This is a genomic window from Pantoea sp. B_9 (genome assembly GCF_008632015.1).
GTDB classification, from domain to species: Bacteria; Pseudomonadota; Gammaproteobacteria; order Enterobacterales; family Enterobacteriaceae; genus Pantoea; species Pantoea dispersa.
The window spans coordinates 112015-167524 of record NZ_VWVL01000003.1; the positions used below are offsets into that span (position 1 = coordinate 112015).

At 59.0% G+C, this 55510-nt stretch carries 56 protein-coding genes (2 of these 56 running past the window's edge); 29 read left to right on the top strand and 27 right to left on the bottom strand.

What is annotated here, in order from left to right; genetic code table 11:
* Window positions 1-166 carry the 5' portion of an SDR family oxidoreductase gene (locus F3I21_RS10725; RefSeq protein ID WP_058758976.1) on the bottom strand. The gene continues 539 nt to the left of window position 1, outside the view, so the window shows 166 of its 705 coding nt (coding positions 1-166); it begins with the start codon at window positions 164-166; its stop codon lies off the left edge, out of view.
* Window positions 167-270: 104 nt separating this feature from the next.
* Between F3I21_RS10725 and F3I21_RS10730 the strand changes: the two genes are divergently transcribed.
* The 7 genes from F3I21_RS10730 to F3I21_RS10760 all read left to right on the top strand — a co-directional run bounded on the left by F3I21_RS10730 (window position 271) and on the right by F3I21_RS10760 (window position 6294).
* Window positions 271-1170 carry a LysR substrate-binding domain-containing protein gene (locus tag F3I21_RS10730; RefSeq protein ID WP_058781031.1) on the top strand — a complete coding sequence of 300 codons (900 nt, stop codon included), beginning with the start codon at window positions 271-273 and terminating at the stop codon, window positions 1168-1170.
* Window positions 1171-1441: 271 nt separating this feature from the next.
* The gene (locus F3I21_RS10735; RefSeq protein WP_058781032.1) at window positions 1442-2629 is read left to right on the top strand and encodes a M20 family metallopeptidase; all 1188 of its coding nucleotides are present in this window, start codon (window positions 1442-1444) and stop codon (window positions 2627-2629) included.
* Between the two features lie 15 nt (window positions 2630-2644).
* Window positions 2645-3493 (top strand): transporter substrate-binding domain-containing protein, encoded by an 849-nt coding sequence (locus F3I21_RS10740; protein WP_021508866.1) that lies wholly within the window; start codon window positions 2645-2647, stop codon window positions 3491-3493.
* Window positions 3494-3505: 12 nt separating this feature from the next.
* Entirely contained in the window at window positions 3506-4225 is a 720-nt protein-coding gene (locus F3I21_RS10745) for an ABC transporter permease (RefSeq protein ID WP_058758979.1), read from the top strand.
* A gap of 9 nt (window positions 4226-4234) precedes the next feature.
* Window positions 4235-4918 carry an ABC transporter permease gene (locus tag F3I21_RS10750; protein ID WP_150058865.1) on the top strand — a complete coding sequence of 228 codons (684 nt, stop codon included), beginning with the start codon at window positions 4235-4237 and terminating at the stop codon, window positions 4916-4918.
* Window positions 4918-5694, top strand: a complete 777-nt coding sequence (locus F3I21_RS10755; RefSeq protein WP_150058866.1) for an ABC transporter ATP-binding protein — start codon at window positions 4918-4920, stop codon at window positions 5692-5694. Before F3I21_RS10750 ends, F3I21_RS10755 begins: the two co-directional genes overlap by 1 nt.
* A 210-nt stretch (window positions 5695-5904) precedes the next feature.
* Window positions 5905-6294, top strand: a complete 390-nt coding sequence (locus F3I21_RS10760) for a response regulator transcription factor (protein ID WP_088517427.1) — start codon at window positions 5905-5907, stop codon at window positions 6292-6294.
* Here the strand turns inward: F3I21_RS10760 and F3I21_RS10765 are convergent.
* Window positions 6291-7073 carry a molybdenum ABC transporter permease gene (locus F3I21_RS10765; protein ID WP_150058867.1) on the bottom strand — a complete coding sequence of 261 codons (783 nt, stop codon included), beginning with the start codon at window positions 7071-7073 and terminating at the stop codon, window positions 6291-6293. The genes F3I21_RS10760 and F3I21_RS10765 overlap by 4 nt on opposite strands.
* The gene (locus F3I21_RS10770) at window positions 7070-7966 is read right to left on the bottom strand and encodes an extracellular solute-binding protein (RefSeq protein WP_150059103.1); all 897 of its coding nucleotides are present in this window, start codon (window positions 7964-7966) and stop codon (window positions 7070-7072) included. Before F3I21_RS10770 ends, F3I21_RS10765 begins: the two co-directional genes overlap by 4 nt.
* 333 nt (window positions 7967-8299) lie before the next feature.
* On the opposite strand from F3I21_RS10770, the gene F3I21_RS10775 reads away from it, so the two are divergent.
* Together F3I21_RS10775 and F3I21_RS10780 are read left to right on the top strand one after the other, a co-directional pair.
* A complete protein-coding gene (locus tag F3I21_RS10775) occupies window positions 8300-8569 on the top strand; it encodes a hypothetical protein (protein WP_010616678.1) in 270 nt (89 codons plus the stop codon).
* 123 nt (window positions 8570-8692) lie between these two features.
* Window positions 8693-9709 carry an NAD(P)-dependent alcohol dehydrogenase gene (locus tag F3I21_RS10780; RefSeq protein ID WP_021508873.1) on the top strand — a complete coding sequence of 339 codons (1017 nt, stop codon included), beginning with the start codon at window positions 8693-8695 and terminating at the stop codon, window positions 9707-9709.
* Between the two features lie 80 nt (window positions 9710-9789).
* Here the strand turns inward: F3I21_RS10780 and F3I21_RS10785 are convergent, their stop codons facing one another.
* From F3I21_RS10785 to glsB, 3 genes are all read right to left on the bottom strand, one after another.
* Window positions 9790-11529 carry a DUF2534 family protein gene (locus F3I21_RS10785; RefSeq protein ID WP_150058868.1) on the bottom strand — a complete coding sequence of 580 codons (1740 nt, stop codon included), beginning with the start codon at window positions 11527-11529 and terminating at the stop codon, window positions 9790-9792.
* A 65-nt stretch (window positions 11530-11594) separates the two neighbouring features.
* Window positions 11595-12011 carry a DUF2946 domain-containing protein gene (locus F3I21_RS10790; protein WP_021508875.1) on the bottom strand — a complete coding sequence of 139 codons (417 nt, stop codon included), beginning with the start codon at window positions 12009-12011 and terminating at the stop codon, window positions 11595-11597.
* Window positions 12012-12590: 579 nt separating this feature from the next.
* Window positions 12591-13514 (bottom strand): glutaminase B, encoded by a 924-nt coding sequence (gene glsB / locus F3I21_RS10795; protein ID WP_150058869.1) that lies wholly within the window; start codon window positions 13512-13514, stop codon window positions 12591-12593.
* 336 nt (window positions 13515-13850) lie between these two features.
* Here glsB and clcA point away from each other — a divergent pair, with 336 nt between their 5' ends.
* Window positions 13851-15215 (top strand): H(+)/Cl(-) exchange transporter ClcA, encoded by a 1365-nt coding sequence (gene clcA, locus F3I21_RS10800; RefSeq protein WP_223815683.1) that lies wholly within the window; start codon window positions 13851-13853, stop codon window positions 15213-15215.
* 73 nt (window positions 15216-15288) lie between these two features.
* Here clcA and F3I21_RS10805 read toward each other — a convergent pair whose 3' ends face one another.
* Window positions 15289-15567 carry a helix-turn-helix transcriptional regulator gene (locus F3I21_RS10805; protein ID WP_150058871.1) on the bottom strand — a complete coding sequence of 93 codons (279 nt, stop codon included), beginning with the start codon at window positions 15565-15567 and terminating at the stop codon, window positions 15289-15291.
* A 209-nt stretch (window positions 15568-15776) separates the two neighbouring features.
* On the bottom strand, window positions 15777-17003 hold the full coding sequence (locus tag F3I21_RS10810; RefSeq protein ID WP_150058872.1) for an MFS transporter: 1227 nt from the start codon (window positions 17001-17003) through the stop codon (window positions 15777-15779).
* 159 nt (window positions 17004-17162) lie between these two features.
* Between F3I21_RS10810 and F3I21_RS23525 the strand changes: the two genes are divergently transcribed.
* Both F3I21_RS23525 and sfnG read left to right on the top strand, forming a co-directional pair.
* Window positions 17163-17510, top strand: coding sequence for a helix-turn-helix transcriptional regulator (locus tag F3I21_RS23525; RefSeq protein ID WP_104093428.1), 348 nt, complete (start codon window positions 17163-17165; stop codon window positions 17508-17510).
* Between the two features lie 220 nt (window positions 17511-17730).
* Window positions 17731-18825: a dimethylsulfone monooxygenase SfnG gene (gene sfnG / locus F3I21_RS10820; RefSeq protein ID WP_150058873.1), complete on the top strand. Its 1095-nt coding sequence runs from the start codon at window positions 17731-17733 to the stop codon at window positions 18823-18825.
* 2 nt (window positions 18826-18827) lie between these two features.
* Here the strand turns inward: sfnG and F3I21_RS10825 are convergent, their stop codons facing one another.
* Window positions 18828-20018, bottom strand: a complete 1191-nt coding sequence (locus F3I21_RS10825; protein ID WP_150058874.1) for an MFS transporter — start codon at window positions 20016-20018, stop codon at window positions 18828-18830.
* A 308-nt stretch (window positions 20019-20326) separates the two neighbouring features.
* On the opposite strand from F3I21_RS10825, the gene F3I21_RS10830 reads away from it, so the two are divergent.
* Complete coding sequence (locus F3I21_RS10830; protein WP_022547228.1) at window positions 20327-20860, top strand: sterol desaturase family protein; 534 nt, start codon at window positions 20327-20329, stop codon at window positions 20858-20860.
* Here F3I21_RS10830 and crtB read toward each other — a convergent pair.
* Genes crtB through F3I21_RS10855 form a run of 5 tightly spaced genes read right to left on the bottom strand, consistent with a single transcriptional unit; the run spans window position 20799 to window position 26569 of the window.
* Window positions 20799-21728: a 15-cis-phytoene synthase CrtB gene (gene crtB, locus F3I21_RS10835; protein ID WP_150058875.1), complete on the bottom strand. Its 930-nt coding sequence runs from the start codon at window positions 21726-21728 to the stop codon at window positions 20799-20801. The genes F3I21_RS10830 and crtB overlap by 62 nt on opposite strands.
* Entirely contained in the window at window positions 21725-23206 is a 1482-nt protein-coding gene (locus F3I21_RS10840) for a phytoene desaturase (protein ID WP_150058876.1), read from the bottom strand. The genes crtB and F3I21_RS10840 overlap by 4 nt, the downstream gene beginning before the upstream one ends.
* The gene (crtY, locus tag F3I21_RS10845) at window positions 23206-24372 is read right to left on the bottom strand and encodes a lycopene beta-cyclase CrtY (protein WP_150058877.1); all 1167 of its coding nucleotides are present in this window, start codon (window positions 24370-24372) and stop codon (window positions 23206-23208) included. Before crtY ends, F3I21_RS10840 begins: the two co-directional genes overlap by 1 nt.
* On the bottom strand, window positions 24372-25649 hold the full coding sequence (locus F3I21_RS10850) for a glycosyltransferase (protein WP_150058878.1): 1278 nt from the start codon (window positions 25647-25649) through the stop codon (window positions 24372-24374). Before F3I21_RS10850 ends, crtY begins: the two co-directional genes overlap by 1 nt.
* Window positions 25650-25663: 14 nt before the next feature.
* On the bottom strand, window positions 25664-26569 hold the full coding sequence (locus F3I21_RS10855; protein ID WP_022547229.1) for a polyprenyl synthetase family protein: 906 nt from the start codon (window positions 26567-26569) through the stop codon (window positions 25664-25666).
* A 117-nt stretch (window positions 26570-26686) separates the two neighbouring features.
* Between F3I21_RS10855 and F3I21_RS10860 the strand changes: the two genes are divergently transcribed.
* Together F3I21_RS10860 and F3I21_RS10865 are read left to right on the top strand one after the other, a co-directional pair.
* Window positions 26687-27958 (top strand): FAD-binding oxidoreductase, encoded by a 1272-nt coding sequence (locus tag F3I21_RS10860; RefSeq protein ID WP_325924514.1) that lies wholly within the window; start codon window positions 26687-26689, stop codon window positions 27956-27958.
* A 141-nt stretch (window positions 27959-28099) separates the two neighbouring features.
* Entirely contained in the window at window positions 28100-28315 is a 216-nt protein-coding gene (locus F3I21_RS10865; RefSeq protein WP_021508891.1) for a hypothetical protein, read from the top strand.
* Between the two features lie 34 nt (window positions 28316-28349).
* Here F3I21_RS10865 and F3I21_RS10870 read toward each other — a convergent pair whose 3' ends face one another.
* Complete coding sequence (locus F3I21_RS10870; RefSeq protein ID WP_021508892.1) at window positions 28350-29057, bottom strand: phage antirepressor KilAC domain-containing protein; 708 nt, start codon at window positions 29055-29057, stop codon at window positions 28350-28352.
* A gap of 263 nt (window positions 29058-29320) precedes the next feature.
* Here F3I21_RS10870 and F3I21_RS10875 point away from each other — a divergent pair, with 263 nt between their 5' ends.
* On the top strand, window positions 29321-30514 hold the full coding sequence (locus F3I21_RS10875; protein WP_150058880.1) for a zinc-dependent alcohol dehydrogenase: 1194 nt from the start codon (window positions 29321-29323) through the stop codon (window positions 30512-30514).
* Between the two features lie 39 nt (window positions 30515-30553).
* On the opposite strand, the gene F3I21_RS10880 is transcribed toward F3I21_RS10875, so the two are convergent.
* The 3 genes from F3I21_RS10880 to F3I21_RS10885 all read right to left on the bottom strand — a co-directional run bounded on the left by F3I21_RS10880 (window position 30554) and on the right by F3I21_RS10885 (window position 32031).
* Window positions 30554-30901, bottom strand: a complete 348-nt coding sequence (locus F3I21_RS10880) for a hypothetical protein (RefSeq protein ID WP_021508894.1) — start codon at window positions 30899-30901, stop codon at window positions 30554-30556.
* Window positions 30902-30930: 29 nt separating this feature from the next.
* Window positions 30931-31104 carry a hypothetical protein gene (locus F3I21_RS23215; protein ID WP_190286086.1) on the bottom strand — a complete coding sequence of 58 codons (174 nt, stop codon included), beginning with the start codon at window positions 31102-31104 and terminating at the stop codon, window positions 30931-30933.
* A gap of 72 nt (window positions 31105-31176) precedes the next feature.
* On the bottom strand, window positions 31177-32031 hold the full coding sequence (locus F3I21_RS10885; RefSeq protein ID WP_021508896.1) for a helix-turn-helix transcriptional regulator: 855 nt from the start codon (window positions 32029-32031) through the stop codon (window positions 31177-31179).
* A gap of 115 nt (window positions 32032-32146) precedes the next feature.
* Between F3I21_RS10885 and F3I21_RS10890 the strand changes: the two genes are divergently transcribed.
* Window positions 32147-33556, top strand: a complete 1410-nt coding sequence (locus F3I21_RS10890) for an MFS transporter (RefSeq protein ID WP_150058881.1) — start codon at window positions 32147-32149, stop codon at window positions 33554-33556.
* Window positions 33557-33674: 118 nt separating this feature from the next.
* On the opposite strand, the gene F3I21_RS10895 is transcribed toward F3I21_RS10890, so the two are convergent.
* The 5 genes from F3I21_RS10895 to F3I21_RS10915 are packed head-to-tail and all read right to left on the bottom strand — an operon-like array spanning window position 33675 to window position 38699.
* On the bottom strand, window positions 33675-34757 hold the full coding sequence (locus F3I21_RS10895; RefSeq protein ID WP_150058882.1) for an ABC transporter ATP-binding protein: 1083 nt from the start codon (window positions 34755-34757) through the stop codon (window positions 33675-33677).
* 3 nt (window positions 34758-34760) lie between these two features.
* The gene (locus F3I21_RS10900; RefSeq protein ID WP_370515527.1) at window positions 34761-35711 is read right to left on the bottom strand and encodes a carbohydrate kinase family protein; all 951 of its coding nucleotides are present in this window, start codon (window positions 35709-35711) and stop codon (window positions 34761-34763) included.
* Window positions 35711-36550 (bottom strand): carbohydrate ABC transporter permease, encoded by an 840-nt coding sequence (locus tag F3I21_RS10905; protein WP_021508900.1) that lies wholly within the window; start codon window positions 36548-36550, stop codon window positions 35711-35713. The genes F3I21_RS10900 and F3I21_RS10905 overlap by 1 nt, the downstream gene beginning before the upstream one ends.
* Window positions 36540-37451 carry a carbohydrate ABC transporter permease gene (locus F3I21_RS10910; protein WP_021508901.1) on the bottom strand — a complete coding sequence of 304 codons (912 nt, stop codon included), beginning with the start codon at window positions 37449-37451 and terminating at the stop codon, window positions 36540-36542. The genes F3I21_RS10905 and F3I21_RS10910 overlap by 11 nt, the downstream gene beginning before the upstream one ends.
* Before the next feature lie 9 nt (window positions 37452-37460).
* Window positions 37461-38699 (bottom strand): extracellular solute-binding protein, encoded by a 1239-nt coding sequence (locus F3I21_RS10915; protein ID WP_021508902.1) that lies wholly within the window; start codon window positions 38697-38699, stop codon window positions 37461-37463.
* Between the two features lie 264 nt (window positions 38700-38963).
* Here F3I21_RS10915 and F3I21_RS10920 point away from each other — a divergent pair, with 264 nt between their 5' ends.
* Complete coding sequence (locus F3I21_RS10920) at window positions 38964-40133, top strand: ROK family transcriptional regulator (protein ID WP_058759002.1); 1170 nt, start codon at window positions 38964-38966, stop codon at window positions 40131-40133.
* A 17-nt stretch (window positions 40134-40150) separates the two neighbouring features.
* Here the strand turns inward: F3I21_RS10920 and F3I21_RS10925 are convergent, their stop codons facing one another.
* Genes F3I21_RS10925 through F3I21_RS10935 form a run of 3 tightly spaced genes read right to left on the bottom strand, consistent with a single transcriptional unit; the run spans window position 40151 to window position 44531 of the window.
* The gene (locus tag F3I21_RS10925; protein WP_150058884.1) at window positions 40151-41947 is read right to left on the bottom strand and encodes an ABC transporter ATP-binding protein; all 1797 of its coding nucleotides are present in this window, start codon (window positions 41945-41947) and stop codon (window positions 40151-40153) included.
* The gene (locus tag F3I21_RS10930) at window positions 41944-43386 is read right to left on the bottom strand and encodes a M81 family metallopeptidase (protein WP_150058885.1); all 1443 of its coding nucleotides are present in this window, start codon (window positions 43384-43386) and stop codon (window positions 41944-41946) included. Before F3I21_RS10930 ends, F3I21_RS10925 begins: the two co-directional genes overlap by 4 nt.
* A gap of 11 nt (window positions 43387-43397) precedes the next feature.
* Window positions 43398-44531 (bottom strand): ROK family transcriptional regulator, encoded by a 1134-nt coding sequence (locus F3I21_RS10935; RefSeq protein WP_150058886.1) that lies wholly within the window; start codon window positions 44529-44531, stop codon window positions 43398-43400.
* Between the two features lie 285 nt (window positions 44532-44816).
* On the opposite strand from F3I21_RS10935, the gene F3I21_RS10940 reads away from it, so the two are divergent.
* The 9 genes from F3I21_RS10940 (at window position 44817) to F3I21_RS10980 (ending at window position 53435) form a co-directional block, all read left to right on the top strand.
* Window positions 44817-46352 carry an ABC transporter substrate-binding protein gene (locus tag F3I21_RS10940; RefSeq protein ID WP_150058887.1) on the top strand — a complete coding sequence of 512 codons (1536 nt, stop codon included), beginning with the start codon at window positions 44817-44819 and terminating at the stop codon, window positions 46350-46352.
* Window positions 46353-46370: 18 nt separating this feature from the next.
* A complete protein-coding gene (locus tag F3I21_RS10945; RefSeq protein WP_021508908.1) occupies window positions 46371-47291 on the top strand; it encodes an ABC transporter permease in 921 nt (306 codons plus the stop codon).
* On the top strand, window positions 47291-48160 hold the full coding sequence (locus F3I21_RS10950; protein ID WP_150058888.1) for an ABC transporter permease: 870 nt from the start codon (window positions 47291-47293) through the stop codon (window positions 48158-48160). Before F3I21_RS10945 ends, F3I21_RS10950 begins: the two co-directional genes overlap by 1 nt.
* A complete protein-coding gene (locus F3I21_RS10955; RefSeq protein ID WP_150058889.1) occupies window positions 48157-49104 on the top strand; it encodes an ROK family protein in 948 nt (315 codons plus the stop codon). Before F3I21_RS10950 ends, F3I21_RS10955 begins: the two co-directional genes overlap by 4 nt.
* A 186-nt stretch (window positions 49105-49290) precedes the next feature.
* On the top strand, window positions 49291-50514 hold the full coding sequence (locus F3I21_RS10960; protein ID WP_150058890.1) for an MFS transporter: 1224 nt from the start codon (window positions 49291-49293) through the stop codon (window positions 50512-50514).
* Window positions 50515-50585: 71 nt separating this feature from the next.
* Window positions 50586-51635, top strand: a complete 1050-nt coding sequence (locus F3I21_RS10965; protein ID WP_150058891.1) for a catalase family peroxidase — start codon at window positions 50586-50588, stop codon at window positions 51633-51635.
* Window positions 51632-52186: a cytochrome b gene (locus F3I21_RS10970; RefSeq protein WP_058781059.1), complete on the top strand. Its 555-nt coding sequence runs from the start codon at window positions 51632-51634 to the stop codon at window positions 52184-52186. The genes F3I21_RS10965 and F3I21_RS10970 overlap by 4 nt, the downstream gene beginning before the upstream one ends.
* On the top strand, window positions 52186-52689 hold the full coding sequence (locus F3I21_RS10975) for a sigma-70 family RNA polymerase sigma factor (RefSeq protein WP_150058892.1): 504 nt from the start codon (window positions 52186-52188) through the stop codon (window positions 52687-52689). The genes F3I21_RS10970 and F3I21_RS10975 overlap by 1 nt, the downstream gene beginning before the upstream one ends.
* On the top strand, window positions 52686-53435 hold the full coding sequence (locus F3I21_RS10980; protein ID WP_150058893.1) for an anti-sigma factor: 750 nt from the start codon (window positions 52686-52688) through the stop codon (window positions 53433-53435). The genes F3I21_RS10975 and F3I21_RS10980 overlap by 4 nt, the downstream gene beginning before the upstream one ends.
* 1 nt (window position 53436) lies before the next feature.
* Here the strand turns inward: F3I21_RS10980 and F3I21_RS10985 are convergent, their stop codons facing one another.
* Window positions 53437-54318 (bottom strand): LysR family transcriptional regulator, encoded by an 882-nt coding sequence (locus tag F3I21_RS10985; protein ID WP_150058894.1) that lies wholly within the window; start codon window positions 54316-54318, stop codon window positions 53437-53439.
* 123 nt (window positions 54319-54441) lie between these two features.
* On the opposite strand from F3I21_RS10985, the gene F3I21_RS10990 reads away from it, so the two are divergent.
* Both F3I21_RS10990 and F3I21_RS10995 read left to right on the top strand, forming a co-directional pair.
* On the top strand, window positions 54442-55167 hold the full coding sequence (locus F3I21_RS10990) for a pirin family protein (RefSeq protein ID WP_021508917.1): 726 nt from the start codon (window positions 54442-54444) through the stop codon (window positions 55165-55167).
* Between the two features lie 253 nt (window positions 55168-55420).
* Window positions 55421-55510 carry the 5' portion of a glycine zipper 2TM domain-containing protein gene (locus F3I21_RS10995; RefSeq protein ID WP_031279978.1) on the top strand. It continues 120 nt past the right edge of the window, so 90 of the gene's 210 nt are visible here — the first part of the coding sequence; it begins with the start codon at window positions 55421-55423; its stop codon lies off the right edge, out of view.

The following is a 55510-nucleotide window of genomic DNA, read 5'->3' on the forward strand; positions in this document are numbered from 1 at the left end:
TCGAACCGGTAATACCGAGCCCGCCCAGACGATTCGCCAGCGCCTCGCCTTTGCCGGAGGAGGAAAGAATCGCAACCCTGAAACCCTCGCTGGCCAGCTTCTCCGCTGCCGCTGCGCCCATACCGCTGCCACCTGCGACAATCACCGCAACTTTTTCTACTGTCATGTGAGTAACCTCATCAATTAAATATCCTGTGATGCCAGTATAATGGCCGGGAGATGCCGCAGAGAGTCAGCTCAGCTGGCAATTGACGATAGGAAAACTACAGGATGAATCAGGGCTTTCAGGCATTACCGTCGCTGAATGCACTTCGGGTATTTGAAGCCGTGACGCGGCACCTTAATTTTCGCCTCGCCGCTGAAGAGCTCGGCGTGACGCAGGGTGCGGTTGCGCAGCATATTCGCGGTCTCGAGGCCAGCCTGGGCCTGAAACTGTTCGATCGGTTGCCGCGTTCGCTGGCGCTGACCGCTGCCGGTGCAGGCTATGCGGTGCACATTCGACAGGCATTTGAGCTGATTGATGAGGCGACGCGCACGCTGCGCCCGGAGCCGGATCGCCTGACGCTGAGCGTAACACCGACCTTTGCCAGCCGCTGGATGCTGCCGCGTTTACCGGCATTTACCGCGGCCTGGCCGGACATCGACCTGCGCGTGCTGGCCTCTGAACGGCTGGTGCAGTTTCACCATGAAGGCGTCGACCTGGCGGTGCGCTATGGCCGGCCGCCGTTTGGTAGCGGGCTGGAGGCCACGCTGCTGTTTAGCCAGACGGTGCTGGCGGTGGTCAGCCCGGCGCTGCTGGCACAACACGGTGATGCAGCGCAGCCAGAAAATTGCCTGCGCTATCCGCTGCTGCACGATGGCCATCACCTGTGGCCAGCGTTCCTGGCGTTTATGTTCCCCGGCCAGTCGCTGCAGCATCAGCATCATCTGCGCTTCAACCAGACCGCGCTGGCGCTGGAAGCGGCGCTGAGTGGTCAGGGTATCGCACTGACCAGCCCGCATTTTGTGCAGAACGATCTGGCCAGCGGTCGGCTGGTTCCCGCCTGGCATCGTGAGATGCCCGTTGATGCCGGCTGGTATCTGGTGGCTCCGCGACGTCCGCGTGAGCAGGCAACGGTGAGTGCGGTTCGTGCGTGGCTACTCAGTCAGGCGGAGCAGAGCAAAGATTGATGGCTGAGCAACGCGATGCTTTTATGTTCAATAACAAAATCAGTAAAACTGATGATAGTCTGCGAATTATGAATGTTATGACTGACTGAGCATGCATTTTATAAGGTTTATCCTGCACAGGCAGGGTTTTAGAAAAATATCACGCAAATTCAGCAATTAAGGGAAGGAATTGTGCGTTGCAATCTGCTGAGGGCTGTGAATAAATAAAACGCTGAATTTCATAAAAATGCCATAACGGCCAGGCAACAGCCTGCATAACCGTATTACCACCATGACCGATCATAAAATTCTTTTAGCCAGGGATATCAGCGCCAGAAGTGAAAGCATGCAGGCGCACCTCATCGCCATCCGGCGCGATATTCACGCACATCCGGAACTCGGTTTCGACACCGTCCGCACCGCAGCCATCGTGGAACAGGAGTTGTTGCGCCTCGGGCTGACGCCGCAAACCGGCGTGGGCCGCACTGGCGTGATGGTAGACATTACCGGCGCGCAGCCGGGCAAAACCGTGCTGCTGCGCGCCGATATGGATGCGCTGCCGATTCATGAGCAAACCGGTCTGCCGTTTAGCAGCATCTGGCCGGGTAAAATGCACGCCTGCGGCCACGATATCCACACGGCTACGCTGCTCGGCGTCGCGGCGATCCTCGCGGACCTGCGCAGCCAGCTGCAAGGCACGGTGCGGCTGATTTTTCAGCCGGCGGAAGAGACGCCAGAGAGCGGCGCGCAAGCCATGATTGCTGCCGGCGCAGCGGACGGCATTGATGTGGCGATCACGCTGCACAATAAGCCAGAGCTGGCCGCAGGAGAAATTGCCCTGACGCGCGGTGCCAGCACCGCTTCCAGCGATGAATTCGACGTAGTGATTCATGGCAAATCCACCCACGCCGCCCGACCGCACATGGGTACCGATCCGATCATTGCCGCCGCCAGCCTGGTAACGCAGTTGCAGACCATTGTGTCGCGCGAGCTCGATCCGGCGAACTCTGCTGTGCTGACGATTGGCCATATCCACGGCGGCACCACTCATAACATCATCTCCGACAGTTGCCTGATTCAGGGCACCATCCGCGCTAAATCACCGCAGGCGCGCGCTCACATGGAAGACGCTTTCCGCCGCATCTGTGCCGGAGTGGCGCTGTCGCTCAATACGCGGATTGAGGTCAATTATCAGCGAGGTGTACCGCCGCTGATGAATGATGATGCGCTGATTGATGCACTGGAGCCGATCCTCTCGCACCAGTTCGGCAAGCCGGTGGTGGCAAAACCTAGCAGCAGCTTTGGCGCGGAAGATTTCTCGCTGTTTACCGAGCGTGTGCCGGGCTGTCAGATCCATATCGGCTCTGGCGCGCCGGGGCGCGACGACCATCTGCACAACTCCGACTATCAGCCGGACGAACGCAGCATTCACGCTGGCACACAGGCTCTGGCCCGTATAGCGATCGACTTACTCTCCTGATAATAATGAGGTTTTATGATGATGCGTAAAGGGCTGTTCTCCGCCTCCGCGGGCATGTTGCTGCTGGCTGCTGCCGCTGTGGTTCAGGCCAAAGATTTTGGCACGTTAAAATTCGCCACCGAAGCGGCCTATCCGCCGTTTAACCAGTCCACGCCGAGCGGCAAAATTGTCGGCTACGAGCCCGATATGGTGGCCGAACTGGCGAAACGCGCGGGATTCAAATACGAAATCGTCGCGCAGAAGTGGTCCGGACTGATCCCCGGCCTCGCTGATGGCAAATATGATGCAGTGGTCGATGCCGTCACCGTGACGCCAAAACGTGAAGAAGTGGTGGATTTTACCCATCAGTACACCGTGAGCGTTTCGGGCTTCGTCACGCTGAAGGGCAGCGCAGTGGATACACTGCCGGGCAACGGTGAAGTGGTACAGGCGACCGATGAAGCCGGTATGAACAAAGCCATCGACGCGCTGAAGGCGAAGTTCAAAGGCAAAACCATTGCGGTGCAGGTCGCTACCATTCAGGCCGATTTCCTCAACAAATACCTCGGTGATGTCGCGACTATCCGTACCTATCAGGCCGGCCCGGAAACCTTCGCCGATCTGCTGAATGGGCGGGTTGATGCGGTCATGGCATCGCGCACCAACCTCAATGCTTATGTGAAAAAACACGCGGATACGGTAAACAGCACCGGTTACGGCTTTGTGGGTGGTGTGCTGGGCCAGGGCTCGGCGATTGCCATTCGTAAAAACAATCCGGAGCTGAAAGCCGCGCTGGATCAGGCGCTGGTGTCGATGATCAAAGACGGCACGCTGAAGCAACTGTCAGAGAAATGGTTCGGCGAGAACGTCGCGCCTGCGGAATAATGCTGAGCGCTTATGACTATTGACTGGCAACTGTTAGGTTTTGGTGACGAGGGCTGGGGCGGCGTGCTGCTGGACGCCGCCACCGTCACGGTAACGGTCTCGCTGTGTGCGTGGCTGCTGGGCGCGATGCTCGGCAGCCTGCTGTGCTGGATGCAGATTGGTGGCGGCCGCTGGCAGCAGCGTGTTGCCAGCGGCTACATCACGCTGTTTCGCGGCGTGCCGGAGCTGCTGGTGATCTACCTGTTCTACTTTGGCGGCCGACAGGTGGTCGGGTTTATCGGTGAAGCTATCGGCCTGCAGGGACCGTTTGACGTTAACGGCTTCGTTGCCGGCGCGATCGCTATCGGGCTGATTTCCGGCGCTTATCAGAGCAGTGTATTTCGCGGCGCGTTTTACGCGATTCCCGCCGGCACGCTGGAAGCTGCTACGGTCACCGGTATGGGGCGTTTTATGCTGTTCCGCCGCATGATTGTGCCACAGGCGCTGCGCACCGCGCTGCCGGGCATGGGTAATCAGTGGCAATCGGTGATTAAGGAGTCGGCGCTGGTGTCGGTGACCGGGCTGGTGGAAACCATGAACCAGATTTCCACCGCGTCGAATTCCACCCAGATGCCGTTTTTCTTCTACAGCGTAGGCGCGGTGATTTACCTGATTATCACCACCTGTTCAGATTTCTTCTTCCGCTATGTGGAAAAAGTGGCCATGCGCGGGCAACAACGCGCGCGGTTGTAAGGAGCCACGATGGATTTCACCTTTTTACAGCACACGCTGGCGGCGCTGCTGCGCGGACTGCCGCTGACGCTCAACCTGGCGGTATTGTCCCTGCTGGGCGGCGGAATACTGGCGCTGCTGCTGAATTTGCTGCGTCAGCATCGCCTTGGCAGCTACGTTACGCGTTTTTATGTCTGGCTGTTCAGCGGTACGCCGCTGCTGATTCAAATCTTCATGATTTACTATGGCCTCGGCAGCCTGCCGGCGGTGCGCGAAAGCGTGCTGTGGCCGCTGCTGCGTGAGCCCTACTGGTGCGGGTTAATTGCGCTGATTCTCAACGACGCGGCTTACACCGCCGAGATCCTGCGCGGCGGACTGAATGCGGTTAGCGTGCAGTCACTGGAAGCGGCGAAAGTGTGCGGCATGTCGCGCTTCACTACGCTGCGACGCATCACGCTGCCGCTGGCAGTGCGGCAGGCGCTGCCGGCCTACAGCAATGAGATCATCTCGATGATCAAATCCACGTCGCTGGTGAGCACCATCAGCCTGATGGAGATGACCGGCATCGCCGATTCCATCGTGTCAGAAACCTTCCGCGCACTGGAGGTGTTTATCAGCGCGGCGATTATCTATCTGCTGCTGACCGTGCTGGTGAGCAAAGCGGTGGCGCTGCTGGAGCGCCGTTTGTCCCCCTATCACGCTGGAGCACGTTAATGAATAAACCCACTATTGCCCTGAGCCATCTCAGAAAAAGTTATAGCGGGCATGAAGTGCTGCATGACATCAGCCTGACGGCGCAGGATGGCGACGTCATTTCGCTGATCGGCGCCAGCGGCTCCGGTAAAAGTACGCTGCTGCGCTGCATCCCGTTTCTTGAAGTGCCACAGGCCGGTGAGATTGCCGTGGGCGATGAAGTGGTCACCCTCGATAACGCGGACGAAAAGCTGAGCCGTGAACAGCGCCGCCGCATTAAGCTGATGCGCATGCAGCTCGGCTTTGTGTTTCAGGGCTTCAATCTGTGGCCGCACAAAACCGTGCTGCAGAACATCATTGAGGCACCGATCCATGTACAGAAGCGCAGCCGTCAGGAGGCCGTTGCCGAGGCCGAAGCGCTGCTGCAAAAGGTCGGGTTATACGAAAAGCGCAACGCGTGGCCGTCGCAGCTCTCCGGTGGTCAGCAGCAGCGCGTGGCGATTGCCCGGGCGCTGGCGCAGCAGCCGAAAGCGATACTGTTTGATGAACCCACTTCCGCACTCGACCCGGAGCTGGTGGGCGAAGTGCTGCGCGTCATCCGCAGCCTGGCGGAAGAGGGGCGCACCATGATTATCGTCACCCATGAAATGGGGTTTGCGCGCGATGTATCAAACAAAGCGGTGTTTCTGCATCAGGGCAAAATCGAAGAGTCCGGATCGCCGCAGCAGGTGTTCAGCGAACCGATCTCGGCGCGCTGTCGCGCTTTTGTCAGCAGCCACCTGCAGCGCAACAGCTAACCAGATTTGTGCCAATGGTGTTCTAAGCCAAATTATGGAAAAATCGCCCTCCCTCAACGGAGGGCTTTTTTATCGGCGCAGGGAAGGTGCACGTCGTCGCGCACTTCACGTCCATCGATAACCAGCTACCGTCAGGTCTGGCTGCTGTTGCGTTACCGCGCGACAGAGAGGGCCGAAATTTTCCTCATTTTTCTACAGGCGGAGTACGTAATGGGCGCGAAGGTGTGGTTAGTGGATGATGATGTATCCGTGCGTGAGTCGCTGGGATTTCTGCTGCGAACCGTGGACTACGAGGTCGCCGACTTTGCCGACCTGGCATCGTTCGAAACCGCCGCCGCCGGTCAGCAAGCCGTATGCGGCTGTCTGCTGCTTGATGTGCGACAGCCAGAGAGTAGCGGCCTGAGCTGGCTGGCCCGGCAGGGTGCACGCCATCCGCTGCTGCCGGTGATCATCATGACCGGGCATGACACGCTGGAGGCCTGCCGGCGCTTGTTTGCTCAGGGCGCCTTTGCCTTTTTCACCCGGCCGCTGGAGATTGAATCGCTGCTGGAGACGGTCCGGCTGGCGATGCGTGAGAGTGAGCAGCGCGCCAGCCTCTAATGATGCCGCGCCGTGTTGCCGGAAAGCGCGCGCCGGGAAGCCAGCGCGCACAGCAGCGGCACCGGCAGGGTAAACAGCAGTAACAGCCACAACAGCACATACACCGCATCCACGCCGTCGTTTTGCAGATTGTTGTACAGCTGCGCCGGCATTCCGTGGGGAAACCAGGCGAAAATCATCACAATGCCGAATTCGCCCATCGCCCGCACCCACGCCAGTGCCGTGGCCGACGCCAGGCCCGGTGCGGCCAGGGGCAGCGCCAGCCGCCAGAAGCACGGCCATGGCGCGGCACCCAGCGTTCGGCCCGCTTCAAGGATCTCCGGCGGCACCGCGATAAACGCCGAGCGTGCGCTGGTGACAAAGTAGGGCAGCGCGCCATACCACTGCGCCAGAATAAAGGCGGCGGGATTGTTCACCAGCGTCCAGCCCAGCTTGCTCAGCAGCTGGCCGGGCAAACTGTACGGACCGTACGCGCTGACCAGCAGGATTCCCATCGCCAGCGGCGGCGTCAGCAGCGGGATCATCACCAGCGTTTCAACCAGCCAGCGTATTTTTCCCCGCGCCTGCGACAGCCACCAGGCCAGCGGTAAGCCGGTCAGAAAAATCAGCACCAGCGCGATCGCGCCCAGACTGAGCGACGTGGTAATCGCCGCGCCGTCACCCCACGCCAGCCGCAGATGTTGCCAGTGTGTGACGCCCGTCAGGGTGATAAACGGCACGGCCAGTAGCAGCAGGGCGGGTAGCGACAGCCACAGCGCGCCAGCATGGCGGATTTTCATCGCGTATAAAGCCCATCGCCCTTCGGCGCGGCATAGCCTTGCTGTTTAAACAGCGCCTGTCCTGAAGGACTCAGCATGAAATCTACAAAGGCTTTGCCAGCGGCCGTACCGTGCGGCGCATTCCTGAGCACCGCCGCGTAATAGACCAGTGGCTGGGTGTGCAGCACTTTATCTTTACCCTGGCTGTCTTTGACGCTAAAGCTGACCGTGTTGTACCACTTAGTCGCCATCGCCGGATTGCTGAGGTTGATTTCATCGGGCAGCGCGATGTAAGGCAGATGGGCAGAGATCACTTCGCTTTCATAGCCTGCTGCCGCATCCACCTGACCGCTCTCGAGCCGCGTCAGCAAGCCACCCTCCAGATGGGTTTGCGCGGGATTCTGGTAACCGCCGAGAATGTTGTCAGCGATGCCGGGCTGCCGGTAATATTTCTGCGCCAGTAGCAGGGTAAAAATAATGTTCTGGCCTTTAGGATCGTTTACCGGATCGGTCCGGCCAAATTTCAGTCCCGGCGCTGCCAGCAGCTGAAGCCAGCGGCCATCATTGCCTTTGGCTGCGGCAAACTGCGGCGCAAACGGCCCTTTTGGGTTATAGGCAATCACCATGCTGGTGCTGGCTACCGGTACTGCGTTGTCGATCAGTCCGGCGTCTTTCAGGATCTGCATCGGACCGGGAGTAACAGACACGAACACGTCAGCGGTGATTTTTTTGCTCGCCAGCAGGCGCGCCATACCATAAGCCCCCTGGCCCTGACCTTCATACTTACCGTCATGCTGTTGTGCAAATGCCGGGCCCAGTGCCTGATCCATCACTTTTCCCATCGAACCGGCATACGTCACGCGGATATCCATGGCGGCCTGCGCCGGTAAACTCAATCCGCCGGCGGCAGTCATTAACAGTAGGGTAAGCGTCTTCACGCGGAGATTCCTTTTCGCTATATAAATTAGTAGATAGCGATTATCGGAATTCTCCGTTTTAGCGCAAAGTAATTTCTGTTGCGAAATCCTGCGGTCGCGCGCCAGCGCCGGGTTTTAGTACCATTGCAACGCGCGCTGAGAGAAAAAAATTCATTTACCGATCCGCAAGCTACCGCAAACGCAGGCGGCCAGCCGTCTGCTGGTTAAATAAGCGGCTATAGTTATCCCAGTTGGATTATTTTGCATGCCGCTGGGCTTGCACCTTTTCCTCATTTGCCTGGAGCCCGTTACTACGTCACGAGGTTTAACGTGTTTGCCGATCTTTCCTGGAAAATCATTCATCAGGTCATCAACCAAACCATCGCTGAGATGGTGGATGAACAGCAAACGCTGGACGTGCTGAGCCTGCGCAGGCGCTTAAGGGAAATGGCGGAGAACGAAACCAACGAGGAGATGGTGCTGTGTTACTGGCAGGCCAGCAAAGTGCTGACGCGTTTGCCGCCCACCGTCACCGCCAGCCAGCTGATAGAAGAGGCGCGCCATGCGTTCCGCAGTCCGCCCAGTCACGATTCGCTTTAACGCGAAATGCTTTTCTTTCCCCGTTACGCTTAACAGACTCTAATTGGCTGAAATTTAATCATAATCATGCAATACGCTCTGCTAGACTTCCTGGGTTAACAACGCTGAAAACAGAGGACAGTAATGAAAATCAAAAGTTATGCCGCACACAACGCCGGTGATGCGCTGGTACCGTACGAGTACGAAACCGGTCCGCTGGCGGCGGAAGAAGTGCTGGTTGAGGTCGATTACTGCGGTGTGTGCCATTCTGATTTGTCGATGATTGATAACGAGTGGGGCATTTCCTCTTATCCGGTCATTGCCGGTCACGAAGTGATTGGTCGTATCAGCGCACTCGGCGATGCGGCGCAGGACAAAGGATTGAAGGTGGGTCAGCGCGTGGGTATCGGCTGGACCGCGAAAAGCTGCCAGCACTGTGATGCCTGCATCAATGGCGAGCAGGTCAACTGTGAGAATGGTTCAGTGCCCACCATCATGAACAAAGGCGGTTTCGCCAGCCATCTGCGCGCCGACTGGCAGTGGGTGATTCCGCTGCCGGAATCCATGGACATCACCTCTGCCGGTCCGCTGCTGTGTGGCGGCATTACCGTATTTAAACCGCTGCTGATGCACCATGTAACGGCCACCAGCCGCGTCGGCGTTATCGGTATTGGCGGCCTCGGCCATATGGCGATCAAACTGCTGCGCGCCATGGGTGCTGAAGTTACGGCGTTCAGTTCGAATGCCAGCAAAACCGAATCCATCAAAGCCATGGGCGCCGATCGTGTGGTCAACAGCCGCGATCCGCAGGCGCTGAACGCGCTGGCCGGGCAATTTGATTTGATTATCAGCACTGTAGCTGTCGATCTGGACTGGCAGCCGTACTTCCAGGCGCTGGCTCCGCACGGTAAGTTCCACACCGTGGGCGCGGTGATGAAGCCATTTGAAGTGCCGGCGTTCAGTCTGATTCTGGGCGATCGCGCGGTAACGGGTTCTTCTACCGGTTCACCGGGCCAGCTGCGTAAGCTGATGCGTCTGGCGTCACGCGCCGATGTGGCACCGCAGGTGGAAGAGTTCCCGATGTCAAAAATCAATGAAGCGCTGGATCACGTACGCGCCGGTAAAGCCAATTACCGCGTGGTGCTGAAGGCCGATTTCTGAGTCGGAATCTGAGGCGGATAACACGCTGACATTTGTCAGACAAAACGGCGGATGGGGGATCATCCGCCGTTTTTTACGCCTTATCCCTGCGAATCATCCTTTTCGCCGAGGAAGAAATACCACAGCGGAATCGACATCAGCGCGGTGAACACCGTGGTGTAAAGCGCGATCATAAAGCCCTGCGTCAGATACATGGTCAGCGTCCAGTGGCTGAACGGGATGCCGTATTGATCGATCACGCCGCCGATAATCGCATTGCTCATCACCGTACCGACAATCAGCGCCAGAATAAACAGCCCACGCAGGTAGTAACGCATCTCCTTGCGTTTCACCGTGAAGCGCGCCCGCACGATACCGAGCGGCGACTGCTGCGCGGCGAGAATTTCCGCTTCGCTCATCGGCGCCCGCTGTTGTCTGCGCCAGCGCAGTACATCCACCAGCACGAAGGCCAGCAGGCTGACGCCCATCACCGGCAGGGCATAACCGAGCACCAGCGCCAGCATCAGGCAGACCCCTTTGGCATAGTGCGGCAGCGCCAGCCAGCTTGCGCTCAGGGTTTGCGCCGGGCTGGCCTGATCCAGCGCCGGGCGGCGCAGCCACCACATGCGATAACCCAGCACAATCATGCTGCACAAACCCAGGCCAAACAGTGCCAGCAACAGCTGATTAGGCCAGCCAAACAGCACGCCCATGTGCGCATCGACACCCCAGCGCGTCAGTTTTGCCACCAGCGGGAAGCGATCAAACCAGACGTGATCGACAATCGCGAAGCTGTGCGGATTCACGGACACCGCATCCACCTGGGTGGGCCAGCTGCGATCAATCTCACTCACCGTCCAGGCTTTACCCTCGCTTTTCGGCTGGCGCAGCTCCACTTTAGCCGCGCGGATGCCATCCTGACGCGCCGCCGCCAGCACGCGATCCCAGTCAGCGTCGGCGGCATTTGCCGGCAGTGACTTCGCCGGCTGCGCCGCCGGTTTCGCCATCGACGACATTGGCATGCTGGTCATGTCCATGTCCGGCATACTGCGGTGATCGGCGTGAGGATCCGCCGGCGCGGCGGGCGCATCACCGCTGAGCGCCGTATTTACCTGTGGCGTCAGCCAGTTAAGCTCGGTGCGCATCTTATCGATATTGCTACCTGCCCATTGTGACCAGGTGAGGCCGGTAACGGAGAAGAACAGCAGCCCGAGCAGCAGCGTCAGCCCCAGCGTGATGTGCCAGTGCCGGTTAAAGGCAAACCCCTTTCGCACGGTTTTCAGCCGGCGTTTTGGCCGCGTGCCCAGCCACAGCAGCACGCCGCCGAGCGCGGCCACCCACAGCCAGCTCGCCGCCAGTTCGCTGTAGTTGCGACCAAAGTCACCGAGTAACAGGCTGCTGTGCAGCAGATCGAGCGTGGTGCGCAGCGGCAACACGCCACTGGTGCCGTACACCGTCATGTCGCCGGTTACTTTGAGGCTGTAGGGATCGATAAACACCGCGCGCGACTGCGACGGACCGAGTGTGGCATCGCTGAACTGTACGCGCGTGGTATCGCGCGCGGCAGGCGCGGGTCGAACCGCATAAATGTGCTGATTTTCGCCCGCATAGGCGCGTGCCGCGGCGATCTGCGCCGAGAGCGGTTGCACATTGCCCTGCGGCTGCGCGGTGAGCGCATCGGCGTAGATCAGATTTTCCAGCTGCGGCGTCAGCACATACAGCGTGCCGCTGAGCGCCGCCACGAAGATGAACGGCGCGACAAACAGGCCAATGTAAAAGTGTAAGCGGCGTAGCAGATTAAGCACCGCGCCGCGCGGTGCTGCAGAGTGAACAGCAGACAAAGCCGTCTTCCTTCCGATAAGAGAATGTCAGGGCACAGCGCAGGCGTTGTACCGATTAATGAGATTCAGCAGGAAAGAAAAACCGGTGGCGCGCGCGGACGATGGGTACCGCTGAAGCGGCGCGGCCGGGGTGCCACCAGCGGCGGCAGCGGTGGGGCGCGCGAGATCACCAGCATCAGCCAGATGAACGGGATAAACACCCACATCATCAGCGGAACATGCACCAGCAAATCACAATAGCCGCAGGCAAATTCGCCGTCGTCCATGTTGTGATGCATCATGCCCGGCATCGCCATCTCCATCGGCATATCGTGATGGTGCATTGGCATGGCAGATGAAGGGCTGTGCGACGCCACGGGGTCAATGCGCGTTTGCCGCTCCAGCAGCGTTTTCGACACAATCGGCGCGACGAACAGCAGCAGCACCGCCACAATGGCGACGCAGGCGGTCAGGCGCTGGCGAAAGTGATAGGAAAACGTCATGGCAAATACTGAGTGCTTCAACAAATGAGGCCGAAGTGTAACGCGATTGCCGCACAAGGGTTAATAAAAGTGAGGCTGGGAGCGACAAAATTCGCACCTTTTGAAAAGGGTCACTTAACGTGGTGTGTTTGTTAACTTAATTGCAACCTGATGAGTACATTAGAGAAACACTATTTCTCATTGCTGAAGGATGAGTGAAGTCTGATGGCAAGAACTGTCATTGCTCAGAATTTGTGGTCGCCATTAATGGCGACCCTACAAGGTATTTGCACTATTTGCACAGGGTGCGCATTGATCCGCACCGATATAAACAGGCCACTTGCAGCTTTATTACAAGGCGTCACGTCATTTATTGCGGCCTGTAGGCAGTTGCACGATTTACACATGACGGCGCATTGATACGGACCGTTGTAATCAGGTCACTTTCAACTTAATTGCAAGGCATAACGGCATCGATCGCAATCAGCAAGGAATTACGCGATTTTCGTAGGGTGCGCATTTATGCGCACCGATATAAACGGGCGGCTCGTTGTTTAACTCTTTTCATTTACAGGGAAGCCTCTCAGTATGAGCCGGACCTTAAAATATCGATCGCCCCAGCCGCTCTGTGAGTTTCTCCAGCATGGCGGTGCCGGCCAGCGAGTTACCGGAATGATCCAGCGCCGGTGACCAGACGGCAATACTCATCTCACCGGGAATCACTGCGACAATCCCGCCGCCGACGCCGGATTTAGCCGGCATGCCCACGCGCCAGGCAAACTCACCGGCGCCGTCGTACATGCCGCTGGTCATCATCAGTGCGTTCACCTGCCGCGCCTGGCGTGCAGAGATCACCGCCCACTTATCATCCAGCGTGCGACCGTGATTGGCGAGATAGAGAAACGTGCGCGCCAGTTCGCTGCAGCTCATCGCCAGCGAGCAGTAGTGAAAGTAGGTTTCCATTACTTTACTGACGTCATTATGAAAGTTGCCAAACGACTTCATCAGCCAGGCAATGGCGGCGTTACGCGCCGAGTGCTCATATTCAGAGCGCGCGACCGCACGGTCATACTGAATGTCCGGCTGCTGTGCCAGACGACGCACAAACTCCAGCATGCGCTGGCGCGGCGCGGTGAGCCGGCTTTCCAGCAAATCGCACATCACCAGCGCGCCGGCGTTAATGAATGGATTGCGCGGCTTTCCCTGTTCCAGTTCAAGCTGCACCAGAGAATTGAATGCCTGGCCGGATGGCTCTTTGCCTACGCGCTGCCAGATCTCGGCGTCCTCGTACAGCGTCAGCGCGACGGTAAGCGACAGGACTTTGGAGATGGACTGGATTGAAAAGCGCGTGCCCGCAGCGCCGGCCTGATAGCTGCGTCCATCGGCGGTGGCAATGGCGATGCCCAGTTGATCGGCATCCACGCCGGCCAGCGCCGGGATATAATCTGCCACTTTGCCCTGACGGGTGAGGGGGCGTACGTCCGTGATAATCTCTTCAAGCAATGCATTACTGAGTTCCGACACCTTGTGGCTCCGGGGTGACTAATCCTGGCGCGATCATGGTGATTTGCCGTCGGCGCGTCAATCCACCGCGCAAAATTCTGTGAGCATGCTGCAGCAAGCCTGCACCGCATTGCGGATATTCTGCCCGATTTATTGCGCCCGATCGCAACCCAGCCTGGCGCCTACGTCACATTGCGCGGCCTGAGGTAAAATTATGTTGCGAATGATTGAGTTACCGATCAGGCAATTTTGGTTATGCTAAGCCCAAACTCTTTCCGGCGCTGCCAATGCGCTCAACCGTTGTAATTGAGGATGACGATGTCTGCCTTACCTGATGCCTCCGGGCCTGCCAACGCGATGCGCGCCGGGCGCTTTATGCTGCTGCAAAAACTGCTGCGACGCGATAAAACCCCGCTGGCATTGCTGCTGCTGGCCGCGCTGGTCGGTATCCTCACCGGGCTGGTGGGTGTGGCTTTCGATCGCGCGGTCAATTTTATTCTCCACCTGCGGATCGGCTGGCTGACAGAGCGTGCGGATAACCTGGCCATGGCGTTGCTGAGCGCGTTTTTTATTTCGGCGCTGCTGGGCGGCATCGGCTATTTTCTGGTGCGCCGCTTCGCGCCGGAGGCAGGAGGCTCGGGCATTCCGGAAATCGAGGGCGCGCTGGAAGAGCTGCGCCCGGTGCGCTGGTGGCGCGTGCTGCCGGTTAAATTCATCGGCGGCATGGGCGCGCTGGGCTCTGGCATGGTGCTGGGACGCGAAGGACCCACGGTACAGATTGGCGGCAACATCGGTGGTATGTGCCTCGATCTGTTTCGCGTGCGCGATTCCGAATCGCGTCATACGCTGCTGGCAACCGGTGCCGCGGCGGGGCTTTCGGCGGCGTTCAACGCGCCGCTGGCGGGCATTTTGTTCATTATCGAAGAGATGCGCCCGCAGTTTCGCTATAGCCTGATATCGATAAAAGCGGTGTTTGTTGGCGTGATCATGTCGAGCATTGTCTTTCGCGTGCTCAACGGTAACGAAGCCATCATTAATATCGGTCAGCTGCGTGACGCGCCCACTGAGACGCTGTGGCTCTATCTGGTGCTGGGTGTGCTGTTTGGCGGCTGCGGCGTGGCGTTTAACCGGCTGATTTTTCTCGCACAGGACCAGTTTCAGCGCCTGCATCTCGGACGTACCGGGCGCTGGGTGCTGTTCGGTAGCCTGCTGGCCGGACTGTGCGGCGTGCTGGGTTTACTGCTGCCGCAGGCGGTGAGCGGCGGAACGACGCTGATTCCGGATTTCGCTACCGGACACTATGGCGCGCAGGCGCTGTTTGCTCTCTTCGCGCTGCGTACGCTGGTTACCATTTGCTGCTTCTCTTCAGGCGCGCCGGGCGGCATTTTTGCGCCCATGCTGACGCTGGGCACGCTGCTGGGCACCTGCTTTGGTCAGCTGAGCGCCGACTGGTTCCCGCATTATCAGCTGGAAGCCGCCACCTTTGCCGTCGCCGGGATGGGCGCGCTGTTCGCCGCCTCGGTGCGCGCGCCGCTTACCGGCATCGTGCTGGTGCTGGAGATGACCAATAACTATCAACTGATTCTGCCGATGATCATCACCTGCCTGGGCGCAACGCTGGCGGCGCAGTTCTTTGGTGGCAAACCGCTCTATTCTTCAATCCTGGCGCGCACCCTGGCCAAAGCACAGCTCACTAACCGCGCCAGCGCCCGGACGGAATAGGCGTTTTTCCGGCGGCCATGACAGTAGAAGCCGGTTAATACTATCGGCTTCACTCTCCGTCTTTATCCTGCTGTTAAAACTCAACGGTGGCAGAATCAATCCCGCAGGCTTTGGCGTAACGCGCAATGGTTTCAAAGCTGGCAGAAGTAATATTTTTTTCCATGCGCGAAACCGTGGGCGGTTTTACCCCCATCCGCTCAGCCACTTGTGCACTGGTCAATCCGGCATGCTGCCGCCACGCTTTGAGCAAGGCTTGCATACGGGCTTTTCGTTCCTCTGCTTCCCAGGCTGCGCGGTATTCAGGATCCTGAAGCATTTCTTCATGTAGCTGATTATGGGTTTTATATTTCATTGAGCATCTCCTCCAGACAACGTAACGCTTTTTGAATCTCAGCTTCCGGGGTTTTTTGACTTTTCTAAATGAAAAGCTGCCACATATATCGTGGCGGGCCAGGTCTGCAGGAGTGTATTAACTCAGGGAGATTGAGACGCCCGATGCGATCAAAGCTTCAGGCGCTGGTCTATGAAAGTTTTGATTCGATCGGGTGTGTTGATATCACCTCACGCCCGGCTTTTAACGCATCGGATGCGCTGGCTGAGGCTCCAGAGCATCAGTGCGGCGAGGGCGATGCTGCCGAGCACGGCGAAAGCGACCTGATAAGACCAGGCGGCGGCGATGCTGCCTGTCAGTGCCGGGCTGCATGCCGCGCCCACGCCCTGCATCAGCATGACGAAACTCTGGCCGGCATTGGTGTGTCCGCTGCCGTCAAGCACGCTGACGATGTAACCCGGTACTGCCACGCCCAGCAGCCCGGCGGCCAGGCCATCAAGAATCTGTACCGGTACCATCGCATAGGTGCCATCGAACAGGGAGGCGATGCCGGCACGCACCGGCAGTACCACCAGCGCGAGAGTTATCAGCAGCGGGAAACCGAGGCGGCTGGCGTTTCGGGCGGCGAATAATGCCACGGGAATCATCACGCATTGCGAAATCACCACGGTTGCAGCGGTATAAACACCGGGGCTGAGCTGTCCGCTGTGCGTTGCCGCCGCGCGAATGCCCAGCATCGGCAACAGCGCGGCGTTGCCGAGGTGAAACAGCAGCAGCGTCAGGCCGGTAATCAGCAGCACCGGATTGCGCAGCAGGGCAGAGAAACCAGGAAGCTCTGCGACCTGCTGTCCGGCACCGCCGCGCGCCGCGCGGTCATCGATCGCGTTACGCTGAATGGCGGCCACGGCAAAACATGCGCACAGTGCCATCGCGGTCATCAGGATAAAAACCGCATCGGTGCCCCACAGCCAGACGGCAAACCCGGCAAACAGCGCGGCAGTCATATTGCCGCCATGATTGAACGCCTCGTTTCTACCCATCTGCTGGCTGAACCCCTGAGAGCCGGTCAGGCCGAGGGTGACGCCGGTCAGTAACGGGGCAATAAGCGCGGCCGCGAGACCGGTAACAACCTGCGAGCCAACCACCACTCCACCGTAAGGAAACCACCACAGTATCAGGGTAGCCAGTGTAATGAGCAGTGAGGCCAGAATCAGCAGCCCTTTTTTATGGTGCGTGGCATCGGTTGCCAGACCCGCCGGCAGCGTAGCCAGCAGTCCGGCTAAACCGCCGGCAGTCATCGCCCAGCCAATATCATCCGCTCTCCAGCCATGTTCGGTAAGAAAGATTCCCAGGAAAGGGCCGAGTCCATCCCGCACATCGGCCATGAAAAAATTGACCAGGCACAACGCCTGGAGAGACCGCAAAGCAGCGGGATGCGCTATCGGATTTGCATTCATGTTGTGATGAAGAAAGAGTGGAGGATGGTGACAAGCATAGAGCAGCAATGTGACATCGTAAATTAGCGCAGCGCGATTGGCGCACCGCTCGTACTGCGCTATACATCGCCCGCCGACTCACGGATAATTTGCTGTCTTACGCCCTTACAGAGATAAGCAATGCTGGAAAATCATCCGTCGCGTGACGCCATCAGGCTGGAGAATGTGCTGGCCGCGCTGGGCAATCCGATGCGCATGGCAGTAGTCGCGCTGCTGGCACAGGGGGAGGAGCGCAGCTGCGGTTCGCTGCTGCAAGGCGTATCCAAATCAACCTTAACCCATCACTGGCGGGTACTGCGTGACAGCGGCGTAATCTGGCAAAAACCCTCTGGCCGCGAGAATCTGCTGTCACTGCGGCGCGACGATCTGGACGCGCGCTTTCCTGGTCTGCTTGATGCGCTGCTCAGCGCCGCCGTTGACGATGCCGCCACCCGAAGCGCGCTGCAGGCTTTTCAGCACGCGGAGTAGCGCCCTTTTCGCCGGAGCGGCTGCAATTGCAACAGCCTGGCGACAGCGGCTGCTGCATCCGCAACAGACATTCCTCATCCTCTCGTTCAGTTAGCCCGCAAATCAGGCGTTTAATCTCTGCCAGGAACTGGCACGCTCACTGCATAGCCTCTTATAGCAAAAAGCATTAATGAAGATAATTTTCCGTTAATCCAGCTATAAGAAGTCTCAGGAGAAACCTATGTCACAGGTAAAACCGCTGCAGTTTGCTTACTGGGTGCCTAATGTTTCAGGGGGTTTAGTCATCAGTCAGATCGAGCAGCGCACGCGCTGGGACGCGGAGTACAACCGTGAACTGGCGAAAATCGCTGAACGCGCTGGCTTCGATTATGCCCTGACGCAGATTCGCTTCACCGCCGGCTATGGCGCGGATAATCAGCACGAATCAGTCACCTTCTCTCAGGATCTGCTGAGCCACACCACAAAACTTAAAGTGATTGCCGCGCTGCTGCCGGGGCCGTGGAACCCGACGCTGGCGGCGAAGCAGATCGCTACCATCAGCCATCTGTACGGTCCGCGCATCGCGGTGAACATTGTCAGCGGCTGGTTTCGCGGCGAGTTCAAAGCGATTGGTGAACCCTGGCTCGATCACGAAGAGCGCTATCTGCGTTCGGAAGAGTTTATTCGCTGCCTGCGCGGCATCTGGCGTGAAAGCAGCTTCAGCTTCGCCGGAGATTTTTATCGCTTCCGCGACTACTCGCTCAAGCCTAAACCACTCGATCCGCTACCGGAAATTTTTCAGGGCGGCAGCTCGCGCGCCGCGCGGGACATGGCTTCACGGGTGTCTGACTGGTACTTCACCAACGGCAACACGCCACAGGGCGTACGCCAGCAGGTGGACGATATCCGCGCCAAAGCCGCCGTCAATCAGCACGCCGTTAAAATCGGCCTGAATGGTTTTGTCATCGCCCGCGAGAGCGAACAGGAAGCTCAGGCGGTGCTGCAGGAGATCATCGCCAAAGCCAATCCGGATGCAGTGAAAGGCTTTCAGCATGAGGTGAAAAATGCCGGCAGCGCGTCGCCGGAAGGCGAGGGCAACTGGGCCAAATCCTCCTTCGAGGATCTGGTGCAATACAACGACGGTTTCAAAACCAATCTGATTGGCACGCCGCAGCAAATTGCTGAGCGCATCATGGAGCAGAAACGCGCTGGCGTGGATTTACTGCTGCTGGCGTTTCTGCATTTCCATGAAGAGGTGGAGTTCTTTGGGCGTGAAGTGATCCCACGCGTGCGCGAACTGGAACGACAGGAGGCGCTTAACGCCGTCACGGTCTGAGGTCAGATAGCGCGGTCGCGTCCGGCCAGCAGCGCCATCGCCATTTGCAGCGCGCTTACTGCCAACAGCATCAGCAGCGGGAGCTGCCAGCTGCCGCTGACATCATGCAGCATGCCGAAGCACAGCGGTCCCAGCGCCGCCAGCCCGTAACCCACGCACTGCGCCATGCCGGAGAGTTTCGAGGCCTGGCGATGGTCCCGGGTGCGTAAATTAAACAGTGACAGGCTGATCAGCAGCGAGGCGCCCGCACCGAGGCCTGCCAGAATCAGCCACAATAGCGACCATGCGGGTGCCAGCAGCAGGCCGGTCACCGCGATGAAGATCGACAGCGAGGCCAGCAGCCCGATCAGACGCTGATCGCGCAGCTGCTTCAGCGCCCGCATACAGGCCAGATTGGAGGCGATCGCCACAATTTGATAGACGAACAACATGCCGCCCGCCTGCAGCTGACTGATGCCATTATCCTGTGCGAACGGGGTAAACCAGCCAATCAGGGTATAAAACAGTAACGACTGGCTGGCCATGAACAGCGAAACCTGCCAGCCGATCGCGGAACGCCACGGCGAACGCGTTACGGTGACCTCTGTCGCGCGCTGCTCATGCGTCGCGGGATTTTTCAGCTGCGGCAGCCATGCCAGCAGCGCGATCAGCGCCGGAATCAGCCAGACCGCCAGCGACAAACGCCAGCCGGCGCTGCTGAGTTCGGCCAGCGGCACGGCCACGCCGGAAGCGATGCTGGCGGTGATGCCCATGGTCATGGCATACAGCCCGATATAACGCGCGGTATGCGCGGTGTAATCCCGCTTAATCAGCGGCGGCAGCAGGACGTTGGCCGCCGCGATCCCGCTGCTGAGAATCAGCGTACCCAGCCACAGTGCCGTTTCGCTGCCGCTGATTCGCAGCAGTGAACCCAGGACGATCAGCAGTAACGCCCCCCACAGACTGCGCTCCAGGCCAAAGCGATTGCCAAACCAGGCGGCTGGCGGAGCCAGCGTGGCGAACATCAGCAGCGGTAAAAAGTTAATCACACCGGCAGCGCTGGCGCTCAGGCCAAATGTCAGGCGAATATTTTCCAGTACCGGCCCGGTGGCGGTGATGGGCGTGCGTAAGTTGGCGGCGGTGAGTAACAGTAGCAGCAGGAAAAAGCCGGAACGACGCAGGGCAGAATCAGCAGATAAAGCGGTATGGGACATGTTTGCGCACCATAGAAATGAGGCAGAAAGTCTCTGCATATGGTGCGTTGATTGACGTTAACGCGTACGCAGCAGCCTGGACCGCTGAACCGCTGGCTATACTAACCAGCTGTTAAATCGATGTAAAGCAGACCGACCCGGCCGCCATGCAGGGTAACCTCCTTGCCGCTTTGCTTGTCTGACGGTGACAGCACGCATCTGTGACCTGGCTGGTATTTACGCTGCCGGTGCGTTTTTTTGCCGGGGACTTGCGCCTTTCGCTATCCACGTCCACCTTTATACTCTCACTCTTCGCAAATGGACCAATGATGCTCTGGTTATGGAATGCGCTTATCCTGCTGGCTACCGTGATACTGATGGAGATCGTCGCGGCGCTGTCGCATAAATACATTATGCATGGCTGGGGATGGGGCTGGCATTTGTCGCATCATGAACCACATGAGAGCAAATTTGAGCTCAACGACCTCTATGCCGTGGTGTTTGCGCTGCTGTCGATTGGCCTGATTTGGCTCGGTGTCAACGGTGTCTGGCCGCTGCAGTGGATTGGCGCTGGCATGACAACCTATGGCGCGCTCTATTTTATGGTGCATGACGGCCTGGTCCATCAGCGCTGGCCGTTTCGCTATATTCCACGCAAAGGCTATCTGAAGCGATTGTATATGGCGCACCGCATGCATCATGCCGTGCGGGGACGGGAAGGCTGCGTTTCCTTTGGCTTTCTTTACGCCCCGCCGCTGCACAAGCTGCAGGCGACGCTGCGCCAGCGCCATGGGCGTCGTGTCAACGCGGACGCTGCCACAGACCGGCAGGACGCGCCTGGGGATGAGCAAGGCGCGAAGTAAGCGCGACGCCGGCACCTTTCACCAGCAGCGCCAGCTTTTCGCCTTTACTGGTGCGCTGGCGCGTATCCCATGCCCGGGCACCGGCATGCTGCACCTTCACGCCAATTTCACGGTAAACGCCGCGCGCGGTGGCGATCGCCCACGCCGAACGGAGCGGCAGTCCGGGCAGCCCGCTGCGCGCTGACTGATAGTACGGCTCGGCCTCGCGCACCAGACGCGCTGCCAGCGGGGCCAGCGCTGCGCGATGTTGCGGATCGGCAAGCTGGGCGGTGCTCAGTCCGGCCTCATCCAGCCAGCTTTGTGGCAGATAGCAACGGCCATTCTCCGCGTCCTCAACGATATCCCGTGCGATATTGGTCAGCTGAAACGCCAGACCCAAATCACAGGCGTGATCGAGTACGCGCTCATCACGCACGCCCATCACGCGCGCCATCATTAACCCCACCACGCCGGCCACGTGATAGCAGTAACGCAGCGTGTCCCCGAAACACGCGTAACGTTCTTCACGCGCATCCATCGCAAACCCTTCCAGATGATCAAACGCCAGCTGCTGGGGAAGCTGATGCGTCAGCGCCACTTCCTGAAAGGCACGAAACGCCGGTTCATCCATGTGGGCACCGCTATAGGCGCGGCGGGTTTCGATTTGCAGGTGGCGCATCCGCGCCTGTGCATCCGCCACCGCGTGCTGCGTGCCGCCTTCGCCCAGCGTCTGACCATCTATCACATCGTCACAGTGACGACACCAGGCGTACAGCATCAGCGTACTGCGGCGCGTTGGAGGATCAAACAGCCGGGTAGCGCTGGCGAAACTTTTGGAGCCCTGCGCCATGGTTTGCGTGACCTGCTCAATCAGCGGCGGTTGGTTCATCCGGTCAGATCCTCCACCATCAGCTGGGCGGTCGCTTTCGCGGAGCCGATCACGCCTGGCACACCGGCACCGGGATGCGTGCCAGCCCCCACCAGATAAAGGTTAGCAATGTCGGCATCGCGGTTATGCGGCCGGAACCAGGCGCTTTGCGTCAAAATGGGTTCGAGCGAAAACGCTGAGCCCTGATGCGCGTGCAGCGTGTCGCGAAAATCAAACGGCGTAAACATACGGTGTGTCACTAACTGCTGTCGCAGACCCGGCATATAGTGCTCCTCAAGATAAGCAAAAATGCGATCGCGCAAGCGCGGTCCTTCCTGTTGCCAGTCAATTGCGGCGGTGCCGAGATGCGGCACCGGTGCCAGCACGTAAAAACTGCCGCAGCCCGCCGGTGCCAGCGACGGATCGCTGGAGCAGGGCGCGTGCAGATACAGCGAGAAATCTTCCGCCAGCTGGCTGCTATTGAAGATCTCATCGATCAATTCACGATAGCGCGGACCAAAGCACACGGTGTGGTGCGCCAGCTGCGGGTGGGCATGATTAAGACCAAAATAGAGTACAAACAGCGAGTTGCTCATCCGCTTGCGCTTCAGCGTTGCCGCGCGTTTACGCGCCGCAGGATGCCGGCTTAACAGGCGATCGTAGGTGTGCACCACGTCAGCATTTGACGCAACGGCGGCGGCGGCAAAACGGCGCCCATCCTTCAGCTGGACACCGCTGATGCGGTTACCCTCGGTCTCCAGCTGGCTGACTTCGGCGTTGAGCAGCAGTTCACCGCCCAAATCGCGAAACAGCCGCGCCATGCCATCAACCAGCGCACCGGTACCGCCGCGCGGAAACCACACGCCCCATTCGCGCTCCAGTGCGTGAATTAAGGTATAGATCGAAGACGTTGCAAAAGGATTACCGCCGACCAGCAACGAGTGAAAGGAAAAAGCCTGGCGCAGATGATCGTCCTGAATAAATTTCGCTACCATGCTGTAGACACTGCGCCAGGCCTGCAGCCGACCTAACTGTGGCCCGGCACGCAGCATGTCGCGGAAATACAGAAAAGGCACGGTGCCCAGTTTCAGATAGCCCTCACGAAACACATCCTGTGAATAGGCCAGAAACTGGCGGTAACCGGCGACATCCTGCGGGTTAAAAGTAGCAATCTGCTGCTCCAGCTGCGCCTGATTGTTGTCGTAGTCCAGCTGCCTGCCGTCTTCCCAGCACAGGCGATAAAACGGCGTCACCGGCATCAGGTCGACATAATCACTGAGTTGCTTGCCTGCCAGCGTAAACAGCGCCTCGATAGCGCTGGGATCGGTAATCACCGTCGGACCGGCATCAAAGGTAAAACCCTGATCCTGATAAACATAGGCGCGCCCGCCAGGCTTATCGCGCTGTTCCAGCAGCGTGACCGGCACGCCGGCCGCTTGCAGACGAATCGCCAGCGCCAGGCCACCGAAGCCTGCGCCAATCACATAGGTGCGTTTCATTATTTCTTCCCTGGTAACGGAGAGGTCATCATCAATGCGCGCAGCGCTTCGCCGAGAGGGACCGGCGGTTTGCCGCACAGAATGCGTGCTTTATCGCCGAAGCGCAGTTGCCCGGCGTAAAAGCGGCTAATCAATCCGGCGTCAAGCCGGTAAAAACGCTGCATCACGCGCCAGCGCTGTTCAGGCCGTCCGGCAAGAAACAGCATGCGATTCAACAGACGGAAAAAGCGCTGCTCGCGCCAGTGCTGACGGGCAAAGGATTCGATGCAGTGGCTCAGCGTATGGGCATCGGCGGGCAGCGTGCTGGCAATCTTCTCCGCCAGCGCCACTGCGGCGGGCAGCGAGTAACCGGTGGTGGCGTGAAACAGTCCGGCGCGCAGCCCGCTGCATGGTTGTCCGTGCTGTTGTTGCCAGAACTGATCGATATCGCCGCTGAGCGTGATCGGCAGCGAGCCGTGCTCCTCGCGCAGCAGCTGGCGCAGATTCCAGCCGCGCTGGTGGGCATAATCCGTAATATGCCGGCGCGCCTGTGCGGCATCCAGCGTGGCATGGTTGATGTAGTGGGTATCTTCAATCAGTAAACGGCTGGCGCTGAGCGGCAGGGTGTAAACAAAGCGATAACCCTGCTGCTGATCGACGCTGGCGTCCATTAATATTGGCTGCTGCAGGCCATGCGGCGCGGCCAGCTGCCACTCCTGACCGACAAATGCCTGATAGCCGAGCTGCAGATGCGGTGTCGGCTGCAGCCCGCGTCCGTCAATCACCGCCTGCGCCTGTAACATCCCGCCATCCGCCAGTCTGACCCCGGTGGGTGAGACGTCGCTGACCGTCGCTGCGGTGCGTAGCGCGGCACCGAGCACCTGCTGCAAGTGCCGGGCAAAATCCTCCGAGGCAATGGAGCAATATTCACCATCCAGCTGGCGACGCAGGGTGGGGAAGCGTACCTGATAACCGGGCCAGCGTGCCGAAAGCAGCGGCTCGAGCCAGCGGAACTGCGCTTCGCTGACGTCGTCGCGATGGAACGACCAGGTATGATTGCCGGCCGGCTGCGCCTGGCTCTCCAGCAGCAGAATTTTAAGTGCGGGCTGCAGCTGGCGTAAACGCAGCGCAATCAGCCCGTTGGCCAGGCCGGCACCGACCAGAATGACATCGTAAGGTGCGCGCATCAGGTGGCCTCCGCCAGCACGATGCGCTGCTGACACAGCGCCTGCTCGACAATATCCGCCGCGCGCGTACAGCCACCGGCCCGCTGCAGCTGCGCCTGAATGGCTGACATGCGCAGACGATAGCGATCGTCACTCAGCAACTGTTGCAGGTGTTGCTCCAGCTGCGCGACGCGGCTGAAACGTGAGGCGCGCCGGCCGACGCCATGCCACTCAATACGTGCCGCCACGCCCGGCTGATCGAAGGCGATCGGCAGCGCCAGCATCGGCGTGCCGCATTCCAGTGCTTCCAGCGCACTGTTCAGACCGGCGTGAGTGATAAACAGTTGCGCATGCTGCAGCGCCGCCCGCTGATCCACAAAATCGGTTACCCACGCAGCCCCGGCCAGTCTGAGCTGCTGTGCCTGGCTGGCGGTCAACCCGCCACAGTGTGCCACCACCAGCGACAGCTGCTGATTGCGGCAGGCCTGAGCCAGATGCAGAAACAGGCGAAAACGATGCCCCTGTAGCGTGCCCAGCGAGGCATACACCACCGGCTGGCGCAGCGCTGGCCAGGGAGCGGCGAGCGCGCCGCTAGCGGCTAGAGTCCGCAGCGGACCCACGCTGTGATAGCAGGCTGGCAGTTGCTGACGTGGAAAATCAAAAGCGGGCACCAGCTGACTGATTTGCGCCAGCGGCGACAGACACTGATGTAAGCCATGGCGTTCGGGCAGGCCGAAGGCGCGCGCATGACGAGCGATGACAGCGCCATGACGACGCATGATGCGGTCGTAGATGTCACTGCTGGCCTGATAGCGCTGCAGCGCTTTCTCATCCTGAGCAAAGCGAAAGGGCATCACCGCCAGCGGAATGGCCGCTTCGCGATTGACCGGCAGCGCGCAGGCCACCGACACGAACGGCAGCTGTAACGCCTCTGCCACCAGACCACCCGCCGCTTCCATTTGATCGGCAATCACGCCATCGACCTGCAGCCGTTGCAGCACCGCGGGCAGTTCGCGGCATAGCATATCGGTGGTGCTGGCCAGATCGTGAATCACGCGAAACAGCGACAGCCCGCCCGGTGCGGCCAGCCGCCTGAGTTCGCTGGAGAGCGATCCGGCAGGATGCGTGCGCTCGCCGACGGCCACAAAGGCAATGCGCTCGTCGCTCAGCAAGGTGCGTGCATCACTTTGCTGGATAAAGGTGATGCGATGTCCGCGCGCCAGCAGCGTTTGCGCCAGCGCCTGCAATGCGTGAAAGTGGCTGTAGAGCGGTGGCGCAATAACGGCAAAATGCCCCATAGGTATGACCGGCTTCAGTTAAACATCGCCAGCTGTTGATTAAACAGGGCGTGCATATATTGACGGGTGGCGACACCGCGATGGCAGGCGCAGGCAAGGTGTGCATCGGCGCTGCTTAGATGGTCGCGCAGACGACGTTCAGCCCCTTCCGGGCCCAGCATCTGCACCAGAGTGGATTTGCCCTGATCCTGATGACAGTCCTTGCCGGTGTGTTTAGAGCCATCGGCCAGGTCGTCCAGTAACTGGAATGCCTGACCTAAATCCTGCGCAAAATAGCTTAAACGCTGACGCACCTGCACTGACGCATCGGCCGCAATCGCCGCCATCTGCAGCGTGGCGCGAAACAGGACGCTGGTTTTCAGTTCATTGGTCAGGGTAATGGCTTCCGGACTGCGGCTGTGTGCGCCGTCATGCAGATCCTGGAATTGACCCTGAACCAGTCCCTGCAGGCCCACGGCAGAGGAGAGCTCGGCGATGGCTTCGGCTTTGTGCGTTGCCGGCAGACCCGGCGCGAGGGCAATCACCTCAAAGGCGCGGCTGAGTAGCGCGACCGCCGCCAGGATCGCCACGTTTTCCCCATATTCACAATGGATTGCCGGGCGTCCACGTCGCATCCGGGCGTTATCCATTGACGGAATGTCGTCAAGAATCAGTGAGGCGGCGTGCACCATTTCGACCGCACAGGCAAGATCAAGGATACCCTGCTGCGCCACGTCACAGCCCATATCGCGTGCTGCCAGCAGCAGCAAGAGCGGACGAATACGTTTGCCCGGTGCCAGCGTGCCGGCACGCATGGCGGCCCGAACGCGATCGGCCTGCTGCCCGGCAGGCAATAAATGTTCAAGATGAGCCTGCAATGCGTGATGCAACTGAAGGAGATCGCTTTCCTGGCTTGCTGTGGTATCGACATGGGCGGTCATAGCGGCTTTCCATGGTTAGTTAAATTCTTGTGCTTTTTCAATTAACCGTAGACCCGGTAAGGGGAGTGCGCCAGCGAGCGAAGCGACTTTAACGCACCGTCACGCTTTTTTTATTTATTGAATAATCTGAGAAGTAATTCCTATGACCCTCAGGCCAGTTTCCGCTGCGGTGACTGCTATGATGACGGGCAATCAGAGGAGACAGCTATGACGACGCAAAAAGTGGCGGTAATCGGTGCGGGTGTGATCGGCCTTGCCGTAGCGTGGGCGCTGGCAAGGCAGGGCGCGCAGGTGACCCTCTTTGACCGGCAACACATGGGCGCGGGCACCAGCAGCACCACATTTGCCTGGGTGAACTCCAACGGCAAACAGCCTGCCAGCTATCACCGCCTCAACGCGCTGGCGATGGAGGAGCATATCCGGCTGCAGCTGACGCAGACTAATGGATTGCGCTGGCTGGAACCTTGTGGCACCTGGGAGTGGGCCGGCGCGGATGAAGCCGAACAGCAACTGCAGCAGCGTGCCACCGCCTTGCAGGCCGCTGGCTATGCGGCACGGCAAAGGACGCTGGCCGAGCTGCAGCAGGAAATTCCTGAACTGCGCGCGTCTGCGGTGCACGGCAGCATCTGGCATTTTCCAACGGAATCGGTGCTCTATCCAGCGCTCTATCTGGCACGGCTGTGGTCAGAGGCGCAGGCGCACGGCGCGGTACTGCATCAGCATCAGGCGATTCAGCACATCAGTGAAAATGCGGAAGGCGTGACGGTGCAGCTGGAGCAGGGTGAGCAGTGGCAGGGTGATCGTCTGGTGCTGGCGACCGGACGCTGGGCCAATCAGCTGCTGCATACGCTTGGTCTGGAACTGGCGCTGATTGACACCAGCAAGCCTGATGCGGTGGCCTGCAGCTTTCTGGCGCGCACCGCACCACAGCCGTTATCGCTTGGCACCAACCTGATTTCTCCGCAGCTGAACGTGCGGCCGGACGGCGGCGGGCGGTTACTGTTACAGGCACTGGATCTCGATCACCTGGCCGATCCAGGCGCTCCGCCGTCGACTCATAGTGCCATCGCCGATCAGTTTCGTGAGCGCTACCGGGCGCTGTTTGCCACGGCTGGTGCGTTGCAGATCGAGCAGATTGTCGTCGGGCAGCGGGCGCGTCCGGCAGATGGCTTGCCGGCGCTGGGCTTTGTCACCCCGCATCAGCGCGTGTATGTCGCGGTGACGCACAGCGGCATCACGCTGTCACCGCTGATTGGCCGGCTGGTGGCGCAAGAACTGATCGGCGACAGCCCCAGCGATCTGCTGAAAGAGTTCCGTCCACAACGGCTGATCGGCAAAACCGCCAGCGCGTTTGCACCGATTCAGCGAAACTTTCCGGCGGCACAGTGAGCGAAGCGATGGCGCAGACCACAGGGTGGCGGATTGATTAATTTTTAACCTGAATTAAGGCGTAGGCTGATCGCGATCAAAAAAACATCTGCCGGGCTGCTCAACCATGGAAGGCGAAACATAAGCCAAATGGAGGTGAGTATGCGTACCACCCTGATGACGCTGCCGCAGATGGCGCATTACCTTGATATCCCCTGTACCACGCTGGCGCGTGCTATGTGCAATCGTGGCACGCTGGAGAAATTGCCGCTGCCGGCGGCGGTTGATGACAGCCTGCCGCTCTCCTCTCGCTGCTGGTCACGCGAAGAGGTCAGGCAGTTTCGCCATCGGCTACAGCGCCGCCGCCATCAGCGCTAAGCGAATCCAGCCGGTCGTCCTGACCGGCTGAATATCAGGCAGCGACACCATTCGGCCGTGCAGCGACATGACCGGCCCACAGGCTGGCAACCCACTTCACACCTTTCGCGGTAAACCGTGCCTGCGAAAAAGCATGCTGGTTTTCACCCATTCCGCTGCGCAGCGCAAAATAGCCAGCCTGCAGATGGTGCTGCTGTGGCGTCAGCGCACCTTTGTCACGGTACATAATGTTGCGCTCAAGCAGAAACTGCCGAAACTCCGGCTCTTTCACTTTGAGCATTTTGCACAGCTGGCGAAAGCCCAGCGACTCATGCACATCCACAAAGCGATCAAAGAATTCTGCCTTTGGGGCCGTCAGCGCCAGTTGCTGTTCCGCCGCACGGCGTTGCTCAAACTGTTCTGCCCAGGCACGGGCCGCTTCCGCCGGATTGGTGAAATCGGGCAGATGGGTGAATTTTTCCCGCTCCTGCCAGCGGTCCAGCAGTTCGGCGGTAAAGCCAGGGGAAAGACGAGCAACCGCCAGCAGCGAGTCACGTTTATTTAGCTGAAACTCCTGACGTGTCTCACCTTCATGCTCGTAATGATTCACCGTGACAGGCTGGGAAAGGCGCTGCGCGGTTTCCAGGCTTTTAATCAGGCGCTTCACTTCGCCATGCGTGATGCCGGTTATTCTGGCAATTTCACGGCTGCTCATCAGCAGGGTTGCGTTGAGAGCAGCAAGACTTTCCGTTGAGATCATCATCAGTATCACCTCTTACAAACGTGGAACAGTCCATCAGACTGCTGGATAAGTATACAATATACTGTTTGCATATCCAGTATTATTTTTAGCCGTTGCTGTAAGAAATGCCTGTCTGCGAGATATCGCACAAAGCGCAACTGCGCCGGACCCCGCTCTGCACCCGATACCGATACGCTTGCCTATTCGACTATTACTACCAGGCTTAAGCGATTCAGGTTAAATAAAGACAGCCTTTCGTTACGCTTATTTATGAGGAGCTGATTATGAAAGCGTTAACTTATCATGGCCCACATCGGGTGCGTGTTGAAACTGTTCCTGAACCGATTTTAGAGCAGCCGGACGACATTATTTTACGCGTCACCGCGACGGCAATTTGCGGCTCCGACTTACATCTTTATCGCGGGAAAATTCCCGGTACCGATCACGGTGATATATTTGGTCACGAATTTATGGGTGAAGTGGTCGAAGCGGGAAGTGAGGTTACCAACGTAAAAATTGGCGATCGCGTTGTGGTGCCCTTTGTTATTGCCTGTGGCGACTGTTTCTTTTGTCATTTGCATCAGTATGCGGCCTGTGAAAATACCAATAGCGGGCGCGGTGCTATTTTAAACAAGAAAAATATTACCCCGCCTGCAGCGTTATTTGGCTACAGCAAACTGTATGGTGGTGTGCCGGGCGGCCAGGCGGAATATGTACGGGTGCCAAAAGCCAATGTCGGGCCATTTAAAGTGCCGCTGGCGCTACCGGATGAGAAAGTGCTGTTTCTCTCCGATATCCTGCCCACCGCCTGGCAGGCAGTGCAAAATGCCGGGCTGGATAAAGGCTCCAGCGTCGCCATTTTTGGCGCCGGCCCGGTCGGGTTACTGAGCGCCGCCTGCGCGCGCCTGGTAGGGGCGGAAGAGATCTTTATGATTGACCACAACGCTTATCGACTGGAATTTGCCCGCCAGCGTTATGGGGTTACGCCGATCAATTTTGACGAAATCGACGATCCTGCTGGCTGGATCATTGATCATACCCAGGGCCACCGGGGCGTTGATGCGGTAATCGATGCGGTAGGTTTTGAAGCCAAGGGCAGCCTGACGGAAACGGTGATGAGTAATCTGAAGCTGGAGGGCAGCAGCGGGAAGGCGCTGCGGCAGTGTATTGCGGCGGTACGCCGTGGCGGTGTGGTCAGCGTGCCGGGCGTGTATGCCGGCTTTATCCACGGCTTCCTGTTTGGCGATGCATTCGATAAAGGACTGACATTTAAAATGGGCCAGACGCATGTGCAGGCCTATTTACCGCGCCTGCTGTCGCTGATTGAGCAAGGGCTGCTGACGCCGGAAGAGATTGTGACGCACCATATGCCGCTGGAAGAGGCCGCGCGCGGCTATGAAATCTTTGAAAAACGCAAAGAGGATTGCCGCAAAGTGATTCTGGTGCCCGGTATGGCCAGTACCACGCCGGCGGCCTGAGTGCTGACAGGCTGCCTGACGGCAGCCTGCTTCTGTGGCTTAACGCACGATGTCTTCATCGCGGTCGTTGAGCTCAGGTAGTGCAATTTGCCGTGAGGGCGCGTTATCCAGCCGATCGCCATAATCAGCACTGACATCGGGCAGGCTGGTAAACTGGCCATCGACGAACAAAAAGCTCAGGTGTTTTTCCACCTCGGCCAGTAGTTCGTCCACTTCCTGCTCCGTTTCTCCTCCGGCATCTTTACCATCCAGCTGCCAGCGATAACGATCGCCCACTCTTTCCGCACCGCCAATATCAACGATGTGGCCATCGATATTTTCCACCAGTAAACGCTGACGGGAAAAATAGAGTAAATAGGGCATCCGATCGCGATTGTTTTCTGACATAACATAACTCCTTCATGACGTTACCACGGTTAGCGCAGAAAATAATAGCGAAACGTAAATACTGCCCAATATACCGCGTTCAGACCTAAATAAGCCCAGCACCCCCAATAAGCCACAGGCTCGCGACGGGTGCGCAGTTTAGGTAAGAAAGCCAGTAAATAACCGGCTGCAGCAATAAGCGAAACGAAATAAAGTAGTTTCATGCGCTCTCCTGAATTTATTATCGTCTGATAAGCATAGTCAGGATAAATAAGGTTGGGGATAGCGCAGGTGATTCAGGGATTAATCAGTTGCTGCAGCGCCGCTGCGCTGGCGGCATCATCCGGCACATACACCAGCAGGCGGTCACCGTTGCGTGACGCCGACCACCAGTTGTTCTGGCGCAGCGTCATTTCGCCCACTTCGGCACGGTAAAAGCGTTTTACGCGGTTTTCCACCTTGCCCAGTTCGTAGCGCTGCCAGGTGTGCGCGAACTCATCGGAACTGTTCAGCAATCGCGCCAGGAAGCTCTCCCAGTGCGGATCGCCCAGATGCTCGCCCATCTGACCGCGAAACATCGCCACCATCTGTGGCATTACTTCGTCCCAGTCGGTCATCACGTTGCGCCAGCCGGCATGGTTGAACGCCAGCCAGATACAGTTGCGATCTTCCGGCGCGATCTGGGCTAAATCGACGCCCATCAGCGCGCACCACGCCTGGTTATAGCCGAGGATATCGAAGCGCGGCGTTTCGATGATCGCCGGCAGCTGAATGGCATCCAGCATTTGCTGATTATGTCCGGCGAGCTTGCAGCAGGCAGCAGCGACGCGCGTCGATGGCAGGGTGTGTCCGGCCAGCGAAAACAGATGCTGCGTCTCTACATCATTGCATTGCAGGGCGCTGGCGATGGCCGTCAGCGTTTTGGTGGAGGCTTTGATATCGCGCCCCTGTTCCAGCCAGGTGTACCAGGTGACGCCGACATCCGCCAGCTGCGCCACCTCTTCACGGCGTAAACCCGGCGTGCGGCGCTGACGCATACGCGGTAAACCGAGGCGGTTAGGATCAAGGCTCTCACGGCGCGTACGTAAAAAGGTACCGAGTAATTTACGGTTGTTCAGCTCAGCGGGGGTAAGGGTTTGCGCGGTGCTCATCAGCAGCTCTCCAGACGAGACGGGTAGAATTTATACCATGATAATCAAGAACTGGTACCCGTTTAACGGTTAGGTGATGCTATGCCGTAGTGAAACTAAAAACAAGGTTAACGCTATGCAGACATCGCAACTTCAACGTGCAGGACTGGTGGTCCTGCTGGCCGGGCAGCTATTGCCGATGATCGACTTTTCCATAGTCAACGTCGCGCTGGATGCGATGGCGCAATCGCTGCGTGCCTCGCCGATCGCGCTGGCGCTGATCGTGGCGGTGTACGGTATCGCTTTTGCTATTTGTCTGGCGATGGGCGGACGCCTGGGCGATAACTTTGGCCGCCGTCGCGTGTTTCTGGCTGGCGTCTGGATCTTTGGCATTGCGTCATTATTGTGCGGCATCGCTAACAGCGTCGGCATGCTGATGTTTGCGCGCGCGCTGCAGGGCGTCGGTGCCGCTTTTATGGTGCCGCAGATTCTCGCCACGCTGCACGTTACGCTGCAGGGCAGGGCGCATGCGCGAGCGATTGGCCTGTACGGCGGTATCGGCGGGCTGGCTTTTATTATTGGCCAGGTGCTGGGCGGTTTTTTGATCAAAGCCGATATTGGCGGCTACGGCTGGCGCAGCGTGTTTCTCATCAACCTGCCGATCTGCCTGTTCGTCCTGCTAACCGCGCGCCGCTTCGTGCCGGAAACGCATAATCTCAAGCGCGTGCCGGTGGATGTGAGCGGTACACTGCTGCTGGCTGGCGCGATCGGCTGTCTGATGCTGGCCCTCGCGCTGGGGCCGCTGCTGCACTGGTCGTGGCCGTGTCTGTTACTGCTGGTGCTGTTTCCGTTGTTTCTGCATCGGCTGCGTCACAGCGCGCTGCGACTGGAAGCCGCTGGCGGATCGCCGCTGCTGCCGCCCTCGCTGCTGCGTCTTTCCAGCGTGCGTTTTGGTCTGACGCTGGCGGTGCTGTTCTTCTCCTGCTGGAGCGGCTTTATGTTCGCGGTGGCGCTGACGCTGCAATCCGGCATCGGCATGACCGCTTTCCAGTCCGGCAACGCGTTTATTGCCCTGGGTGCGGCCTATTTTATCGGCTCAATGCGTACTACCCGCATGGTTGAGCGCTATGGTAAACGTGCCACGTTACTGTCTGGCTGTGCGATTCAGATGGTCGGGCTGGTGGCGCTGATCGCGACGCTGCAGCTGAAGTGGCCGCAGGTGGGCATTGCTACGTTGATTCCGGCTACCGCGCTGATTGGCTTTGGCCAGTCGTTTATTGTCAGCACCTTCTACCGGATTGGCATGAGCGGGGTGCCGCATCATCAGGCCGGCGCAGGCAGTGCGGTGCTGTCTACCGTGCAGCAATCGGCGCTGGGACTGGGACCGATGCTGCTCGGCGGCGTGTTCACCCAGATCAATCAGCATGGTAATCATCTGGCAGCCATCAGCGGTACGCTGGCGGTGGAGTTGCTGATGATGGCACTGCTGGTGGTGCTGACCAGCGTCAACCGCCGGACGTTCCAGCCGGCGACGGCTGAAGGCTGACGCCGGAGGGAAAAAGTCAGCCCGTCTGGTCACTGTAAACGCTGACCCTGCAAGGTAATAACAGGTTTTGGGCCGGGTGCGTATTGATGCGCCCCGGCATCTCAAAACCGCTTCGCGCTTACTTTTCCGCCAGGCGTAAACCACTTTCGACATCGAACAGATGAATTTTTTGCGGATTGAAACCGATGCGCAGTGTCGCGCCACTGCTGGCCGCATGCCGTCCGGCCATCTGCATGTGCAGCGCATGACCGTGCCAGTCAAGGTGCAGCAGGGTTGATTCCCCGGTAATCTCCACCACGCTCACCCTCGCAGGCGCGCCGTCCTGCACTTCGCACAGATCGTGCGGGCGCACCCCCAGCGTCACGGCAGCGCCTTCACGTTCCCGTGCCACCGCCTGCCACTGTGCAGGCAGCGGCTGCCACCAGTCCTGACACTGCACGCCCGGCACGCCGTCATGCGTCAGCAATTGTGCCGGTAACAGGTTCATGGGCGGCGAACCAATAAAACGCGCCACAAAGGTATCTGCCGGACGATCGTAAATCGCCAGCGGTGCGCCCTGTTGCACGATGCGTCCCTCTTTCATCACCACAATCTGGTCGGCCAGCGTCATCGCTTCTACCTGATCGTGCGTGACATACACCATGGTGGTTTTGAAACGCTGATGTAGCGATTTGATCTCGGCGCGCAGCTCCATACGCAGCTGGGCATCAAGGTTAGAGAGCGGTTCGTCAAACAGAAACACCTGCGGATTACGCACCATGGCGCGGCCCATCGCCACGCGCTGACGCTGCCCACCCGAGAGCGCGCGCGGGTAGCGTTGCAGCAGCTTATCAATGCCAAGAATCGCGGCGATGCGCGCGATTTTCTGCTGCTGCTCATCGCGGCGTACCTTCTTCACCTGCATATGGAATGCCAGGTTTTCGGCCACCGTCAGATGCGGATAGAGCGCATAACTCTGAAACACCATCGCAATGTCGCGATCGGCGGGATCGCGATCGTTAATCTGCACCTTATCCATCAGAATCGCGCCGTCGGACAGGCTCTCCAGTCCGGCGAGCAGGCGCAGCAGCGTCGACTTGCCGCAGCCGGACGGGCCGACCAGCACGGTAAAACTGCCGTCGGGAATGGTCAGGTCGAGCGGATGCAGCACCGACTGTTTACCGTAGCGCTTGGCCACTTTAACGAGTTCAACACCGGCCATAATTTAAAACTCCTGTGCGCATAGTTGCAGTTGTTGCCAGTCGGGATAGCGACGTGGCTGCGTGCTGATTGCCAGTGAGGCCACCGCAATGCCCCATTGCAGCGCGGTGGCAAGATCCTGCTGATGCAGCAGCGCGGTAAGAAAGCCGGCGTTAAAGCTGTCGCCGGCACCGATTGTGTCGACCACCGCGACCGCGCGACCAGCCTGTTGCAGGCTGTGCTGACGTTGCCAGCAGCCCGCGCCCTGCGCACCGCATTTCACCACGCAGCCGCCGCGCCCGCTGAGCCGTTGCGCCAGCAGGTGCGCGCCGGTGTGCAGATCATCTGCCCCACTCAGCCCGACCGTTTCGACTTCATTGAGCAGCAGCCAGTCGCACTGCGGCAGCCAGCGGGCGATCTGCGCGCGTACCTCATCGCTCCAGCTCTGCGGCGGCCAGCCGGTATCGACGGCAGTGATAAACCCGCGCTGCTGCAGTTCGGCCAGCAACTGCGGATAGTCGTCATACAGTTGCAGGCAGAGAAACGTGCCGCACAACAGCACGATATCGCCGCTGCTGGCTTGCGCCGGAAGCTGGCTCAGCACGTCCTGCGCGCTGAGCCGCACAATGTGACCGAGATTGCTGAGGAACGATCGCTCGTGATCGGAGTGCGTGACGCCAACGGTGAGCGAGGTTTCGCAGGGGTAGCGTGTCCAGTGCGCCGCGCTGTGCGGAAAATGGCTCGCCAGCCATGCGCTGAGGCCGTCATCACCCTGATTAGCGACGGCGCGATGGCGCACCTGCATCGCTTCCAGCGCCAGCGCGCAGTTGCCCGCCGAACCGCCCGGACGCAGCTCACTGTGCTGCAGCATCACTTCGGTGCCGCGCTGCGGCCAGCTGTCCAGCGTACCCATGATGACATCGACATTGATATTGCCCACCACGTAGAGCGTGGCGCGGGCTTCCTTATTGCTCATCATCCTTTGCTCCCGCCACTGGCAAGGCCGCTGACCAGCGTTTTTTGCAGCCAGATAGCGATAAAGAGAGGAGGAACCGACGCCAGAATACCGACGGCGGCAATCAGCCCATCGTCTGTGGCGCGGCCTGCGGTAAAGCCGGCAATGGTGACCGGCAGGGTTTGCGCGGCGATATTACTGGTGAACAGCAGGGCATAGAAAAATTCATCCCACGCCAGCAGCCAGCCAAACAGCGCCGCCGCGCCCAGCACCGGTTTCGCCAGCGGCAGCGTAATGCGCAGCAGCACCTGCCAGACGCGCAGCCCATCAAGACGCGCGGCCTGTTCGATATCCTGCGGCAGGGCATCAAACTGGTTTTTCAGCATCCAGGTGAGAAACGGCAAAATCAGCGAGCAGTACACGATGATCAAACCGGGTCGGGTGTTGAGCAGATCGAACTGCTGCAGCAGAAAGTAGAGCGGCAGCACAAACGCCACCGGCGGCACCATATAGATGGCCAGAGAGGCGAACAGCCAGCCGTCACGGCCGCGATAGCGCGAGAAGCTGAACGCCGCCGGGATCGCCAGCAGCAGGCACACCAGGGTTGCGCCGGTTGCCACCAGCAGGCTATTACCCAGCGCATGCAGAAACAGCGCGCCGGGTTGGCCGGGTTCCAGCGAGATCAACCTGCCGTAGCGGCTGAAATCCCACTGGCGCGGCAGCCACTCCAGCGGCACGCGTGTCAGATCGCTGGTGGCGCTGACGCTCATCAGAAACAGCCAGCCCATCGGTGCCACGACGGAGAGCGCCACCAGCAGCGCCGCCGCGTATTTAGCGCAGGTACGCAGTTTAACCTTCATAGGCACTTCCCCGACGGCGCTGCCGCCACAGTAATAGCATGTAAAGGGTGATCAGCACTGCGCACAGCAGCGTCATTAACATGGCATAAGCCGCACCGCTGCCGGCGCGCAGGTAGCTGAAGGATTCCTGATAGACGTAAAAGCTCAGCGTTTTGGTGCTGTCGACCGGACCGCCGCGCGTCATCACATAGATGATGTCGAAGATCTTAAAGGCGTCGATGGTGCGTAACACCAGCGCCACGCTGAGCGATCCGACAATCGCCGGAAAGGTGATGGCACGAAAACGCCGCCATGCCGATGCGCCATCCAGCCGCGCCGCTTCGTAGAGATCCTCCGGCACCGACTGCAGCGCTGCCAGCACCAGCAGCGTCACCAGCGGATAGTTTTTCCAGATGTCGGCAAACATTACCGCGTTGAGCGCGGAAGCCGGCGACCCCAGCCAGCTGCGGTAGCCATCGATGATACCGAGCTGCGTCAGCAGGGCGTTGATACTGCCGTAGTCCGGATTGAAATTGAGGCGCCACATCATGGCGTTCACAATGGTTGGCAGCGCCCACGGCAGAATCACCAGCACGCGCAACACGTTACGTCCGGCGAATTTCTGGTTGAGCAGCAGCGCAACCAGCACGCCGATGACGCCTTCAATCGCTACCGACACCACGGTGAAGTAGAGCGTGCGCCAAAGCGAGGTTTGAAAATCCGCATCGGTAATGGCGTAGAGATAGTTCTCCAGGCCAATCCATTGCGGTGCTTCACCGCCGCTGCCAATCAGCGCGGCATCGGTAAAACTCAGCCAGATAGTGCGCAGCAGCGGCCAGGCGGTGAGCAACAGCATCACCAGTAGCATGGGTGCCAGCAGCACCCATGCCTGCCGTTGTTCGCGTTGACGCAAACTCAGCATACTGACCCCTTAACGCAGACGCGCCGCACTTTTGTCTACCGCCTGCATGGCCGCTTCCGGTGTCGCGCTGCCGACCAGAACCTGTTGCAGCTGCTGCTGCAGGGTGTTGGAGAGACGTGAGTAATCAGCGGTTTCCGGACGCGACAGCATGACATTCAGCGATTTGTCGGCAGCAGCGATCAGGCTCTCCTGATTCTTACTGACCGCGGGATCCTGGTAGGAGCTTTTCCAGATCGGCAGACTGAGCGTGGCGTATTTATTCTGTACCGGCTGCGAAGTCATGTAACTGATGTACTGCCACGCCTGCTCCGGATGGCTGCTGCCTTTGGCAATGCCCAGACCCATCGAACCGTTGACCGCGCCGAAACGATTGGGCGCATCGCCAGGTGCCGGCATGATGCCAACCTGGCCGGCGACTTTACTCTGTTTGGCATCGTTGGCCATGTTGTACATGTAGGTCCAGTTGAGAGCGAAAGCCGCATCGCCGTTGGAGAAGGCTTTGCGCACGTCCTCTTCCAGATATTCGCGCGAAGCCGGGTTGGTCAGGCCCTCATCGAGCGAGCTTTTCATCAGCTTCACCGCCTGCAGCGAGGCTGGCGTTGAGAAATCGAGCTTACCGTTGTTATAGAATTTGCCGCCGAAGCCGGAGACCAGCGTGGTGTAGTCACACACCAGCGCTTCCGCCTGTGACCAGCTCCATACCAGCGGATATTTAACGATATTTTTCTGCTTAATGATGCGCGCATCATCCATCACCTGCTGCCAGGTTTGCGGCAGATCTTTGATGCCGGCTTTTTCCAGCATCGCTTTGTTGTAGTAGAGATATTTGGTGTCGAGGATCCACGGCATGCCCAGTGTTTTGCCTTTGAACACCACGGTGTTCATTGCGCCGGGGAAGATTTTCTCTTTTTCATCTGCGCTGATACGGCTGCTGACATCCTGCAGCAGGTCGAACTTGCTGAATTCCGCCGGCCAGATGGCATCAAACAGCACCACATCGTAACCGTTGCCGCCCGCGCCGCGTGCCGCGACGATCTTATCGTGCAGCGCTTCGTAAGGAACAAACTCGAGATTGACCTGCACGTCCGGGTGCGCTGTCTGAAACGCCTGCGTCATGGCGCGGATATCGTTTTCACTGTAGGCCGCCTGCGTCATAAACAGGGCGTTAAGCGTAGTGGTAGCCGCTGCCGCGCTGCCCGCGCAGGCGAATAGTACGGCGGCAAAACAACCTTTCATCTGATTTTTCATTGCGTTCTCGCCTTCATGCAGTAGAGGGTGTTTAATTAAATCAATTTGATTGATTTAATATCGCGCACAGATTGCCAGCGCGCAGTGGCTGACAGCAGTGAGCTAAAGCAAGGGACGTGCCAGGGCAGAAAACAACGCTGCCATCCGACACTACTTTGCACAGATTTTTGCCGCTGTCAGGTAAACAGGTTGTAAAATGTGTGGCCGATAATAGATATTGAGGCGGCGGTCCGCAGCAGTGGTTAAAAGAGGGAAGCGAGCAGGATGAAAACGTCGGGAACCAATCTGGAACATGCGCGCGCGCATAATCGTCGGGTGATTATCGAAGCGATACGCCTGCACGGTGAGTTGACCCGTGCCGAGCTGGCGCGACTGACCGCGTTAACGCCGCAAACCGTCTCAAATATCGTCGCTGAACTTGAGCAGGCGGAGCTGCTCACCAGCCGCCAGCCGCGTAAGCAGGGCCGCGGTCAGCCGGCGATTCCGGTCACTCTGAATCCGGCCAGTGCGTTTTCCATCGGCATCCATCTCGACCATCAGACGCTACTGATTGTGCTGGTGGACCTGACCGGTGAAATCCATTTTCGCCGCCTTATTATGGTGCAAAAACCGCAGCCGGATGCCACATTAGCGCGCATAGCCGGGGTGCTGGCGGAGATCAAACAGCAGACCGGGCCGCGCTGGCAAAAAGTGCTGGGTATTGGTGTGGTGATGCCGGGGCCGTTTGGTGTGGAAGGTATCTCATCAATGGGGCCGACCACGCTGCACGGCTGGGAGGATGTCGATATCGCGGCGCGTCTCGCTGAGATGAGCGGACTGCCGGTGACGCTGGAGAATGATGCCACCGTCGCGGCGATTGGCGAACGCTTTCACGGCGTGGCGCGTCATCTTAATTCCTTTATTTATCTGTATATTGGCACGGGCCTGGGCGCGGGCATCATCATGGATGGCCATGTGTACAGCGGCCATGCGCACAACGCCGGTGAAGTGGGGCATGTGGTGGTTGAACCTGGTGGACGTGAGTGTTACTGCGGCAATCACGGCTGCCTGGAGCGTTATGTTTCGCTGCAGGCCGCTTACGAATTCTGCGGACTGGACCCGATGAGCGCGCTGCCGGAAGATTTACTGCAGGTTGACCCGGCGCTGTTTGATCGCTGGATTGATACCGTGCTTACGCCGCTGCGCCAGGGTATAAACATGCTGGAGTGTATCTTTGATGCCGAGAGCGTAATTATCGGCGGCATGATGCCTGCGGTGTTGCTGGATAAAATTATCCAGCGCCTGCCGCCGCTCTACCAATCGGTGCGCGGCCGCTATCTGACCGGCACGCGACTGAAGACCGGCATGACCGGCAGCGACACCGCCGCCCTCGGCGCAGCGGCTCTGCCAATTTTTGATGAGTTTAATCCGCAGTTCCAGGTGCTGATGAAGTGAAAAACGCGGCCAGCATTTTACCGCATCACCCAGTGTCCGGCGCTCACTTCCTGATAATGCCGTGTTTCCGGCACAAATCCATTGGCACGCACCGGGCTCTTCAGCTCGCTGACGTCCACGTGCCGTTTTAAATGGCGGCGCGCCGGATCGGGCACCGGTACCGACGCGAGCAGTTTTTGTGTGTAAGGGTGCTGCGGATTCTCAAAAATAGCCGCGCGCGGACCAATCTCAACAATCTCTCCCAGCAGCATCACCGCCACACGATGGCTGATGCGCTCCACTACCGCCATATCGTGTGAGATAAACAGATACGACAGATTCAGGCTGTGTTGCAGATCGAGCAGCAGATTGATGATCTGCGCTTTCACGGTTACATCAAGGGCGGAAACCGACTCGTCGGCAATGATCATTTTCGGATCGAGCATCAGCGCACGGGCAATGCAGATGCGCTGACGCTGGCCGCCGGAAAATTCGTGCGGATAGCGTTTCAGCATGGTTGCGGGCAGGCCAACGCGCGTCATCAGTTCGGCCGCTTTGCTCTGTGCAGCGGCCTTACTGCCCAGCCGATGCTGTAAAAAAGGTTCGGTGAGGGCTTCCAGGACCGACATACGCGGGTTAAGGCTGGCAAACGGATCCTGAAAAATCATCTGCATGGCGCAGCGCAGCTTGCGCAGTTCTTGCCGGGAGAGGGCGAGCACGTCGCTGCCGTCAAAAGCAATCTGCCCGGAGGCCGGCTGCACCAGCCGCGTCAGCGAGCGGCCGGTGGTGGATTTGCCACAGCCGGATTCGCCGACCAGCGACAAGGTTTCACCCGGCAGCAAATCAAACGAGATATTCTCCACGGCGTGCACCGCACCGGTTTTACGGCTGAACAGCCCTTCGTGAATGCTGAAGCGCGTGCTGAGGTTCTTCACCGACAGCAGCGGCGTTTGCCCTTGTGGCGTCTGCCGCCCCTGCGCCACCGGCGCTTCGCCGTTGAGCGCAAACTTACGCGGTCCATCGATGCCGCGCATGGCACCCAGCTGCGGCACGGTTGCAATCAGCGTGCGGGTATACTCTGCCGCCGGGGCTGAAAAAATCGCGGCGGTGCTGCCGCTTTCCACCATCGCGCCCTGATACATCACCAGCGTTCGGTCGGCGACTTCTGCCACCACGCCCATATCGTGGGTGATGAACAGCACAGCGGTGCCTTCCTCCTCCTGCAGGGTCTTGATCAGGTCAAGGATTTGCCCCTGAATCGTGACGTCGAGCGCCGTGGTCGGCTCGTCGGCAATCAGCAGTTTTGGGCGCAGCGCCAGCGCCATGGCGATCATCACGCGCTGACGCATGCCGCCGGAAAAGTGGTGCGGGTAATCATTGAAGCGTTTGACCGCGTTGGGAATACGCACTTTTTCCAGCAGCCGGATGGTCTCTTCGCGGGCGGCACGTGCGCTGATTTTGCGGTGCGCGATCAGCGCCTCAGCAATCTGGTGACCGATAGTGAACGACGGATTAAGGCTGGTCATCGGCTCCTGGGATATCATCGCGATGGCATTGCCGCGGATATCGCGCATTGCACGTTCGCTCAGCGTGAGCAAGTCCACGCCGTTCAGCAGCACTTTGCCGCTGATACGTGCGTGACGGCTATTCAGCAGGCGCATGATCGCCATCGAGGTAACGCTTTTGCCTGAGCCCGACTCACCGACGATCGCCAGCGTTTCACCGGCCCCGAGGGTAAAAGAGACGTTTTTCACCACCTCACGCCAGCGGTCATCGCTGCGAAACGCGACGGTGAGATTTTCGATGCTCAGCACCGGCGGGTCAGCGCGATTCATTGTGCCGCCACAAAGCGCGCCGAGCGGGTGCTGACCGGCACAAAGGTAAAATCGGTATCGAACGGATAAGCCGGCTGCAGCTTGCGTTTCCGCACCAGCCGTTCAACGTACTGATCGACCACACCTTCCGACAGCGCCATCAGGTTGGGATTGGCAATCGGCGCCAGCTCAGGCGACAGGTAACCGGATTTTACCACCACAATTTTTGCCTGGCGCGGATCGAGTCCGAGCAGGGCGAAATCCGCCAGGTTGTGATAAGGACGACGCCGATCGGCAACCACCACGGTGATGCCTGCAATCTTCAGCAGCGCCTGGCGGGCAACCGAACGGGCATCATCACTCAGCAGCAGCACGTCAAACTCGCCGCTGACTTTGCCGCCGGCAGGATCCAGCGTGGCACCGATAGTCAGGGACAGTCGGGCGCCGACGCCCGCGGCGAAGGCCGCCTCCGTGGCCGGTTTATCGGTAATGCCGGCAACGATGACATCCTGCGCATTTTGCCGCAGCAGTTCGGCCAGTACATCGGCCCGATCGCCCACGCCGCCGCCGGTCGGGTTGTCACCGGAGTCGGCGAGAATCACCGGTCCGCCAGGGCTGGAAATCGCCATGCGTACGCACTCTTCAGTACTGCCGGTCACGCAGCCAAACACAAATTGCTCTCGCGCCTGCCAGTAAGCCAGCGCCAGTTTGGCCGCCTGCTCAGACAGCACATCGGCATCGGTACCGGTCATGATGGCGGCCGCCGTGGCGCGTGGCTCATCCGCCCAGACATAGCCAACCATCAGCGAAGCATCCCAGATATGTTCAAGTGCGTTAATCCCGGGCAGGCTGGCGTAAAGGCTTTTGGCCGGTTCATCTTCCGTGCTGGTGCGCTCGCCTGGCAGCACCACGGGGATCGGTGCCCACACCACACCCGGTCGGATGCCGCTTTGCAGGCTATTGACCAGCATTGAGACGGAGCGGCGCATGGTCTCTTCCACATCGATATGCGGTGCCGTGCGGTAGGTTGAAAACATATCGATCGCGTCGATGATGCGCTGCGAGACATTGCCGTGCAGATCGTAGCTGACGCTAATCGGACAATCGGGCCCGACCAGCTCGCGCGTCGCGCTAATCCAGTCGCCTTCCGCGTCTTCCATCCCTTCGACATATACCGCGCCGTGCATCGCCAGGTAAACGCCATCCACGGGCAAATACGCCTCAAGCCGACGGAGAAACTCCTGTTTGAAGGCATCATAGGTCACACGTGCTACCGGCCCACCGGCAATGGCGCGGGCGTGAAAGGTCGGCAGAAATTCGGCCGCGTAATCCTGCAGAAAGGCGAAATAGGGATTGGTCGTCATCGCTTCACCCCGCACGATGCGGAAATCGTCGGCGTAATTGAGCACCGGATTCCAGGTACTGCATTCAGTATGAATTCCACCATAGGCAATGCGCATAACAGACTCCGCTAGTCGGGTAAGTGAACGATAAAACGGTAAGCCGCCACACTGGCTGCGGCGCGGGCCCAGCTCAACTGATCAATCGCCATGCTGGCGATGGGCGTCTTGCCCATGATTGAAGGCAACACGTGACTATCTACCGCCTGCATCACCACGGTTCTGAGCAGGCCGTCGAACGCATCCGGCTGATGGGCGATGATAATCATCTCCGGATCGTTCATCTGAATGATATTGGCGATGGCGAGGCCAAGTGCGTCACCTGCCTGGTGCAGAATGGCGATCGCGGCGCTATTGCCTTTTACCGCCAGCGCTTCCAGTTCGGCAACGCTGGTGCAGGGCAGCTGTTTGTCACGCATGCTTTCACGCATCGCAGTGAGCGACGCCAGCGTATCAAGGCAGCCGCGTTTGCCGCAGCGGCACGGACGCCCGCCTGGCTCTACGGTACAGTGAGCAATTTCACCGGCCCCACCGTGCGCGCCGCGGTGCAGCTGTCCCTGAAAGAAGTGCGCGGAGCCAATGCCGTCGCCGTGGGAAATCAGGGTGAAATTCCGTGCCTTTTTCGCCACGCCGAAAATCTTTTCGCTGACCGCCAGAGCTTTGGCATCGTTTTCCAGTGATACCTCCAGACCGGTTTGCGCGTTAAGCAGTGCCGCCAGCGGGACGTTTTTCCAGCCCAGCAGGGCAGACTGGACGCACACCGCCTGGTTTTCATCCACAAAGCCGGAAAGCGTGACGCCCAGCCCGATGAGCTGATCGGCGGAGATGCCTTTTTGTGCAAGCAGGCCGGGAATGGCGGCGGCCAGCGCACCAGCCAGCAGCGCAGGATCGGGATTCAGCGGCATGTGGGTACTGGCCAGGATGCGGCCGTGCATATCTGTCAGCACCAGATACACATCGTCACCGAGCAACGACGCACCGAGAAAATAAGCGCTGTCGGCACGCATTTTTAATAACACCGAAGGCCGACCCTGACCGTTACTTTCCGGAATGCTCTCTTCAAGCAGTCCTGCGCTAAGCATCTCTTTGATTAATGTGCTGATTGCGGCTTTACTCAGCTTCATTTTTTCCGCAATTGCCGTGCGGCTCATGCCATGCGAAGCAATTAATAAACGCAGAATTTGTTGCTGATGAGCATTAAGCATCCGGGTTCTCACGGCATAGGCTGTATCTGGCCGACAATAATCAGCGGTGAAAACAAATTCAAGCGCATTTAGTTTATTTTCTGAATGCAGATCGAATTATAAGTAAAATATATGAACTGACATATTGGCTTTTGTTTGCAGAGTGTGCCTTATATAGCGTCGAGCCCGTTCTTCTGCTGCCGTTAACACAACCAATGCGTATGGCAGGCGATGGCGTGCATTGACGGTCAGTTGCCTGCCGGGCAATGACTCTTCACTCTTTGTCACTGATTCACTGAGGCCTTCATGCAAAGCACACTCAAGCATTTCAGGGTACTGACACTTGCCGCGGGTATTCTGGCGTCGTTTTCCAGCGCATCGGTTTTGGCTGCTCAGCTGGTCATTATGCAAAACGAACCGCCGCGCAGCATGGACCCGGGCAATCAGACCGCGACCTTTACCGGCACGGTGCTGGACCCGATGTATGAAGGCCTGACGCGGCTCGGTGACGATGGCAAAATCATGCCGGCCCTGGCGCTCTCCTGGCATGCCGACGACAGCGGACTGCACTGGGAATTTACGCTGCGTCCCAACGTTAAATTCCACGATGGCATGCCATTTAATGCCGATGCGGTCGTTGAAAACTTTCAGCGTCATCTGGATACGAAGCGCGGTCTCGCCGGAAGTGGGAAAATTCGCACCTTTATTCAGGACGTGCAGAAAAAAGATGACTTAACCGTCACCTTTACACTGAAGAAAATTAATCCGGCGTTTTTAACCGTGCTGGCCTCCGGTCCGGGATTAATGGTAAGTCCACAAGCTGACAAAGCCGGCACGATCAATAATAAAGCCGACGGTACCGGGCCCTATAAACTGGCGCAGTATAAATCCGGTGAATTTGTCCTGGAGCAGAAGAATCCGGACTATTGGGGCAAGTCTGCCGGGCCGGACGAAATAAAATGGACCTGGAGCAGTGAGCCGTCAGTGATGAATATGGCGCTGCAATCCGGTCAGGTCGATATTATTAACCCGGTGCCGCCGCAATTTGCCGGCATGTTAAAAAATAATCCCGGCGTGCAGTTAAAACAGTCGCCGGGCGCGGCGGTATTCTGGATCGATCTCAATACACAGAGTAAAGCCCTCAGCGATGTCAGAGTACGCCAGGCGCTGAACTTCGCGACCGACCAGCAGGCGCTGGTAAAAGCGGTGATGTTTGGTTATGCGCAGCCGGCCAATTCCCCGCTGGCGCCGGTCGATGCCAACTACGACAAAGCGTTGCATGACTATCCGTACGATGTGCAGAAAGCCAAAGACCTGCTTAAGGCAGCGGGCTATGCCGACGGCTTCGCCATGTCGATTGCCGTGCAGGCACCCGACGCACGCACCGCGCAGGTTCTGCAGGGTATGTGGAGCAAAATTGGCGTCAAACTCAGCGTGCGCCAGATGGAGAGCGGCGTATGGGCCAAAGCGGCGTTTGCCGATGCCAAAGAGAAAGCCGCGCAGGGTACGGACGCGGTGCTGGCGTCCTGGTCCTCGGGCCTGTACGGCTCGGATCTGCAGTTGCGTCCGCTGTATCACAGCAGCAGCTTTGCGCCCGGCGGGGCTAACCTCGGCTTCTTCAGCGACAAACGTACCGATGAGCTAATCGACAGCGCCGCCTCCACGCTCGACGATGCCCAGCGCAAAGCGCTCTATTTCCAGGCACAGCAGCAGATCAGCGGACTCGCCCCGCAGGTGCTGCTCTACTATCAGGACGATCTGTATGCGACGCGCAAAAATATCAGTGGCGTGACGATGCAACCGGGCGGCCAGATTGTGGTCCGTGATGCCGTGAAAAAATAGTGCTGATGGCTGATTGATATGAAAGCGTATGTCGCAAAAAAGGTGCTCTCGCTGCCGTTAATTATCTTCGGTGTGTCGATCATCGTGTTTATCGCCATCCGCGCGCTGCCGGGCGATCCGGCACGCCTGATGGCCGGCCCGGAAGCGCCGCAGGAAGCGGTGGACAGTATGCGCGTGCGGCTCGGGCTGGATCAGCCTTTGCCGCTGCAATACGTCAGGTTTGCCGGTGAAGCGCTGCATGGCAATCTCGGGCTGTCGCTGCAGTCGCAGCGTCCGGTGATGACCGAAATCAGCGAGCGCCTGCCGTACACGCTGTCGCTGGCGGCGCTGGCGTACCTGCTGGCGATTGCCATCGGCGTGCCGGCGGGCATGACCGGGGCCATTTACCGGCAGCGCATTCCCGATCAGATCGTCATGGTACTGACCATTGCCGGTGCCTCGATTGCGAATTTCTGGCTGGCGTTGCTGGCGATGAACTACTTTGCGGTACAGCTCGGCTGGCTGCCGCTACTCGGCGCTGATTCGTGGCGCAACTATGTGATGCCGACCGTGACGCTGGCGATTCTCCCGATGGCGATGATTGCGCGGATGACGCGCTCCAGCATGCTGGATGTGCTGAGTCAGGACTACATCCGTACCGCCAGAGCCAAAGGATTATCATCGGCCAGCGTTAACTGGAAACACGCGCTGCGCAATGCGCTGATACCGATTGTCACCATCGTCGCACTGAATTTTGGCAGCCTGATCGGGGGGGCAGTGGTCACTGAGTCGGTGTTTAACTGGCCGGGTATTGGCCGCCTGCTGGTGGATTCGGTGAAATACCGCGATTATCCGGTGATTCAGGGCGTAACGTTAGTGGCGGTAACCGGCGTGGTGTTGATGAATCTGGTGGGTGAGATAGTGATTGGCCTGCTCAACCCGAAAATAAGGTTCGACTGATGAACAGTTTCGACACGTCTCTCCAGCCGCCGCCCGCGCGCCGCCGCCGCCAGATCGTGAGGTTTTTGCTTGGCAACCCTTCCATCACGACCGGAGGCGGGCTGGTGCTGCTGGTGGTGCTGGCTGCCCTTTTCGCACCGCTGATCACTCACTGGGATCCCATCGAGCAGGATCTGTTGAACACGTTGCAGGCGCCTTCCGCTGCCCACTGGTTCGGCACCGATGATTACGGCCGCGATATTTTTGCCCGCGTCATCTATGGCGCGCGCATCACGCTGTTTGAGGTGAGTCTCAGCGTGGCCATCTCGATGGCGATCGGCATTCCTCTGGGCATCATCTCGGGGCTGGCCGGACGCAAAATTGATGCGCTGATCATGTGGCTGATGGATATTATTTTCGCCTTCCCCGGCATCGTACTGGCGATTCTGATTGTCAGCGTGCTCGGCGAGGGGCTGACAAACATGCTGATCGCCATTTCGTTGTTCTCGATCCCGGTGTATGCACGTCTGAGTCGCAACCTGACGCTGGGACTAAAAAATATGGAGTATATCGAAGCGGCGCATATGCTTGGCGTGCGATACCCGCGCATTATCACGCACTATATTCTGCGCAACGCCATTGGCCCGCTGATTGTGCAGTCGACGCTAACGGCTGGTGCGGTGGTGCTTTCTGCCGCCAGTCTGTCGTTTCTCGGACTGGGCGTGCAGCCGCCGATGCCGGAGTGGGGCACCATGATGAGCGATGGCCGCAACTTTCTCGGGCTAAATATTTACGTCTCCCTATTTCCCGGACTGGCGATTTTGATTACCGTGCTCGGTTTTAATGTGCTGGGCGACGGCCTGCGCGATGTAATGGATAAACGTTTATGACTCACCCGCACTCAACCGTGATCTGCCTCGATTTGGGCGGCTCCTTTATCAAGCTTGGCGTGATGGATGCGCAGGATCGGCTAACGCTGCTCGATCAGCAAAAAATCCCGGCGACGGACTGGCAGGCATTTTGCGCCAGAGTCAGCGAGATGATCGCCGGGCAGCATAACCATTTCAGCAGCCAGGCGGCTGTCGCCATCTCTACGGCGGGCATTGTGGCACCGCAAACCGGCGAAATGTTTGCCAGCAACATCCCGGCTTTTCACCGGCGTAATCTGGCGCGGGAACTGGGTGAGGTGCTGCAGCGGCCGGTGATCGCGCACAACGACGCCGACTGCTTTGCCCTGGCGGAGGCGCTGGCCGGCAGCGGCAAAGGGCACAAAGTGGTGTTTGGCGCGATCCTCGGTTCCGGCGTGGGCGGTGGTCTGGTGGCGGACGGCCGCGTTATCACCGGACAAAACGGCCTGACCGGCGAATGGGGCCACGGGCCGATTACCCTCACGGAAGTGACGCTGGCGCATCGTCGCGTGCGCGTGCCGCGCCAGGCGTGCCCGTGTGGCCAGACAGGGTGTCTGGACACCTACGGCGGCGCACGCGGACTGGAAACGCTGCATCAGGTATTGCACGCTGAAAGCGCCAGCAGCGTGGAAATCATTGCCCGCTGGCAGCAGGCAGAAGCGCGGGCGCAGCAGACGATAGAAGCCTGGCTGCAACTGGTGAGCGAGCCGCTCGCCTACACCATTAACATTACCGGCGCATCGCGGGTGGCGGTAGGCGGCGGCCTGGCTTCGGTCACCCCGCTGATTACTGCGCTTAATGATGCGGTGCAGCGCTGCGTGTTGCGCAGCACAGCGCATGCGCTGGTGGTGCCGGGCGAGTTTGCCCATCAGGGCGGCATGGTGGGCGCGGCGCTGCTGGCGCGGCAGGCGCTCAGCGCGTCCTGAGCTTTTGCCCTTTCGCCCGTTGCTGGCGCTTTTCGGTTACCGTGTTGCGCTCAAGACTTCGTTGAACCCGATTCAACCTTAAATGCGCTAAGCTTGACGCGCTAAAACCCGCAGCAAAGAGGCTGGTGAACAGACACTGTCGCCAGCCTCTTTGCTGTTTTTTTCACCTGCGGTACGGAAAAAAACATGTCATCAGTACAACCTCAACTCTCTCAGCTCCCGGACGAGGCCTCGCTGCCGCGTCACAGCGTGCCAAAAGCGCTGTTCGCGCTGGGCACCGGTGGATTTGCCATCGGCACCGGTGAATTTGTCATCATGGGCCTGCTGCCCGATGCGGCGAAAGGCCTGAACGTCACCATTCCTGAGGCCGGCCATCTCATCAGCATTTATGCCCTCGGCGTAGTGATTGGCGCGCCGCTGCTGGCTATTCTCGGCGCGCGGGCTTCACGGCGTAATTTCCTGATGACGCTAATGGGCCTGTTTGCGCTGGGTAATCTGCTGAGCGCTGTCGTGCCGGGCTACCCTGCGATGCTGGTGGCCCGTTTTCTGGCGGGCTTTCCGCACGGCACCTTCTTTGGCGTTGCGGCGCTGGTAGCGGCAGGACTGGTGGAGCGCGCGCGGCGCGCGCAGGCGGTGTCGATGGTGTTGCTGGGATTAACCATCGCCAATCTGATTGGCGTACCTGCCGTTACCGCCATCGGCCAGTGGTTTGGCTGGCGTGATGCGTTTGCCATTGTTGGCGGACTGGCGCTGCTGACGCTGCTACTTGTGTGGCTTTGGGTACCCAAAGTGGCCGGTGATAAGCAGGCCAGTCCACTGCGCGAACTCTCGGCGCTGACGCGCAAGCAGGTCTTGCTGACGCTGGCGATTGGCGCGATTGGCAGCGGCGGCATGTTCTCGGTATTCAGTTACGTTAAACCCACCATGATGGAACTGGCCCACCTGCCGGAAAATCTGGTACCGGCGATACTGGCGCTGTTTGGTCTTGGCATGATTATCGGCAATCTTGTCGGGGGACGTCTGGCCGATCGCGGGCTGGAGAAAACCATCCGCATTATACTGGTGTGGTCGCTGCTGGTATTGAGCGCGTTTGTGTTCGCGGCGCATTATGCGCTGGCGGGCGCGCTTAACGTGATGCTGGTCGGTACCATGGTGGCGCTGGGAAGCGTGCTACAAATCCGCCTGATGGACGTGGCCGGTGATGCACAAACCCTGGCGGCCGCACTTAATCACTCAGCGTTTAACATTGCCAACGCGCTGGGGGCGTGGCTCGGCGGCATCACCATTTCCGCCGGGCTGGGCTGGCAGTCCACCGGCTGGGTTGGGGCCATTCTGTCCGTGCTGGGGCTGCTGATTCATGCCGTTGCGGTGCGCGATGCGCGCCGGACGCCGGCGCTCGCCATAAAATAATTTTTACCGCGCGGGAATAAACGCCGCGCTGGTTCGTCTTATGCCCACTTTTCCTTACTGAGTTGGCTAAGATGAACTTTAAACCTACGGTCAGACATCTGCCGTTGTTACTGCTGGTGGTCATTATTCCCGGATTACTGCTGGTGCTGTTTCTTGCTGCAGGCGGCTGGCTGACGCCGCAGCGCCTCAGTGCGCAAAGTCTGGTGCAGTCGCTGCAGCAAAACAGCGGTGTGCATCCGGGGTACCGGCGCAATCATGCCAAGGGCGTGTGTGTTACCGGTGATTTTACCTCCAGCGGCAACGCGGCGTTTCTGTCACGCGCCAGCGTTTTCCAGCCGGGTACGGTGCCGGTGATTGGCCGCTTTGCCATTGCCGGCGGTAATCCGCACGCGCCGGATTATGGCGTGCCGGTGCGCAGCCTGGCGCTGGAATTTCAGCTGCCGCACGGCGAGCAGTGGCGTACCGGCATGAACGCGCTGCCGTTTTTCCCGGTCAGTACGCCGCAGGCTTTTTACGATCAGCAACAGGCCAGTCGACCGCTGCCGCAGACTGGCAAACCTGATGCGCAAAAGCTGATGGCGTTTACCGTTGCCCATCCCGAAGTTAAACCGTTCTTTGCCTGGGTGAAAACCCATGTACTGGCCGCCAGCTGGGCGCAGGAGCAGTACAACAGTCTGAATGCCTTCCGCTTTACCAATGCGCAGGGGGAAACGCGCTTTGTGCGCTGGAGTCTGGTGCCGCGTACGCCATGGCAGCCGATCAGCGCCGCTCAGCAGCAGCAGCCGGATTATCTGCAGAGCGACCTGCACGACCGGCTGGCGACCGCACCGCTGAAGTGGGATCTGGTGATCAGCGTGGCTCAGCCCGGCGATGCGGTGAACGATGCCAGCAAGGTGTGGCCAGCCGATCGGCAGCAGGTTGTCGCCGGTACGCTGACGCTGCGCGACAGCAGCCCGCAACAGTGCGGCAGCTGCAATGACATCAATTACGATCCGCTGATTCTGCCGCAGGGCATCAGCGGTTCGGACGATCCGCTGCTCAACGCGCGCTCCGCCGCTTACGCGAAATCTTTCAATCTGCGCACGGCTGAACAGGCGCGCCAGCAGGAGAAAAAATCATGAGTCATCAGACAACCCTGTTTCATCCGCTGCTGCGCATCGTACACTGGTTGATGGCGCTGGCCGTGCTGACCATGCTATTTATCGGCGTGGCGATGGTGGCGGATATCTCGGCTGCCCATTCGCTGCTGCTGGCGATACACAAACCGCTCGGCGTGGCGATCGCGTTGCTGGTGGTCGTGCGTATCGGGCTGCGGCGTTACTATGGTGTGCCCGCGATGCCCGCGTCGGTGCCGGGCTGGCAGCAAACGGTGGCACATTTGACCCATCTGGCGCTCTATTTACTGATGCTGGCGCAACCACTGGTAGGCTGGGCGATGCTGTCGGCAGGCGGGTTTCCGGTGACAATTGGCGAGGGGCTGGTGCTGCCGCCGCTGCTGCCGGTTAGCGTGGAAAGTTATGCCGTGCTGCGCCCGTTACACTCGCTGCTGGCGTTTAGCCTGTTCGCGCTGATCCTGGCCCATCTGGCTGCCGCGCTGCTGCATGGTCTGATTTTACGTGATGGCGTGCTGAGTAGCATGACCGGCCTGCGCCGGGTGCGAGAGCAAAAATAATGTCTGCATTGAGCGATGACGAAATCCGCACATTACTGCCGCATTTGCAGCGTTTTGCGCTGGGGCTGACGCGTGAGCGCATGGCCGCTGAGGATCTGGTACAGAACACGCTGGTCAAAGCACTGGACGCGGCGCGCGATGACACGCGCAGTCTGCGTGCCTGGCTGTTTTCCATTCTCTGGCATCAGTTCATTGATGGCGAACGCCGCCGCAAGCGCTGGCAGGCGATTATGACGCTGTTCAGCCGCGCCGAGCCCTTTGCCGAGTCGGCTGAGCATCACGCCATCGCCGATGAGATGCTGGCGCTGTTCGCCCGTCTGCCGGCTGACAGTCGCGCATTGCTGCTTTTAGTCAACGTTGAAGGCATGCGTTATCAGGAAGCGGCTGACACGCTGGAGATTCCGCTGGGCACCGTGATGTCACGGTTGTCGCGGGCGCGCAAACAGTTGCAGCACATGACCGAAGGCCTGCCGGCCCCGGTGACGTTGAGGAGATTAAAATGAGTATCCCGCCCGATGAGAACCAGCTGCACGCCTGGCTGGATGGTGAACTGGATAGCGCCAGCCATCAGGCCATCAGCGCCTGGCTGGCGCAGCATCCTGACATCGCCGCTCAGGTAGAGGGCTGGCGTCAGGACAAGCTGCGCTTGCAACAAAGCCTGCAGCGCAACATGGCGCGAACCGCTTTTACGCCACTGCAGCCGGCACAGCTGCGCCAGCGGCGTGCGCGACAGCGTTATCAGCGGCTGGCGCTGGCCTGCTCGCTGGTGCTGGCGTTAGGGATCGGCAGTCTGTCCGGCTGGCAGATGACTGAACGCTTACAGAATCACCCGTTACCGATGGAGGATGCGGTACAGGCTTACCGGTTATTCGGCGATGGCGCGCAGCAGGCGACGATGGACATTAGCACCCATCAGACGACACAGCTGGCCAGCTGGCTGGGCCGCTATTTTATCAACGGTACGCTGCCGCCCAATCTGGAGCGCTTTGGCTATCAGCTCATCGGCGCGCGCCTGATGGCGAATGAGCATGGCGCCTCGGCGCTGGTGCTGTATCAGACCGCCAGCGGCACGCGCGTTGGCTGGTACATTCGTCCGCAAACCGTGCGGCTGGAAAAGGGGTCGCGCCAGGCGGACAACCTGGTGGCGCAATACTGGAGCGATCGCCATTATAACTATGCGCTGGTGAGCCCGATGAGCGGCGAAGCGGCACCGGCACTGCGTGCTGCGATAGGCAGCGAAGTGGGCTAATTCATTTGCCTGCCAGCTTTGCCTGCAGGAACGTCATAAATACCCGATTGATCTCGCTGCGCTGGCGATGCTGCGGATAAAGCGCATTCAGGTGCAGCGAGGCCGGATGCCAGTCATCCAGTACCGTCACCAGCTCACCTCGCGCCAGCGCCGGAGCCACGATAAACTCCGGCAGCAGGATCAGCCCCAGCCCGGCGACGGCCGCATCACGCAGCATTTCTCCGTTATTGCTGACCATTGGTCCCTGGACCGCCAGCACTTTACGCATGTCGCCCTGAAACAGCTCCCAGCCGGTCTGGCTTTCACGTCCATAGCGCAGGCAGAGATGCTGCAGCAGATCCTCCGGCTCACGCGGTGCGCCGGCGCCCTGCAGGTAGGCCGGGCTGGCGCAAATCACGCGGCGGAATTCGCCCAGCCGTTTGGCGATCAGGCTGGAGTCCGGCAGCGTGCCGATGCGGATCGCCATATCAAAACCTTCACCCACCATATCCACATGCCGATCGGCCAGTTCCACCTGGAACTGGATACCGGGATGCTGGCTCAGGAATTCGGCGATATAAGGGGAAAGATGGCTGATGCCGAACGACATCGGCACGCTGAGACGGAAACTGCCGCGCAGCACCTGACGACGACCGGACACCGCCAGTTCGGCTTCCTGCACATCATCCAGAATGCGCTGCGCATGCTGGGCAAACAGCTGGCCGTTGTCGGTAACAGACAGTTTGCGCGTGTTGCGATTCAGCAAACGCGCCCCGAGCGACTCTTCCAGCGCGGCGATGCGCCGGCTGACGTACTGCTTGGAGAGCATCAGCTGTTCAGCCGCAGCGGTAAAGTTGCCCGCTTTGATTACGGCGACGTAAATCCGGAGATCTTCAATCTGCATATTGTCCACTTATCTGTGACAGTCATTGTCATCCAGGCGCATTGTTGGGCAAATCAGTTTACGTATACTGGTCAGCAACGGGAAGGGCCTTCGCCCTCCAGCTAAAAATTTAAGGAGCAGACCATGATTGAACAACGACTGTCCGAACAACGTGGCTTAGGCGATCACGGCTGGCTGCATTCACGCCATACTTTTTCGTTTGCCAGCTACTGGGACCCACAACAGACCGGTTTCTCCGATCTGCTGGTGATTAACGATGATCAGGTAGCACCGGGTCGCGGTTTCGGTGCGCATCCGCACAACAACATGGAGATTATTTCCTACGTGCTGGAAGGCGCGCTGGAGCATAAAGATTCCATGGGTACCGGTTCGGTTATCGTGCCCGGTGACGTGCAGCTGATGAGCGCCGGCAGCGGCGTGACGCACAGCGAGTTTAACCATTCGAAACAGGATAATGTGCACTTCCTGCAGATCTGGATCGTGCCGGCAGAACGCGGTACCGAGCCAGGTTACCAGCAGGTGTCAGTGGCAGAAGCCGACAAACGCGGTCAGCTGCGCCTGATTGTTTCGCCACAAGGCGACAACGGCTCGCTGCGCGTACGTCAGGATATGCGTATTTACGCGGGACTGTTTGACGGTGCTGAGCAGCAGACGCTGGAACTGGCTAACGATCGCTATGCTTATATTCATGTGGCGCGCGGCAGCATTGAAGTGAATGGCGTGAGCTTTAAAGCCGGCGACGGCGCGCGCGTGCGCAATGAGACGGCGCTGCAGTTCGCTAACGGTAACAATGCTGAAGTGCTGGTGTTTGATTTACGACCAGTAGAAGTTAATCATCCGCAGCGTTAATTCATCGCGCGGTAAGTCATCGAGGCATGGCGTGAACCTTCACGCCATGCCTTTTTATTTGCCTTAAGGTACGAATAATAACCAGCACCTGACAGGTCCGGCATAAAATAGGAATTTTTACCTTCCACAAAAATGCAAAGCCCCTTAAATTTGCCTCCAGGATAAGCACGCTACGCCAGGTATTTGGCGGCTAAACAACAAACAAAGTTAACACTATTACATTCCATTAGAATTAATGGTAATGAGGATTTTGATGGTTTTAAAACGCAGCTTTAATATCGCAGTGGTATTGGTTTTAGCCTTTTCTGTAACGGCTTGTGGCATGTCTCATCGTGGCCGTAAC

Excerpts from the sequence above, each read along its gene's own strand:
- F3I21_RS10850 (WP_150058878.1), bottom strand. The coding sequence starts at position 25,649 with ATGGGGCATTTTGCCGTTATTGCGCCACCGCTCTACAGCCACTTTCAC.
- F3I21_RS10805 (WP_150058871.1), bottom strand. The coding sequence starts at position 15,567 with ATGAAATATAAAACCCATAATCAGCTACATGAAGAAATGCTTCAGGAT.
- F3I21_RS10865 (WP_021508891.1), top strand. The coding sequence starts at position 28,100 with ATGCGTACCACCCTGATGACGCTGCCGCAGATGGCGCATTACCTTGAT.
- F3I21_RS10945 (WP_021508908.1), top strand. The coding sequence starts at position 46,371 with ATGAAAGCGTATGTCGCAAAAAAGGTGCTCTCGCTGCCGTTAATTATC.
- F3I21_RS10955 (WP_150058889.1), top strand. The coding sequence starts at position 48,157 with ATGACTCACCCGCACTCAACCGTGATCTGCCTCGATTTGGGCGGCTCC.
- F3I21_RS10730 (WP_058781031.1), top strand. The coding sequence starts at position 271 with ATGAATCAGGGCTTTCAGGCATTACCGTCGCTGAATGCACTTCGGGTA.
- F3I21_RS10970 (WP_058781059.1), top strand. The coding sequence starts at position 51,632 with ATGAGTCATCAGACAACCCTGTTTCATCCGCTGCTGCGCATCGTACAC.
- F3I21_RS10980 (WP_150058893.1), top strand. The coding sequence starts at position 52,686 with ATGAGTATCCCGCCCGATGAGAACCAGCTGCACGCCTGGCTGGATGGT.
- F3I21_RS10925 (WP_150058884.1), bottom strand. The coding sequence starts at position 41,947 with ATGAATCGCGCTGACCCGCCGGTGCTGAGCATCGAAAATCTCACCGTC.
- F3I21_RS10765 (WP_150058867.1), bottom strand. The coding sequence starts at position 7,073 with ATGAAAATCCGCCATGCTGGCGCGCTGTGGCTGTCGCTACCCGCCCTG.
- sfnG (WP_150058873.1), top strand. The coding sequence starts at position 17,731 with ATGTCACAGGTAAAACCGCTGCAGTTTGCTTACTGGGTGCCTAATGTT.
- F3I21_RS10915 (WP_021508902.1), bottom strand. The coding sequence starts at position 38,699 with ATGAAAAATCAGATGAAAGGTTGTTTTGCCGCCGTACTATTCGCCTGC.
- F3I21_RS10750 (WP_150058865.1), top strand. The coding sequence starts at position 4,235 with ATGGATTTCACCTTTTTACAGCACACGCTGGCGGCGCTGCTGCGCGGA.
- F3I21_RS10880 (WP_021508894.1), bottom strand. The coding sequence starts at position 30,901 with ATGTCAGAAAACAATCGCGATCGGATGCCCTATTTACTCTATTTTTCC.
- F3I21_RS10810 (WP_150058872.1), bottom strand. The coding sequence starts at position 17,003 with ATGAATGCAAATCCGATAGCGCATCCCGCTGCTTTGCGGTCTCTCCAG.
- F3I21_RS10855 (WP_022547229.1), bottom strand. The coding sequence starts at position 26,569 with ATGACCGCCCATGTCGATACCACAGCAAGCCAGGAAAGCGATCTCCTT.
- F3I21_RS10755 (WP_150058866.1), top strand. The coding sequence starts at position 4,918 with ATGAATAAACCCACTATTGCCCTGAGCCATCTCAGAAAAAGTTATAGC.
- F3I21_RS10905 (WP_021508900.1), bottom strand. The coding sequence starts at position 36,550 with ATGAAGGTTAAACTGCGTACCTGCGCTAAATACGCGGCGGCGCTGCTG.
- F3I21_RS10895 (WP_150058882.1), bottom strand. The coding sequence starts at position 34,757 with ATGGCCGGTGTTGAACTCGTTAAAGTGGCCAAGCGCTACGGTAAACAG.
- F3I21_RS10935 (WP_150058886.1), bottom strand. The coding sequence starts at position 44,531 with ATGCTTAATGCTCATCAGCAACAAATTCTGCGTTTATTAATTGCTTCG.
- F3I21_RS10900 (WP_370515527.1), bottom strand. The coding sequence starts at position 35,711 with ATGAGCAATAAGGAAGCCCGCGCCACGCTCTACGTGGTGGGCAATATC.
- F3I21_RS10940 (WP_150058887.1), top strand. The coding sequence starts at position 44,817 with ATGCAAAGCACACTCAAGCATTTCAGGGTACTGACACTTGCCGCGGGT.
- F3I21_RS10770 (WP_150059103.1), bottom strand. The coding sequence starts at position 7,966 with ATGACTGCCGCCGGCGGATTGAGTTTACCGGCGCAGGCCGCCATGGAT.
- F3I21_RS10930 (WP_150058885.1), bottom strand. The coding sequence starts at position 43,386 with ATGCGCATTGCCTATGGTGGAATTCATACTGAATGCAGTACCTGGAAT.
- F3I21_RS10960 (WP_150058890.1), top strand. The coding sequence starts at position 49,291 with ATGTCATCAGTACAACCTCAACTCTCTCAGCTCCCGGACGAGGCCTCG.
- F3I21_RS10910 (WP_021508901.1), bottom strand. The coding sequence starts at position 37,451 with ATGCTGAGTTTGCGTCAACGCGAACAACGGCAGGCATGGGTGCTGCTG.
- F3I21_RS10825 (WP_150058874.1), bottom strand. The coding sequence starts at position 20,018 with ATGTCCCATACCGCTTTATCTGCTGATTCTGCCCTGCGTCGTTCCGGC.
- F3I21_RS10840 (WP_150058876.1), bottom strand. The coding sequence starts at position 23,206 with ATGAAACGCACCTATGTGATTGGCGCAGGCTTCGGTGGCCTGGCGCTG.
- F3I21_RS10885 (WP_021508896.1), bottom strand. The coding sequence starts at position 32,031 with ATGAGCACCGCGCAAACCCTTACCCCCGCTGAGCTGAACAACCGTAAA.
- F3I21_RS10920 (WP_058759002.1), top strand. The coding sequence starts at position 38,964 with ATGAAAACGTCGGGAACCAATCTGGAACATGCGCGCGCGCATAATCGT.
- F3I21_RS10870 (WP_021508892.1), bottom strand. The coding sequence starts at position 29,057 with ATGATGATCTCAACGGAAAGTCTTGCTGCTCTCAACGCAACCCTGCTG.
- F3I21_RS10780 (WP_021508873.1), top strand. The coding sequence starts at position 8,693 with ATGAAAATCAAAAGTTATGCCGCACACAACGCCGGTGATGCGCTGGTA.
- F3I21_RS10890 (WP_150058881.1), top strand. The coding sequence starts at position 32,147 with ATGCAGACATCGCAACTTCAACGTGCAGGACTGGTGGTCCTGCTGGCC.
- F3I21_RS23525 (WP_104093428.1), top strand. The coding sequence starts at position 17,163 with ATGCTGGAAAATCATCCGTCGCGTGACGCCATCAGGCTGGAGAATGTG.
- F3I21_RS10975 (WP_150058892.1), top strand. The coding sequence starts at position 52,186 with ATGTCTGCATTGAGCGATGACGAAATCCGCACATTACTGCCGCATTTG.
- F3I21_RS10760 (WP_088517427.1), top strand. The coding sequence starts at position 5,905 with ATGGGCGCGAAGGTGTGGTTAGTGGATGATGATGTATCCGTGCGTGAG.
- F3I21_RS10735 (WP_058781032.1), top strand. The coding sequence starts at position 1,442 with ATGACCGATCATAAAATTCTTTTAGCCAGGGATATCAGCGCCAGAAGT.
- F3I21_RS10740 (WP_021508866.1), top strand. The coding sequence starts at position 2,645 with ATGATGATGCGTAAAGGGCTGTTCTCCGCCTCCGCGGGCATGTTGCTG.
- F3I21_RS10985 (WP_150058894.1), bottom strand. The coding sequence starts at position 54,318 with ATGCAGATTGAAGATCTCCGGATTTACGTCGCCGTAATCAAAGCGGGC.
- F3I21_RS10745 (WP_058758979.1), top strand. The coding sequence starts at position 3,506 with ATGACTATTGACTGGCAACTGTTAGGTTTTGGTGACGAGGGCTGGGGC.
- F3I21_RS23215 (WP_190286086.1), bottom strand. The coding sequence starts at position 31,104 with ATGAAACTACTTTATTTCGTTTCGCTTATTGCTGCAGCCGGTTATTTA.
- F3I21_RS10965 (WP_150058891.1), top strand. The coding sequence starts at position 50,586 with ATGAACTTTAAACCTACGGTCAGACATCTGCCGTTGTTACTGCTGGTG.
- F3I21_RS10830 (WP_022547228.1), top strand. The coding sequence starts at position 20,327 with ATGCTCTGGTTATGGAATGCGCTTATCCTGCTGGCTACCGTGATACTG.
- F3I21_RS10790 (WP_021508875.1), bottom strand. The coding sequence starts at position 12,011 with ATGACGTTTTCCTATCACTTTCGCCAGCGCCTGACCGCCTGCGTCGCC.
- F3I21_RS10875 (WP_150058880.1), top strand. The coding sequence starts at position 29,321 with ATGAAAGCGTTAACTTATCATGGCCCACATCGGGTGCGTGTTGAAACT.
- F3I21_RS10950 (WP_150058888.1), top strand. The coding sequence starts at position 47,291 with ATGAACAGTTTCGACACGTCTCTCCAGCCGCCGCCCGCGCGCCGCCGC.
- clcA (WP_223815683.1), top strand. The coding sequence starts at position 13,851 with ATGCGCGCCGGGCGCTTTATGCTGCTGCAAAAACTGCTGCGACGCGAT.
- F3I21_RS10990 (WP_021508917.1), top strand. The coding sequence starts at position 54,442 with ATGATTGAACAACGACTGTCCGAACAACGTGGCTTAGGCGATCACGGC.
- crtB (WP_150058875.1), bottom strand. The coding sequence starts at position 21,728 with ATGAACCAACCGCCGCTGATTGAGCAGGTCACGCAAACCATGGCGCAG.
- crtY (WP_150058877.1), bottom strand. The coding sequence starts at position 24,372 with ATGCGCGCACCTTACGATGTCATTCTGGTCGGTGCCGGCCTGGCCAAC.